The sequence below is a fragment of the Bacteroidales bacterium genome (genome assembly GCA_012519055.1).
In the GTDB taxonomy this organism is placed as follows: Bacteria; Bacteroidota; Bacteroidia; order Bacteroidales; family Salinivirgaceae; genus JAAYQU01.
The window spans coordinates 1-57,671 of record JAAYQU010000046.1 but is presented as its reverse complement, the minus strand read 5'-3'; the positions used below and the strand labels follow the sequence as shown (position 1 = coordinate 57,671).

67 protein-coding genes (1 of these 67 running past the window's edge) are annotated in these 57,671 nt (G+C 36.0%); 42 read left to right on the top strand and 25 right to left on the bottom strand.

Annotated features, from left to right (window positions below; genetic code table 11):
* Positions 1–1,001, top strand: the 3' end of a protein-coding gene (locus GX311_09795) for a PAS domain-containing protein (GenBank protein NLK16675.1). It extends 2,911 nt beyond the left edge of the window; the window shows 1,001 of its 3,912 coding nt (coding positions 2,912–3,912); its start codon lies off the left edge, out of view; it ends in the stop codon at positions 999–1,001.
* On the opposite strand, the gene GX311_09790 is transcribed toward GX311_09795, so the two are convergent.
* Positions 996–1,523, bottom strand: a complete 528-nt coding sequence (locus tag GX311_09790; GenBank protein NLK16674.1) for a C40 family peptidase — start codon at positions 1,521–1,523, stop codon at positions 996–998. The two genes, GX311_09795 and GX311_09790, sit on opposite strands and share 6 nt — an antisense overlap.
* Positions 1,524–2,124: 601 nt before the next feature.
* Between GX311_09790 and GX311_09785 the strand changes: the two genes are divergently transcribed.
* The 36 genes from GX311_09785 (at position 2,125) to GX311_09610 (ending at position 24,951) form a co-directional block, all read left to right on the top strand.
* Complete coding sequence (locus GX311_09785; protein NLK16673.1) at positions 2,125–3,879, top strand: M28 family peptidase; 1,755 nt, start codon at positions 2,125–2,127, stop codon at positions 3,877–3,879.
* 12 nt (positions 3,880–3,891) lie between these two features.
* Positions 3,892–4,689, top strand: coding sequence for a hypothetical protein (locus tag GX311_09780; GenBank protein ID NLK16672.1), 798 nt, complete (start codon positions 3,892–3,894; stop codon positions 4,687–4,689).
* A 198-nt stretch (positions 4,690–4,887) separates the two neighbouring features.
* Complete coding sequence (locus GX311_09775) at positions 4,888–5,271, top strand: 30S ribosomal protein S12 (GenBank protein NLK16671.1); 384 nt, start codon at positions 4,888–4,890, stop codon at positions 5,269–5,271.
* Between the two features lie 16 nt (positions 5,272–5,287).
* Entirely contained in the window at positions 5,288–5,764 is a 477-nt protein-coding gene (gene rpsG, locus GX311_09770) for a 30S ribosomal protein S7 (protein NLK16670.1), read from the top strand.
* Between the two features lie 26 nt (positions 5,765–5,790).
* Complete coding sequence (fusA, locus tag GX311_09765) at positions 5,791–7,902, top strand: elongation factor G (protein ID NLK16669.1); 2,112 nt, start codon at positions 5,791–5,793, stop codon at positions 7,900–7,902.
* Between the two features lie 9 nt (positions 7,903–7,911).
* Positions 7,912–8,217, top strand: coding sequence for a 30S ribosomal protein S10 (gene rpsJ, locus GX311_09760; protein NLK16668.1), 306 nt, complete (start codon positions 7,912–7,914; stop codon positions 8,215–8,217).
* A 6-nt stretch (positions 8,218–8,223) separates the two neighbouring features.
* Complete coding sequence (gene rplC / locus GX311_09755) at positions 8,224–8,841, top strand: 50S ribosomal protein L3 (protein ID NLK16667.1); 618 nt, start codon at positions 8,224–8,226, stop codon at positions 8,839–8,841.
* On the top strand, positions 8,841–9,473 hold the full coding sequence (gene rplD, locus GX311_09750) for a 50S ribosomal protein L4 (GenBank protein NLK16666.1): 633 nt from the start codon (positions 8,841–8,843) through the stop codon (positions 9,471–9,473). Before rplC ends, rplD begins: the two co-directional genes overlap by 1 nt.
* An 11-nt stretch (positions 9,474–9,484) precedes the next feature.
* Entirely contained in the window at positions 9,485–9,775 is a 291-nt protein-coding gene (gene rplW, locus GX311_09745; protein ID NLK16665.1) for a 50S ribosomal protein L23, read from the top strand.
* Between the two features lie 9 nt (positions 9,776–9,784).
* Positions 9,785–10,609, top strand: coding sequence for a 50S ribosomal protein L2 (gene rplB / locus GX311_09740; GenBank protein ID NLK16664.1), 825 nt, complete (start codon positions 9,785–9,787; stop codon positions 10,607–10,609).
* Between the two features lie 21 nt (positions 10,610–10,630).
* Entirely contained in the window at positions 10,631–10,900 is a 270-nt protein-coding gene (gene rpsS / locus GX311_09735; GenBank protein NLK16663.1) for a 30S ribosomal protein S19, read from the top strand.
* Positions 10,901–10,919: 19 nt separating this feature from the next.
* The gene (gene rplV, locus GX311_09730; protein ID NLK16662.1) at positions 10,920–11,327 is read left to right on the top strand and encodes a 50S ribosomal protein L22; all 408 of its coding nucleotides are present in this window, start codon (positions 10,920–10,922) and stop codon (positions 11,325–11,327) included.
* A 6-nt stretch (positions 11,328–11,333) separates the two neighbouring features.
* Positions 11,334–12,041: a 30S ribosomal protein S3 gene (gene rpsC / locus GX311_09725; protein ID NLK16661.1), complete on the top strand. Its 708-nt coding sequence runs from the start codon at positions 11,334–11,336 to the stop codon at positions 12,039–12,041.
* Positions 12,042–12,066: 25 nt separating this feature from the next.
* Positions 12,067–12,489 carry a 50S ribosomal protein L16 gene (rplP, locus tag GX311_09720; GenBank protein ID NLK16660.1) on the top strand — a complete coding sequence of 141 codons (423 nt, stop codon included), beginning with the start codon at positions 12,067–12,069 and terminating at the stop codon, positions 12,487–12,489.
* Between the two features lie 14 nt (positions 12,490–12,503).
* A complete protein-coding gene (gene rpmC / locus GX311_09715; protein ID NLK16659.1) occupies positions 12,504–12,707 on the top strand; it encodes a 50S ribosomal protein L29 in 204 nt (67 codons plus the stop codon).
* Positions 12,708–12,718: 11 nt separating this feature from the next.
* Positions 12,719–12,979, top strand: coding sequence for a 30S ribosomal protein S17 (gene rpsQ / locus GX311_09710; protein NLK16658.1), 261 nt, complete (start codon positions 12,719–12,721; stop codon positions 12,977–12,979).
* A gap of 2 nt (positions 12,980–12,981) precedes the next feature.
* Entirely contained in the window at positions 12,982–13,347 is a 366-nt protein-coding gene (rplN, locus tag GX311_09705; protein NLK16657.1) for a 50S ribosomal protein L14, read from the top strand.
* 18 nt (positions 13,348–13,365) lie between these two features.
* Positions 13,366–13,686, top strand: coding sequence for a 50S ribosomal protein L24 (gene rplX / locus GX311_09700; GenBank protein ID NLK16656.1), 321 nt, complete (start codon positions 13,366–13,368; stop codon positions 13,684–13,686).
* A gap of 2 nt (positions 13,687–13,688) precedes the next feature.
* Positions 13,689–14,246 carry a 50S ribosomal protein L5 gene (rplE, locus tag GX311_09695; protein NLK16655.1) on the top strand — a complete coding sequence of 186 codons (558 nt, stop codon included), beginning with the start codon at positions 13,689–13,691 and terminating at the stop codon, positions 14,244–14,246.
* Positions 14,247–14,249: 3 nt separating this feature from the next.
* Complete coding sequence (gene rpsN / locus GX311_09690; GenBank protein NLK16654.1) at positions 14,250–14,519, top strand: 30S ribosomal protein S14; 270 nt, start codon at positions 14,250–14,252, stop codon at positions 14,517–14,519.
* A gap of 20 nt (positions 14,520–14,539) precedes the next feature.
* Positions 14,540–14,935, top strand: coding sequence for a 30S ribosomal protein S8 (rpsH, locus tag GX311_09685; protein NLK16653.1), 396 nt, complete (start codon positions 14,540–14,542; stop codon positions 14,933–14,935).
* A gap of 11 nt (positions 14,936–14,946) precedes the next feature.
* On the top strand, positions 14,947–15,507 hold the full coding sequence (gene rplF, locus GX311_09680) for a 50S ribosomal protein L6 (GenBank protein NLK16652.1): 561 nt from the start codon (positions 14,947–14,949) through the stop codon (positions 15,505–15,507).
* Between the two features lie 17 nt (positions 15,508–15,524).
* On the top strand, positions 15,525–15,884 hold the full coding sequence (locus GX311_09675; GenBank protein NLK16651.1) for a 50S ribosomal protein L18: 360 nt from the start codon (positions 15,525–15,527) through the stop codon (positions 15,882–15,884).
* A gap of 6 nt (positions 15,885–15,890) precedes the next feature.
* Positions 15,891–16,403, top strand: coding sequence for a 30S ribosomal protein S5 (gene rpsE / locus GX311_09670; GenBank protein NLK16650.1), 513 nt, complete (start codon positions 15,891–15,893; stop codon positions 16,401–16,403).
* Positions 16,404–16,417: 14 nt separating this feature from the next.
* A complete protein-coding gene (rpmD, locus tag GX311_09665) occupies positions 16,418–16,603 on the top strand; it encodes a 50S ribosomal protein L30 (GenBank protein NLK16649.1) in 186 nt (61 codons plus the stop codon).
* 5 nt (positions 16,604–16,608) lie between these two features.
* Positions 16,609–17,055: a 50S ribosomal protein L15 gene (rplO, locus tag GX311_09660; protein ID NLK16648.1), complete on the top strand. Its 447-nt coding sequence runs from the start codon at positions 16,609–16,611 to the stop codon at positions 17,053–17,055.
* 3 nt (positions 17,056–17,058) lie between these two features.
* Positions 17,059–18,387 (top strand): preprotein translocase subunit SecY, encoded by a 1,329-nt coding sequence (gene secY, locus GX311_09655; protein ID NLK16647.1) that lies wholly within the window; start codon positions 17,059–17,061, stop codon positions 18,385–18,387.
* Between the two features lie 13 nt (positions 18,388–18,400).
* Positions 18,401–18,622: a translation initiation factor IF-1 gene (gene infA / locus GX311_09650; protein ID NLK16646.1), complete on the top strand. Its 222-nt coding sequence runs from the start codon at positions 18,401–18,403 to the stop codon at positions 18,620–18,622.
* Positions 18,623–18,628: 6 nt separating this feature from the next.
* Positions 18,629–18,745, top strand: a complete 117-nt coding sequence (rpmJ, locus tag GX311_09645) for a 50S ribosomal protein L36 (protein NLK16645.1) — start codon at positions 18,629–18,631, stop codon at positions 18,743–18,745.
* Positions 18,746–18,790: 45 nt separating this feature from the next.
* A complete protein-coding gene (rpsM, locus tag GX311_09640) occupies positions 18,791–19,168 on the top strand; it encodes a 30S ribosomal protein S13 (GenBank protein ID NLK16644.1) in 378 nt (125 codons plus the stop codon).
* 17 nt (positions 19,169–19,185) lie between these two features.
* Positions 19,186–19,575 (top strand): 30S ribosomal protein S11, encoded by a 390-nt coding sequence (rpsK, locus tag GX311_09635; protein ID NLK16643.1) that lies wholly within the window; start codon positions 19,186–19,188, stop codon positions 19,573–19,575.
* A 23-nt stretch (positions 19,576–19,598) separates the two neighbouring features.
* A complete protein-coding gene (gene rpsD / locus GX311_09630; GenBank protein ID NLK16642.1) occupies positions 19,599–20,207 on the top strand; it encodes a 30S ribosomal protein S4 in 609 nt (202 codons plus the stop codon).
* Positions 20,208–20,219: 12 nt separating this feature from the next.
* Positions 20,220–21,209, top strand: coding sequence for a DNA-directed RNA polymerase subunit alpha (locus GX311_09625; GenBank protein NLK16641.1), 990 nt, complete (start codon positions 20,220–20,222; stop codon positions 21,207–21,209).
* A 5-nt stretch (positions 21,210–21,214) separates the two neighbouring features.
* Positions 21,215–21,724 carry a 50S ribosomal protein L17 gene (gene rplQ, locus GX311_09620; GenBank protein ID NLK16640.1) on the top strand — a complete coding sequence of 170 codons (510 nt, stop codon included), beginning with the start codon at positions 21,215–21,217 and terminating at the stop codon, positions 21,722–21,724.
* A gap of 105 nt (positions 21,725–21,829) precedes the next feature.
* Positions 21,830–23,116, top strand: coding sequence for a phosphopyruvate hydratase (gene eno / locus GX311_09615; protein NLK16639.1), 1,287 nt, complete (start codon positions 21,830–21,832; stop codon positions 23,114–23,116).
* Positions 23,117–23,169: 53 nt separating this feature from the next.
* On the top strand, positions 23,170–24,951 hold the full coding sequence (locus tag GX311_09610; protein ID NLK16638.1) for a menaquinone biosynthesis decarboxylase: 1,782 nt from the start codon (positions 23,170–23,172) through the stop codon (positions 24,949–24,951).
* A gap of 141 nt (positions 24,952–25,092) precedes the next feature.
* Here GX311_09610 and GX311_09605 read toward each other — a convergent pair whose 3' ends face one another.
* The 11 genes from GX311_09605 to GX311_09555 form a co-directional block, all read right to left on the bottom strand.
* Entirely contained in the window at positions 25,093–26,256 is a 1,164-nt protein-coding gene (locus GX311_09605; protein ID NLK16637.1) for a sodium ion-translocating decarboxylase subunit beta, read from the bottom strand.
* 4 nt (positions 26,257–26,260) lie between these two features.
* Positions 26,261–26,692, bottom strand: coding sequence for an acetyl-CoA carboxylase biotin carboxyl carrier protein subunit (locus GX311_09600; GenBank protein NLK16636.1), 432 nt, complete (start codon positions 26,690–26,692; stop codon positions 26,261–26,263).
* Between the two features lie 20 nt (positions 26,693–26,712).
* Positions 26,713–27,612, bottom strand: coding sequence for a lamin tail domain-containing protein (locus GX311_09595; GenBank protein ID NLK16635.1), 900 nt, complete (start codon positions 27,610–27,612; stop codon positions 26,713–26,715).
* Positions 27,613–27,626: 14 nt separating this feature from the next.
* A complete protein-coding gene (locus tag GX311_09590; protein ID NLK16634.1) occupies positions 27,627–29,186 on the bottom strand; it encodes an acyl-CoA carboxylase subunit beta in 1,560 nt (519 codons plus the stop codon).
* A 91-nt stretch (positions 29,187–29,277) separates the two neighbouring features.
* The gene (gene mce / locus GX311_09585) at positions 29,278–29,679 is read right to left on the bottom strand and encodes a methylmalonyl-CoA epimerase (GenBank protein NLK16633.1); all 402 of its coding nucleotides are present in this window, start codon (positions 29,677–29,679) and stop codon (positions 29,278–29,280) included.
* 226 nt (positions 29,680–29,905) lie between these two features.
* Positions 29,906–30,565 carry a phosphatase PAP2 family protein gene (locus GX311_09580; protein ID NLK16632.1) on the bottom strand — a complete coding sequence of 220 codons (660 nt, stop codon included), beginning with the start codon at positions 30,563–30,565 and terminating at the stop codon, positions 29,906–29,908.
* A gap of 144 nt (positions 30,566–30,709) precedes the next feature.
* Positions 30,710–31,165 (bottom strand): aspartate carbamoyltransferase regulatory subunit, encoded by a 456-nt coding sequence (locus GX311_09575; protein NLK16631.1) that lies wholly within the window; start codon positions 31,163–31,165, stop codon positions 30,710–30,712.
* A 25-nt stretch (positions 31,166–31,190) separates the two neighbouring features.
* Positions 31,191–32,099 carry an aspartate carbamoyltransferase gene (gene pyrB / locus GX311_09570; protein NLK16630.1) on the bottom strand — a complete coding sequence of 303 codons (909 nt, stop codon included), beginning with the start codon at positions 32,097–32,099 and terminating at the stop codon, positions 31,191–31,193.
* 603 nt (positions 32,100–32,702) lie between these two features.
* Complete coding sequence (locus GX311_09565; protein ID NLK16629.1) at positions 32,703–33,278, bottom strand: superoxide dismutase; 576 nt, start codon at positions 33,276–33,278, stop codon at positions 32,703–32,705.
* A 376-nt stretch (positions 33,279–33,654) separates the two neighbouring features.
* Complete coding sequence (locus tag GX311_09560) at positions 33,655–34,209, bottom strand: RNA polymerase sigma factor (GenBank protein ID NLK16628.1); 555 nt, start codon at positions 34,207–34,209, stop codon at positions 33,655–33,657.
* 93 nt (positions 34,210–34,302) lie between these two features.
* Positions 34,303–35,256: a transketolase family protein gene (locus GX311_09555; GenBank protein NLK16627.1), complete on the bottom strand. Its 954-nt coding sequence runs from the start codon at positions 35,254–35,256 to the stop codon at positions 34,303–34,305.
* 270 nt (positions 35,257–35,526) lie between these two features.
* On the opposite strand from GX311_09555, the gene GX311_09550 reads away from it, so the two are divergent.
* Positions 35,527–36,450, top strand: a complete 924-nt coding sequence (locus tag GX311_09550; protein NLK16626.1) for a lysophospholipid acyltransferase family protein — start codon at positions 35,527–35,529, stop codon at positions 36,448–36,450.
* Here GX311_09550 and GX311_09545 read toward each other — a convergent pair.
* From GX311_09545 to GX311_09495, 11 genes are all read right to left on the bottom strand, one after another.
* Complete coding sequence (locus GX311_09545) at positions 36,439–37,047, bottom strand: lysine exporter LysO family protein (GenBank protein ID NLK16625.1); 609 nt, start codon at positions 37,045–37,047, stop codon at positions 36,439–36,441. The two genes, GX311_09550 and GX311_09545, sit on opposite strands and share 12 nt — an antisense overlap.
* 4 nt (positions 37,048–37,051) lie before the next feature.
* Positions 37,052–37,327 carry a lysine exporter LysO family protein gene (locus tag GX311_09540; GenBank protein ID NLK16624.1) on the bottom strand — a complete coding sequence of 92 codons (276 nt, stop codon included), beginning with the start codon at positions 37,325–37,327 and terminating at the stop codon, positions 37,052–37,054.
* Between the two features lie 6 nt (positions 37,328–37,333).
* Entirely contained in the window at positions 37,334–38,026 is a 693-nt protein-coding gene (gene trmD, locus GX311_09535; protein NLK16623.1) for a tRNA (guanosine(37)-N1)-methyltransferase TrmD, read from the bottom strand.
* Positions 37,987–38,151 carry a hypothetical protein gene (locus GX311_09530; GenBank protein NLK16622.1) on the bottom strand — a complete coding sequence of 55 codons (165 nt, stop codon included), beginning with the start codon at positions 38,149–38,151 and terminating at the stop codon, positions 37,987–37,989. The genes trmD and GX311_09530 overlap by 40 nt, the downstream gene beginning before the upstream one ends.
* A gap of 123 nt (positions 38,152–38,274) precedes the next feature.
* On the bottom strand, positions 38,275–39,411 hold the full coding sequence (locus GX311_09525; protein ID NLK16621.1) for a hypothetical protein: 1,137 nt from the start codon (positions 39,409–39,411) through the stop codon (positions 38,275–38,277).
* Positions 39,412–39,447: 36 nt separating this feature from the next.
* A complete protein-coding gene (lysS, locus tag GX311_09520) occupies positions 39,448–41,169 on the bottom strand; it encodes a lysine--tRNA ligase (GenBank protein NLK16620.1) in 1,722 nt (573 codons plus the stop codon).
* 121 nt (positions 41,170–41,290) lie between these two features.
* The gene (locus tag GX311_09515) at positions 41,291–43,714 is read right to left on the bottom strand and encodes a polysaccharide biosynthesis tyrosine autokinase (protein ID NLK16619.1); all 2,424 of its coding nucleotides are present in this window, start codon (positions 43,712–43,714) and stop codon (positions 41,291–41,293) included.
* A 23-nt stretch (positions 43,715–43,737) separates the two neighbouring features.
* On the bottom strand, positions 43,738–44,541 hold the full coding sequence (locus GX311_09510) for a hypothetical protein (GenBank protein ID NLK16618.1): 804 nt from the start codon (positions 44,539–44,541) through the stop codon (positions 43,738–43,740).
* Positions 44,542–44,788: 247 nt separating this feature from the next.
* Positions 44,789–46,516 (bottom strand): acyl-CoA dehydrogenase, encoded by a 1,728-nt coding sequence (locus tag GX311_09505; protein NLK16617.1) that lies wholly within the window; start codon positions 46,514–46,516, stop codon positions 44,789–44,791.
* Positions 46,517–46,536: 20 nt separating this feature from the next.
* Positions 46,537–47,556, bottom strand: a complete 1,020-nt coding sequence (locus GX311_09500) for an electron transfer flavoprotein subunit alpha/FixB family protein (GenBank protein NLK16616.1) — start codon at positions 47,554–47,556, stop codon at positions 46,537–46,539.
* 29 nt (positions 47,557–47,585) lie between these two features.
* Positions 47,586–48,461: an electron transfer flavoprotein subunit beta/FixA family protein gene (locus tag GX311_09495; protein ID NLK16615.1), complete on the bottom strand. Its 876-nt coding sequence runs from the start codon at positions 48,459–48,461 to the stop codon at positions 47,586–47,588.
* Positions 48,462–49,018: 557 nt separating this feature from the next.
* On the opposite strand from GX311_09495, the gene GX311_09490 reads away from it, so the two are divergent.
* Positions 49,019–50,920: a sensor histidine kinase gene (locus GX311_09490; protein ID NLK16614.1), complete on the top strand. Its 1,902-nt coding sequence runs from the start codon at positions 49,019–49,021 to the stop codon at positions 50,918–50,920.
* A 19-nt stretch (positions 50,921–50,939) separates the two neighbouring features.
* Positions 50,940–51,653, top strand: a complete 714-nt coding sequence (locus GX311_09485) for a response regulator transcription factor (protein ID NLK16613.1) — start codon at positions 50,940–50,942, stop codon at positions 51,651–51,653.
* Positions 51,654–51,672: 19 nt separating this feature from the next.
* Here the strand turns inward: GX311_09485 and GX311_09480 are convergent, their stop codons facing one another.
* Complete coding sequence (locus GX311_09480; GenBank protein NLK16612.1) at positions 51,673–52,899, bottom strand: DUF4831 family protein; 1,227 nt, start codon at positions 52,897–52,899, stop codon at positions 51,673–51,675.
* Positions 52,900–52,950: 51 nt separating this feature from the next.
* Positions 52,951–54,459, bottom strand: coding sequence for an NAD(P)H-hydrate dehydratase (locus GX311_09475; GenBank protein ID NLK16611.1), 1,509 nt, complete (start codon positions 54,457–54,459; stop codon positions 52,951–52,953).
* Between the two features lie 139 nt (positions 54,460–54,598).
* On the opposite strand from GX311_09475, the gene GX311_09470 reads away from it, so the two are divergent.
* Together GX311_09470 and GX311_09465 are read left to right on the top strand one after the other, a co-directional pair.
* On the top strand, positions 54,599–56,122 hold the full coding sequence (locus tag GX311_09470; GenBank protein NLK16610.1) for a peptide MFS transporter: 1,524 nt from the start codon (positions 54,599–54,601) through the stop codon (positions 56,120–56,122).
* A 156-nt stretch (positions 56,123–56,278) separates the two neighbouring features.
* Complete coding sequence (locus GX311_09465) at positions 56,279–57,565, top strand: glucose-6-phosphate isomerase (GenBank protein ID NLK16609.1); 1,287 nt, start codon at positions 56,279–56,281, stop codon at positions 57,563–57,565.
* Positions 57,566–57,671: the final 106 nt, after the last annotated feature.

Sequence of the window (57,671 nt, the reverse complement as noted above, 5' to 3'; positions counted from 1 at the left end):
GATTTCACCGTATGTATGAAATATCCCTAGATGAGTTTAAAAATCTTTACGGAACAACAATTTTTGAGTTTCATAATGATGCAGATAGCTTACAGCGAATAAAAGACTTATATGAAACAGATCAGACACAATCATTTGTTTCAAAACATGTTACCCCGGAAGGAAAGGAAAAATGGATTCAGACAGTTTTAACTCCTATTATTTTTCACGAACATAAATATGAACAACTTATTGCGGTTGAAACAGATATAACTCGTATTAAAGAGGCAGAAGAGGAGATTATTATTCAAAAAGAAAATACTGACAAACTATTAAAGAACATTTTACCTGAAGAGATAGCCGAAGAATTAAAATCGAAAGGCTTTGCAACTCCAAGATATTACAAGTCGGTTACTGTACTGTTTGCCGATGTGAAAGATTTTTCAAAATATTGTCAATCGCTCACTCCACAGCAACTTTTACATGAATTACACGAATATTTTAACGAGTTTGACGAAATAATAAAACAGAATTATGTTGAAAAAATCAAAACCGTTGGAGATGCGTACATGTGTGTTGGTGGCGTACCGGTATCAAACAGCTCACATGCCTTTAATACTTTATTGGTAGGATTACAAATACAGAAAAAAGCCCATGAAATTAATCAAAGAAAAGTAAATGAGGGTCGTTTGGCTTGGGAGTTTAGAGTAGGATTGCATACAGGAGAAATAATTTCGGGGGTAATTGGAAAACAAAAATTTGCTTATGATGTTTGGGGCGATACTGTTAACATTGCCTCACGTATGGAGTCATCGTGTGATCCTGGTAGGGTAAATATTTCGGGAAGTACGTATAAAATGATTAAAGATTATTTCGAGTGTGAGTATCGCGGAAAACAGGAGATTAAAAATCGAGGTATGTTCGACATGTATTTTGTAAACAGAATAAAAACAGAATATTCACAAAACGGTGATGGCATTACACCTAACGAATCATTTAAGCAATTCCTTGCCGAACTATAAATCTATCAATTCTTCAAAAGTTATAAACTTCACAATTATTGATTTCCAATGCTTTTTCCAACCAGCACTTTCGCTGTTATCAATAGTTATACCAGAGTTTGTACCATGAATAATGCTATTAACTTTGTTGTCAGACGTTTTTATAACTATCCCGACATGATTTATATGTTTTGTTGTGGGATTTCCAAAAAACACTAAATCACCAGGCATTACCTCATCTTGTCGGATTTTTTTTCCTAATTTTGATTGTGCGGACGCACTATGAGGTAATTTATATCCGGTTGCTTGCAGATAAACATATTGGACAAAACCACTACAATCAAATTTATCAGGTCCGTTAGCTGCATATTTATAAGGTTTGCCTTCGTGTTTAATAGCTTCAGAAACAATCATTTCGCGATATTTGTGTTTGACCAATTTATTGTCTGGAATATCACTTTTGATGTTTTTTGAAACAAAAAAATCGTTATTACTTCCAGTTGTATCATTAAAAGTATATGCCAAAATACCGTCAAGTATCATTACAGAAGAGCTATTCCCTAAATCCTCAAAATATTTATAATAATCTTTCGATAAAGAATGTAATCCCCTTTTAAGTTCAATAGGTATTTGTGTTTCAGGCACTTTCGCTTGATATACGTTATAAAACTTTATGCCGTTCAACAAATGCTTGTACCCTTTTTCGCGATTTGAACTCTTTTCCGAAAGTTTCATTTCAGAATAAGCAGCATAATAATATATACGTGTGTCATTTGGGTTCTTTTTTATTAATCGCGGAGCTCTTCTTGATAGTTTTTCATACTTTTGCTTGTTGTCCCATCTGTCTAGCTTTTTTATGTATCGCTGTCCGAGTGTCACTTGCGAACACAAAAACAGTAATGTAAATATCATAAAAAAGGGTTGTGCAAAAGATGAGGTTACACTATTTTTTTTACAGTTGTTCATTGTGTAAAAATAATTTTATAACGTCAACAAATGTAGGAAAAATGAAATTTAAAACTAATTAAAAAGTGCAGAATCTTATCAAATTATTAATGTTTAAAAAGGCTTAGGTCGGTTTTGTTAATGTCGATACTGTAATTATATTTGCACTCCGTAAATGAAAAATAAACGATCAGTTACCATGCAAAATAAATATCGTTATATATTCTTTATCATTACCCTTATTTTTTCCCAAGTAACCTTATTTGCGCAAACTAAAGAAACTATTCGTAAGCACGTAGAATATTTAGCGTCAGATGCTTTGGAGGGTCGATTACCATGTACTACCGGAGATAGCTTAGCAGCGAATTACATAAAAAAACATTTAGAGTCAAAAAAAGTTAATCCCTTTGAATCAGGTTTTTATCAATATTTTGGTATTGATATTGGGGTCAAAATAACCCCAACAAACAGGCTCACAATAGGCAATACCTCTTTAAACCTATTTGAAGATTTTGAACCAGTAAATGTAACAGCTGAAGGAAACTATCAATCGGAATTAATTAATATCCCATTCGATTCTTTGATAAGTGGCTCCCTTTCTCTTGAATCCCAACACAAGTGGATAGCTGTTGAAATAGGAAACTATAATCCCTCAGTTCGGGAATATATGAGATGGGCGACCAATGCTTCAAAAGAGAATATCAAGGGGATAGTCTTTATAGTCAATTCGTTAGGCAATGAGCGAAAGAGCAATCCCATATATTACAGTTCGCAAAACAATCAACTTATAAGAACGCAATACAAAGGAAGTAATAAATTGTTTGTTAAAAATGATAAAGGGGACATTTCCAAAATAACGTTTTGTCGAGGAGTTTTTCGTGTCCCAATACCACTATTAATGATAACAAAAAAATCGTACGAGGTTATTATTGCTAGTAGTAGGTTATCTGAGCAGTCAAAAATAACTATTAACACTACAATTGAGGTTAACCCGATTACATGTAAGACACAAAATGTATTAGGTTACATTAAGGGGACAGAACGTCCAGATCAATACATAATAATAGGCGCACATTTTGATCATTTGGGATATGGTGGGTACGAAACAAGTTCTCGAGAACCAAATAGAATAGAAATTCATTACGGTGCAGATGACAACGCTTCCGGAACAGCAGCCGTATTAGGACTCGTTACACGTTTAAGTAACAATCCTTTACCCGTATCGGTCGTTTTTGCCTTGTTCGCCTCTGAAGAGATGGGACTTTTAGGCTCGCAACACTTGGTGCAAAACCTGCCTGTTGAGAAAAAAAAGATAAAAGCAATGCTGAACTATGATATGGTAGGTCGTATGGATGAAAATGTCCTCAGTGTTGGAGGAGTAGGAACAGCAGATGCATTCAATACTATTATAGACACTCTTAAAACACCACTACAAATAAGAAAATCGCAATATGGAACAGGTCCGTCTGACCATGCTTCGTTCAACAGTGAAGGAATACCAGTACTATACTTCAGCACAGGAGTTCATATAGATTATCATACCCCAGACGATATTGCTTCTAACATTAATTATCCAGGAATAATGTCAGTTATTGACTATTCTGAACTACTATTAAGGGCGATATCAATGCCTCAATCAGATCTTGCATATCGTCAAACAGAACCACAGAAATTAACTCACGCAACAAGAAACTCTCTTAAGGTGTCACTCGGAATAATTCCGGATGTCACAGGAAGCGATAACACAGGATTAAATATTATGGGAGTCACAGCCGGAGGTGTAGCCGACAGAGCAGAGTTGAAAAAAGGCGACAAAATTGTTAATATAGACGGAACTAAAATTCACAACATATATGACTATATGGAGAAGCTACAACATATAGCGCCAAATCAAATATCAAATATTACCATTGAGAGAGATAAAAAGCAAAAAGTAATTTTGATTAAATTTTAAACTTGTACAGAAATGAGACTAACAATTGTTTGGGTAATATCAATAATATTTACCTTGATTATCATAGTTTATCAAAAAACCACAGGACCCACGTATCCGCTGAAAGTAACCTACGAAGAGACCAAAATAAAACTACCACGAAGCTCCACAACCGACAAGGATTGTAAAATTGTTATTTCCGAGAGCGTTAAATTCGACAATGCGTATCTTTTGTGGAAATATTATCCAGGAACATACAATTATGACACACTGCAATTTACGTTAAAAGACAGTATATGGGAAGCTATTTTGCCTACACAACCATCAGCCGGAAAATTAGAATACCATATTATATTAACTCAAAACAGTGAAACTGTTTTTGACACAAAAGATCAACCTGCAATAATACGTTTTAAAGATAGCGTACCTGCTTTGGTACTTATACCACACATAATATTGATGTTTAGCGCGTCACTTCTTAGCATTGTTGCCCTATTTATGATAATATTAAAGAAAGGTAACTACCGTCTAATAGCCCGTCTTACTCTTATTGCATTAACCGCCGGAGGTTTGATTTTCGGACCCATTGTCCAGAAATTTGCCTTCGGACAATACTGGACAGGCTTCCCATTGGGCTACGACCTAACAGACAACAAAACGCTAATAGCTTTCATATTGTGGTCAATAGCAGTTGCGCTAAATATCAAAAAAAGCAGAAAATGGCTGATTGTTCTGGCTACAATAAGCACTCTTGTTATTAATTCCATTCCACATTCGACACGTGGCAGTGAGTTGAACAGGGAAACTGGAAAAATAGAGACATCAAAGTAATCTTTTGGCCTAATACTTGATAGAGGAAGTCTCGTTTTTTCTTTAAAATAAAATTGTATTTTTATTCATTGCGGTATATTACAATTTAATCGGTTTTTTGCAAAAAAAACAAATAAATTTTGTAGATAGAGAAAAAGTTTCTACTTTTGCAGTCCGATTTGTAAAAAATATATTGAAAATATTTATAATAAGCAAACTATGCCAACAATACAACAACTAGTACGTAAAGGGCGTAAGACAATAGAGAAAAAGAGTAAAGCTCCGGCTTTAGACTCTTGTCCGCAACGTCGTGGAGTATGTACACGTGTATATACAACAACGCCTAAAAAACCAAACTCTGCAATGCGTAAAGTTGCCAGAGTACGTTTAACTAACGGTAAAGAGGTCAACGCCTACATTCCAGGCGAAGGACACAACTTACAAGAGCACTCGATAGTTCTCATTTGTGGAGGTCGTGTTAAAGACCTACCAGGTGTACGCTATCACATTGTTCGTGGAGCATTAGACACTTCAGGTGTAGAAGGACGCAAACAAAGACGTTCAAGATATGGTACAAAGAAACCAAAAGCAACAAAAAAATAATTAATCGCAAAGAGCAATGAGAAAATCAACACCTAAGAAAAGAGAATTGTTGCCAGATCCAAAGTATAACAGCACACAAGTTACACGATTTGTCAACGACTTAATGATGAGAGGTAAAAAAAATCTATCTTTCGCTATTTTCTACGAAGCACTTGATATAGTTGAAAAGAAAAAAGGAAACATCGAATTATCATCGTTCGAAATTTGGCAAAAAGCCTTAGAAAATATTACTCCACAAGTTGAGGTAAAAAGTCGCCGTGTTGGTGGAGCCACTTTCCAAATACCAATGGAAATACGTGAATCTCGTAAAGTAGCTATCAGCGTAAAAAATATGATACAATTTGCCAGAAAACGCGCAGGACGCTCTATGGCAGACAAACTTGCAGCTGAAATTTTAGCCGCATACAATAACGAAGGTGGAGCATTCAAAAGGAAAGAAGACACACATAGAATGGCAGAAGCTAATAAAGCATTCTCACATTTCAGATTTTAGATTATAAAGAAGTACACAGATAACCCATGAGTTCCAATTTAAACTTAACCCGTAACATCGGCATTATGGCACACATTGATGCCGGTAAGACTACGACTACCGAGAGGATTTTATTCTACACGGGTAAGACTCATCGTATGGGTGAAGTACATGATGGAGCTGCCACCATGGATTTTATGGAGCAAGAGCAGGAGAGAGGCATTACAATAGCTTCGGCAGCGACAACAACATATTGGAAATATCAAGATACTCAATACAAAATAAATATAATAGACACTCCTGGACACGTCGATTTTACTGTCGAAGTAGAGCGATATCTCAGGGTTTTAGATGGAGCCATAGCAGTTTACTGCGCAGTTGGAGGCGTACAGCCACAGTCAGAAACTGTTTGGAGACAAGCAAATAAATACAATGTTCCTCGGATTGCATTTGTAAACAAAATGGATCGCGTAGGAGCAGACTATTTCAACGTTATACAACAAATGCGCGACCGCTTGAAAGCTAACGCAGTTGCAATACAAATCCCTATTGGTGTTGAAGACACATTCAGAGGTGTTGTCGATTTGGTAGAAAAAAGAGCAATACAGTGGTATGACGATGAAACCGGCACGACAAATTATAATTATATAGATATTCCGGCTGATTTAATGGATCAGGTAAATGAATATCGTCATATAATGGTTGAAGCAATTGCCGAAGCTGATGATAAAATACTTGAGAGATATCTTGAAGATCCGGAAGCGATTACAGCTGAAGAGATGCGTGCGGCACTGAGAAAAGCAACAATTGCTCGAGTTATGGTGCCCGTAATGTGCGGAGCAGCATTTAAAAACAAAGGAATTCAACGCCTTTTAGATGCTGTTTGCGCTTATTTGCCAAGTCCTGTCGACATTGACGCAGTACAAGGAACAATGTTAGATAACCCTGATAAAGTTATCGAACGTAAACCATCCGAAGAAGAGCCACTAAGTGCTCTGGCCGTAAAGGTGGCAACCGATCCATATGTAGGAAGATTGTGTTACGTAAGAGTCTATTCTGGAGTTTTGGAAACAGGAATGAATGTTCTTAACACGAGAACTGGAAAAAAAGAGAGGATTTCAAGACTTTTTCAGATGCATGCCAGCAAACAAAATCCTATGGATGTAATTGGTACGGGCGATATATGTGCTGTTGTTGGACTTAAAAACATACGTACAGGAGATACACTTTGCGATCCTGACAAGCCAATAGTTCTTGAAAAAATGGAGTTTCCTGATCCTGTAATAGATGTGGCTATTGAGCCTAAAACGCAGGCTGACTCTGACAAAATGGATAATGCACTTTCAAAGTTGATGGAAGAAGACCCAACTTTCAATGTACATACTGATCAGGATTCAGGTCAGGTAGTTATTAGTGGAATGGGAGAGTTGCATCTTGAAATAATTATTGATCGTCTGCTACGTGAATTTAAGGTAGAATGCAATCAAGGTGCGCCAATGGTTAAATATAAAGAATCCATAACAAAAGCCGTAGAGCACCGCGAAGTGTTTAAAAAACAAACAGGTGGACGAGGTAAGTTTGCAGATATTATTGTAAGAATCGAGCCGGCAGATGAAGGACAGACAGGATTACAATTTATTGACGAAGTAAAAGGCGGAAATATTCCGCGTGAATATATACCCTCAGTCGAAAAGGGATTTAAAGAAGCCATGCAAAACGGACCCCTTGCAGGATATGCACTCGATAATATGAAAGTTACCTTGATAGATGGTTCATATCACCCGGTTGATTCAGACCAACTATCATTTGAGCTTTGTGCAAAATTTGCATTTAGAGAAGCAACCCGCAAAGCGTCTCCACTTTTGTTAGAGCCAATAATGTCAGTAGAAGTAACAACACCCGAAGAGTATATGGGTGATATTATTGGTGATATTAATAAACGTCGTGGAACTATTAGTGGTATGGATGAAAAGAGTGGCGACAGAGTTATCAAAGCACTAGTGCCACTAGCTGAAAATTTTGGTTACGTAACAGTATTAAGAACACTCTCATCAGGACGCGCATCGTACGCAATGGAGTTTTCTCATTACGATATAGTGCCAAAAAATATTGCTTTGAATGTATTAGAAAAAGTTAAAGGAAGAACAGATTTGTTATAACAAACTATTATGAACCAAAAAATTCGTATTAAACTGAAATCTTATGACCATAATTTGGTCGACAAGTCAGCAGAAAAGATTGTTAAAACAGTGAAGGCTACAGGTGCAGTTGTTAGTGGTCCGATCCCACTCCCAACTCACAAAAGAATTTTTACAGTTTTGCGATCAACATTTGTTAATAAAAAATCACGTGAGCAATTTGAGTTAAATTCACACAAACGCCTATTAGATATTTATAGCTCAACGGCTAAAACTATTGACGCGCTTATGAAACTTGAGTTGCCAAGTGGTGTAGAAGTTGAAATTAAAGTCTGATAAAAAATGGCAGGACTAATTGGAAAAAAAATTGGAATGACATCGGTGTTCAGTGCCGAGGGGAAAAATATCCCATGCACCGTCATCGAAGCGGGCCCTTGTGTTGTCACACAAGTTAAGACCGTCGAAAAAGATGGTTATAGCGCTTATCAGCTTGGTTTTATCGAAACATCTGAAAAGAATGTTACAAAACCAATGCTTGGACATTTTAAGAAAGCCGGAGTAAATCCTTATCACAAATTAGCTGAATTTCAGGATTTTGAGCAAGAGCTTAAACCCGGTGATGTATTGACAGTCGATATTTTCACAGACAGCTATTGGGTTGATGTGGTGGGAATATCGAAAGGGAAAGGATTCCAAGGCGTAATGAAACGCCACGGATATGGCGGTGTTGGCGAATCAACACATGGTCAACACAATCGTCTAAGAGCACCCGGTTCAATCGGAGCTGCATCCACTCCCTCACGCGTTTTTAAAGGGAAGCGAATGGCTGGGCAAACAGGAGGTAATCGAGTTAAAATGATTGACCTTCGAATCGTTAAAATTATCCCAGAAAGCAATCTACTTTTAGTTAAAGGTTCGGTACCAGGAGCAAAAGGACAATACTTAATTATTGAAGACTAATGGAACTAAGTGTTTATAATATCGAAGGAAAAGATACCGGACGTAAAGTTCAGTTAAGTGAAGAAATCTTTGGCATAGAGCCAAATGATCACGCAATTTATCTCGATGTAAAACAATATCTTGCTAATCAAAGACAAGGTACGCACAAAACAAAAGAAAGAGGTGAAGTTGCAGGAAGTACACGTAAGATTAAGCGTCAAAAAGGTACCGGAGGAGCCCGTGCAGGTTCTTTAAAATCTCCGTTATTCGCATCAGGTGGAACTGTATTCGGACCAAGACCTCGTAGTTATCGTTTTAAATTAAACAAAAAACTAAAACGATTGGCGAGAATATCTTCATTAAGTTACAAAGCTAAGAACGGACAAGTTATCGTTATTGAGGACTTCACGTTAGAAGCTCCAAAAACAAAAGAATACGTTGCAATTCTTAGCAACTTAAAAATCGAAAATCAGAAATCCTTAATGGTGCTTCCTGACGTAAACCAAAACATTATACGTTCGGCGCGAAATATCAGGAATGCTAAAGTAGTAACAAACAATGGTTTGATTACATACAATATACTTAATGCAAAAACTTTAGTTTTTACAGAAAGTAGTATTAAAAATGTAGAATCAATGTTTAACAAACAATAAAACCAAAGAAAATGAGCATTATTATTAAACCACTTATCACAGAAAGAATGACTGAGATTAGTGAAAAATTCAATCGAGTAGGTTTTGTTGTAAGTAAGAACGCTACAAAGCCTGAGATTCGTAGAGAAATCGAAAAAATGTACAATGTAAAAATCGAGAGTATTAATACATCGGTTTACGGAGGTAAGACGCGAGCACGAAACACCAAAAGTGGCGTAATTTATGGAAAAACAAATGCTTTTAAAAAAGCAATTGTTACACTTAAAGAGGGTCACACAATTGATTTTTACAGTAATATTTAATCAACAACAATGGGTGTAAGAAAATTAAAACCGGTAACACCGGGACAAAGACACAAAGTGGTAAGCAATTTTGAAAGTATTACCACAAAAACACCTGAGAAATCACTGTTGAAAAGCCTCAAAAGTTCTGGTGGTCGTAACAACACCGGTAAGATGACAGTGAGAAATAGAGGTGGAGGTCACAAGAGACAGTATCGCATTATTGATTTCAAACGTGAGAAAGAAAATATGGTCGCTACTGTCAAAACAATTGAATACGATCCAAACCGTTCGGCAAGGATTGCATTAGTTGTTTATGCTGATGGAGAAAAACGTTACATTATTGCTCCTCATGGATTACAAGTAGGACAGAAAATTGAATCAGGGTACGGAGTAAGCCCAGAAATAGGCAATACCCTTTATTTGTCTGAAATTCCATTAGGATTAATTATTCATAACATTGAGCTAACCCCTGGTAGAGGAGCCAGCTTAGCACGTAGTGCAGGGTCACATGCTCAACTCACAAGCCGTGACGGTAAATATGCTATTATTAAATTGCCTTCGGGCGAAACCAGACTTGTCCTTACAAGTTGTAAAGCAACTATCGGCTCTGTATCAAATCCTGACCATGCCCTTGAAGTATCAGGTAAAGCAGGTCGTAGTCGTTGGTTAGGACGCAAACCCCGTGTTCGTGGTGTAGCTATGAACCCGGTTGACCACCCAATGGGCGGTGGAGAAGGACGTGCCAGTGGTGGGCATCCAAGATCGCGTAAAGGTTTAATGTCTAAAGGATATAGAACTCGTGATCCGAAAAAAGCTTCAAGTCGTTACATTTTGGAGCGTAGAAAAAAATAGAACAGATAAACTATTGATATTATGAGTCGTTCATTAAAAAAAGGACCCTATATTGACTACAAATTAGAGAAAAGAATTCTTGAAATGAATGCTAATAACAAAAAACAAGTTGTTAAAAGCTGGTCAAGAGCATCAATGATTTCTCCCGATTTTGTAGGTCATACTGTTGCCGTTCACAATGGGAATAAGTTTATACCTGTGTACATTACAGAAAATATGGTAGGACATAAACTAGGAGAGTTTGCGCCTACTCGTATCTTCAGAGGACATGCTGGTAAGAAAAATAAATAACATGTAAAACTGAGGAATAATGGGTGCAAGAAAACGTATAAAAGCACAAGAAAGAAAAGAGGCAAATAAGCAAAAAGCATTTGCATCTCTTAAAGATTGCCCAACTTCTCCAAGAAAAATGAGATTAGTAGTCGATTTAATTCGAGGAAAAGAAGTTAACAAAGCACTTGATATTTTGCAATTTACGCAAAAGGAAGCAGCCAGAAGAGTTGAAAAATTACTTATGTCGGCTATTTCTAATTGGCAAAATAAAAATCAAGGAGCAAGAATTGAAGAAGCAGGCTTATATGTAAAAGAAGCATATGTTGATTCAGCTAGAATGCTTAAGAGATTGAGACCAGCACCGCAAGGACGTGCATATCGAATTCGCAAGCGTTCAAATCATGTTACAATCGTATTGGGCAGCCTTAATACAATAGAAAACTAAAATTCAATGGGACAAAAAACAAATCCTATAGGAAATCGCTTAGGAATCATCAGAGGATGGGATTCCAATTGGTACGGTGGTAATAACTATGCCGATAAGCTTGTAGAAGATAAGAAAATTCGCACATACCTGCAAACTAGACTTGCTAAAGCAAGTGTGTCAAGAATTGTAATTGAGAGAACGTTAAAACTCGTTACAATTACCATACACACAGCAAGACCTGGTATAATTATTGGTGTAGGCGGACAAGAAGTTGATAAGCTCAAAGAGGAATTGAAAACACTTACAGGCAAGGATGTTCAAATCAATATCTTTGAGATTAAACGCCCCGAAATGGACGCAACTTTGGTTAGCCATAATATTGCACGTCAACTTGAAGGTCGTGTATCATACAGAAGAGCAATTAAAACAGCTATTGCTTCAAGTATGAGAGTAGGTGCAAAAGGCGTAAAAGTTACATTATCTGGACGCATTGGTGGTGCAGAAATGGCACGCTCTGAAACATACAAAGAAGGACGTATTCCATTGCACACATTACGTGCTGATATTGACTATAATTTAGGTGAAGCACAAACCAAGTTTGGTCTAATGGGCATTAAAGTATGGATTTTCAAAGGTGAAGTGTACGGAAAACGTGATTTGTCGCCAAATGCAAGACAATCAAGTCCAACGAGCGCAAAACCAACAAGAGGATTCCGTAGAAAGCGAAGATAACCTTACAAATTAGGGAGATAAAACAATGTTACAACCTAAGAAAACAAAGTTCCGTCGTAGTCAGAAAGGACGAATGAAAGGAAACGCACAAAGAGGAAATCAACTTGCTTTTGGGTCATTTGGAATAAAAACACTCGAAAATGCATGGATTGATGGACGCCAAATAGAAGCAGCAAGGGTTGCTGTTACTCGTTATATGCAACGTCAAGGACAAATCTGGATAAGAATCTTCCCAGACAAGCCTATTACTAAAAAACCTGCTGAGGTTCGTATGGGTAAGGGGAAAGGTGCTCCAGAAGGATTTGTCGCTCCAGTTACACCCGGACGCATTATTATTGAAGCAGAAGGTGTACCTTTGGATGTCGCTAAAGAAGCATTGCGTTTAGCCGCACAAAAATTACCGGTTAAAACTCGCTTTATTGTTCGTTCAGACTATCATGAAAATTAAGAAAGGATAGAGATATGAAAATGTCAGAAGTACGAGAATTAAACGATAAAGATTTGAGAGAACGCATACAAGATCTCAAAAGCACATTAACTCAATTGAGAATCAATCACGCAGTATCGCCGTTAGATAATCCGATGCAAATTAATTTGTTGAAAAAAGATATAGCAAGATTGATGACCGAGTTACAACAACGAGAATTAACTAAAACAACAAATTAATTTTGTGTGTGATGGAAAATAAAAGAAACCTACGCAAGGAAAGAGTCGGTGTAGTGGTCAGCAATAAAATGGATAAGTCTATTGTTGTGGCTGTAGAAAGAAAAGTAAAATATCCAATTTACGAAAAATTCGTCAAAGCTACAACGAAGCTAAAAGCGCATGACGAAAAGAACGAATGCAATATCGGCGACACCGTTAGAATCATGGAGACACGCCCTTTGAGCAAGACCAAAAATTGGAGATTAGTAGAAATAATTGAAAGAGCGAAGTAATCATGATACAGAAAGAATCAAGGCTTGCTGTTGCTGATAACAGTGGAGCAAAAGAGGTACTTTGTATAAATGTACCAGGTGGCTCAAAGAAAAAATACGCAAGTATCGGTGATATCATAGTAGTAGCCGTTAAAAATGTAGTGCCATTAAGCGAGGTGAAAAAAGGATCAGTAGCCAGAGCAGTTGTCGTTAGAACACGTAAAGAGGTTAGACGCAGCGACGGCTCTTATATTCGCTTCGATGACAATGCATGTGTATTGTTGAACCCTGCGGGTGAAATTAGAGGAACCCGCATTTTTGGACCAGTTGCCAGAGAATTACGTGATGGATACATGAAAATAGTATCTTTGGCACCTGAAGTATTGTAACCGCAAAACATTTTAGAAATGCGAAAAAAATTACATATCAAGAAGGGCGACATAGTTGTTGTACTATCAGGAAATTCAAAAGGACAAAAAGGTAAAGTTCTTGAAATTGATGTTAAAAACGAGCGAGCAATAGTTGAAGGTGTTAACATGATTTCAAAACATACGAAACCTAATGCCCAGTATCCAAATGGTGGGATTATCAAAAAAGAGGGTTCTATTCATATTTCAAACCTTCTACCTGAAGATCCCAAAACAGGCAAACCCTCAAGAGTGGGTCGTCGTTTGAATGATAAAGGAAAATTAGTTAGATTTTTGAAAAAATCAGGAGAGGAGATTTAACAATGGCTTACGTCCCAAATTTAAAAGTAAAATATGACGAGGAGATAATCCCTGCATTAAAATCTGAGTTTAAATATACCTCAGTTATGCAAGTACCTCGTTTGAAAAAGATTGTTCTCAATCAAGGAGTTGGTAAAGCAACTGCAGACCGTAAGTTAATTGACACAGCAGTTAACGAAATGACCGCTATAGCTGGACAGAAAGCTGTTCCTACACTATCGCGAAAAGACATTTCAAACTTCAAACTACGTAAGAAAATGCCGATAGGTGTGAAGGTAACATTGCGGCGTCAACAAATGTACGAGTTCTTAGAAAGATTAATTTGTGTAGCTTTACCAAGAATCCGCGACTTCCAAGGAGTGGGAGGCAAACTAGATGGACGTGGAAATTATACTCTGGGAATTTCAGAGCAAATTATATTTCCCGAAATCGACATCGACAAAATAAACCATATTATGGGTATGGACATAACTTTTGTCACCACAGCGGAAACTGATGAAGAAGCTTATGCATTACTTAAAGCTTTTGGTATTCCATTTAAAAATGAAAAAAAGAATTAAGCTATGGCAAAAGAATCAATGAAAGCACGCGAAAGAAAACGCGCTAAACTTGTCGAAAAATATGCAAAAAAACGTGCTGAATTAAAAGCAGCAGGTGATTATGTTGGATTGCAAAAATTACCCAAAAATGCTTCACCAGTAAGACTACACAACAGCTGTCAATTAACTGGCAGAGCAAAAGGTTATATGAGACAATTTGGTATTAGTCGTATATGCTTCCGCGAAATGGCAAATCAGGGATTAATTCCCGGAGTAAAAAAAGCAAGTTGGTAAACTTTAATTAACAACAGACAATGGATGTAATTGGCGATTTTTTAACAAGAATACGAAATGCTTCAATGGCAAAACATAAAGTCCTTGAAGTACCGTCTTCAAATATGAGAAAAGCTATCACAAAGATACTTTATGAACAAGGCTATATTTTAAATTACAAGTTCGAAGAGCCTGATGCAACTCATCGAACAATTAAAATAGCTTTGAAATATAACCCTTCCACAAAACAACCGGTTATTAAAAGTATTCAACGTGTTAGCAGACCAGGTTTACGTAAGTATGTCAATGTGGATGATATTCCACGAGTCCTTAACGGATTAGGCATAGCTATAATGTCAACCTCACACGGAGTGATTACAGATAAAGAAGCTCGTCGACAAAATGTTGGCGGAGAAGTTATTTGTTACGTATATTAAAACAGATTAAAATGTCACGGATAGGTAAATTACCGATAAATATTCCGGCTGGAGTTACTGTTAACATTGATAAATCGAACAATGTTACAGTAAAGGGGCCGAAAGGACAGCTTCAACAATCATTTGATCCAGAAATGGAGATAAAAGTTGAGAATAATGCTGTTGTTGTAACTCGCCCGACTGATAACAAACAACATAGAGAATTACATGGTTTGACAAGATCTCTTGTAAAAAACATGGTGGTTGGAGTTTCAGAGGGTTATAATATTACGCTTGAGCTTGTTGGTGTAGGTTTTCGCGCAGAAGCTAACGGACAAATGCTGGAACTTAACTTAGGTTATTCACACAGTATTTTTATAGAACTTCCGAAAGAAATTTCTGTAGAAGCTAAGTCCGACAGAAGATCAAATCCTAAGATTACGTTGTCGAGTATCGACAAACAACTAATTGGTCATGTGGCTGCAAAAATCAGATCGTTGAGAAAACCTGAACCATACAAAGGAAAAGGTATTAGATACGAAAATGAAATAGTTCGTCGTAAAGCTGGTAAGTCAGCAGTCAAAAGTTCTTAATAGGAGGAAAGAAAACTATGTCACTAAATAAAAAAGAGCGCAGACAACGAATTAAATATCGTATTCGCAAACGCGTATTGGGGACAGAAGCACGCCCCAGAATGAACGTTTACAGGAGTAATGCCAATATCTCTGTTCAACTTATTGACGATGTTAAAGGTAATACTCTTGTAGCAGCTTCATCTTTATGCAAAGAGATTGCAGAGAAGAAAAATATCACGAAAACCGAGTCTGCAAATCTTGTTGGAAAACTTATCGCCCAACGAGCAATAGAGAAAGGAATTACAAATGTAACCTTTGATCGTGGCGGATTCCTTTATCATGGAAGAGTAAAATCTTTGGCTGAAGGAGCACGCGAAGGAGGTCTTAAATTTTAATCAGTTATGTCAGGAATAAGAAAGATAAAAACCAGTGACCTCGAGCTTAAAGATCGATTGGTAGCTATAAATAGAGTTACTAAGGTTACAAAAGGTGGTAGAACGTTCAGTTTCTCGGCAATAGTTGTTGTTGGAAATGAAAACGGAATAGTTGGATACGGATTAGGAAAAGCCGGAGAGGTTACAACCGCTATTTCAAAAGCAGTAGAAGAAGCAAAGAAAAATTTGATAAAAGTGCCTATTATTCACAACACAATTCCTCATGAAACAACAGGAAAGTACGGTGGAGCAAGGGTATTAGTAAAACCAGCATCTCCTGGTTCGGGAGTTAAAGCTGGGGGTTCTATGCGTGCTGTTCTTGAAAGCGTTGGAATACAAGATGTTCTTGCAAAATCACAAGGTTCAAGTAACCCTCACAACGTTGTAAAAGCAACAATGGTGGCTTTAACACAACTTCGTGATGCCTACGCAGTTGCAACTGAACGTGGAATAGATCTTGAAAAAGTTTTTAACGGATAAACAAAATTGAAGTTATGGCTAAAATACAGATTACACAGGTTCGCAGCAGTATTGGCAGCACCCAGAGACAAAAACGAACACTAGAAGCACTAGGGTTGCGTAAGATTCGCCAAACCGTTGAACATGAAAATGTTCCGGAAATAATTGGCATGGTAGATAAAGTTAAACATTTGGTAGAAGTTACCGAAATAAAAAAATAAGCCTTATGGATTTAAGCAGTTTAACCCCCGCCAAAGGATCAGTACGTAATAGTAAACGTATTGGACGTGGTGAAGGTTCCGGTCACGGAGGTCATGCAACCCGTGGTTTAAACGGAGCTAAGTCAAGATCAGGATACGCCAAAAAAGTCGGTTTTGAAGGAGGTCAAATGCCTTTGCAAAGACGTCTTCCAAAATTTGGTTTCACAAACCCAAACCGCAAAGAGTATAAGGCTATTAATCTTGATGTTATTCAATCATTAGCCGATAAACTTAATACTACAACTATTGATGTGGATACATTAATAGAAAATGGTTTAGTTTCTAAAAGTGATTTGGTTAAAATTTTAGGAAACGGAACGATTAGTTCAAAATTAGAAGTAAAAGCACACGCTTTCTCAAAATCTGCACAAGCAGCAATAGAAGCGCAATCCGGAAACGTTATAAAACTTTAATCAATGAAACGGCTAATAGAAACCTTAAAGAATATTTGGAAGATCGAAGATCTCCGAAAACGAATATTGACAACATTAGGTCTATTGTTGGTTTATCGTCTGGGAGCACATGTTGTACTTCCAGGCATTGATCCAACTAAACTTCAGGCTCTGTCAGATCAAACGGCAGGCGGAGTATTAGGTCTGTTGGATATGTTCTCAGGCGGTGCTTTCTCAAATGCCTCGGTTATGGCATTGGGAATTATGCCTTATATCTCGGCTTCAATCGTCATACAGCTTTTGGGTATAGCCATTCCTTATTTCCAAAGGTTACAACGTGAAGGAGAAAGCGGAAGAAGAAAAATGAATCAAATTACGCGATACTTAACCGTAGCGATTCTTATTCTTCAATCTCCCGCATATTTGGCAAACCTAAGTGCAACATTACCAGCTGATGCTTTTATTATAAGCGGCACACTGTTTAAAGTCACAAGTGTTGTAATACTGACAGCAGGAACAATGTTTGTGATGTGGATTGGCGAGAAAATAACCGACAGAGGAATTGGAAACGGGATATCCCTAATAATTATGGTTGGGATAGTTGCTCGTTTGCCATTTGCCTTCGTAGCTGAATTTATTTCAAGAGTTGAGGAACAAGGTGGTGGACTAGTTATTTTCTTGGTTGAGATGATAATGCTGGCAGCAGTTATTATATTAGCTATATTGTTGGTACAAGGAACAAGAAAAGTGCCTGTAACATATGCAAAGCGCATTGTAGGAAATAAACAGTATGGTGGAGTTCGTCAATATATACCGTTAAAGATTAATGCATCAGGTGTTATGCCTATCATTTTTGCACAAGCGTTAATGTTTATACCGGTTATGATATTGGGATTCTCAAGCTCGGAAGCTGCAACCGGTTTTGCTGCTGCATTCACTGATTATACAAGTGTAGCGTATAACGTTGTGTTTGCGTTGTTAATAATAGGATTTACTTATTTCTATACCGCAATAACTATCAATCCTACGCAAATGGCTGAAGATTTGAAGCGTAACGGAGGTTTCATTCCTGGCGTTAAACCTGGCAAGAAGACAGCTGAGTTTATTGATACTATTATGTCAAGGATTACTCTTCCCGGCTCACTATTTTTAGCTTTAATAGCAATTTTACCTGCATTTGCTGCTGCGGCAGGCGTTAGTACAGGATTTGCCCAATTCTATGGAGGTACTTCTCTACTTATTTTAGTTGGAGTTTGTCTTGACACATTGCAGCAAATTGACAGTCATTTGATGATGCGCCACTACGACGGAATATTGAAATCTGGTAGAATTAAAGGTCGCAGGTCAGCGTAAACAAACTGAGGATATGGCTAAACAAGCAAGCATTGAGCAAGATGGAACTATAACAGAAGCGTTATCTAATGCTATGTTTCGCGTAGAATTAGAAAACGGACATGTTATAACCGCACATATCAGTGGAAAAATGCGAATGCATTATATTAGAATTTTACCGGGTGATAAAGTTAAAGTAGAAATGTCACCCTATGATTTAACAAAAGGAAGAATTGTTTTCAGATATAAAAATTAAAACACAATGAAGGTAAGAGCATCAGTTAAGAAACGTTCAGCGGATGATAAAATAATCAGACGCAAAGGACGCGTATATGTAATCAACAAAAAAAATCCTAGGTTTAAACAAAGACAAGGATAATTTTATTAACTTTGCAAACCTTTTTAACAAAGTAAAAGAGAATATATGGCACGATTAGTAGGCGTAGATTTACCTAAGAATAAGCGTGGCGAAATAGGTTTAACTGCTATTTATGGAATAGGACGTAGCAGCGCAAATAAAATTTTAGCTGAAGCAGGAATAGACCGTAATATTAAGGTTAAAGACTGGAACGACGATCAAATAGCAGAATTACGTCGCATATTAGGTGAACAATACAAACTTGAGGGCGAACTGCGCTCTGAAGTACAGATGAACATTAAACGATTGATGGATATCGGTTGTTACCGAGGAATTCGTCATCGTATTGGGTTACCAGTTCGTGGACAAAACACCCAAAACAATGCCCGTACACGTAAAGGAAAACGTAAAACTGTGGCAAACAAGAAGAAAGCGACTAAATAATTAGAGATTTGTAAATTATGGCACAAAAGTCAAGAAGCACTCGAAAAAGAGTGGTTAAGGTCGAGCCTACAGGACAAGCGCACATTCACTCTTCGTTCAATAATATTATTATTACACTTACGAACATGAATGGAGACGTTATTTCATGGGCATCGGCTGGTAAAATGGGATTTAAAGGGTCAAAAAAGAACACTCCTTATGCAGCACAAGTTGCTACGGAAGAGTGTGCTACCGTTGCCTATGACGCCGGTTTACGTAGAGTGAAGGTTTATGTAAAAGGTCCCGGTGCCGGGCGAGAGTCTGCAATCAGAACACTTCATAATAAAGGAATTGAAGTTACCGAGATTGTTGACGTTACACCGCTACCGCACAATGGATGCAGACCTCCAAAACGTAGAAGAGTTTAATTAACCGCAAAAAGAAAGAAAAAATGGCAAGATACATTGGACCCAAGACAAAAATTGCTCGCCGTTTCGGAGAACCAATCTACGGCGCAGACAAACATTTCGAACGTAAAAATTATCCTCCCGGACAACACGGAGCTAATAGAAGACGAAGAAAACAATCAGAATACGGTTTACAGCTTAACGAAAAACAAAAAGCAAAATACATATACGGTATTCTTGAAAAACAGTTTTTGAATTATTACAAGAAAGCTCGAAGTAAACAAGGTGTTACCGGTGTAATTCTACTTCAAATGCTTGAAGCCAGGTTAGATAACGTAGTATATAGAATGGGTATTGCACCAACCAGAGCAGCAGCTCGTCAATTAGTTGGTCACAAACATATTACCGTTAACGGTGAAGTTGTAAATATTCCATCATACGGCGTACGACCAGGTGATATAGTTGGAGTAAGAGAACGTTCAAAATCATTGGAAGTAATTACTGAAAGTACAGAAAGAAATAAAGTAAGTAAATACTCATGGATAGAATGGGATAGTTCAACATTGACAGGAAAATATTTAAGCGTTCCTCAAAAAGAAGATATCCCAGAAAATATTAAAGAGCAACTAATAGTTGAATTGTATTCTAAGTAAAAAAATAGGTATATGGCGATTCTAGCTTTTCAAAAACCTGACAAGGTTATCATGATTGAGTCCGATGATTACGTCGGCACATTTGAATTCCGTCCGTTGGAGCCCGGATATGCTTTAACAATTGGTAATGCTCTCCGTCGGATTTTACTCTCATCGTTAGAAGGTTTTGCCATAACCAGCGTTAAAATTGAGGGTGTTGACCACGAATTTACAACCATTCCTGGTGTAATTGAAGATGTAACAGATATAGTTCTTAATTTAAAAGAAATTAGATTAAAACAAGTTGTTCCCGACTTTGATGAGGAGACAATTAATGTTACAATTCTTGGAAAAGAAAAATTCTTAGCCGGTGATCTTAATAAATACCTATCTAATTTTCAGGTGGTTAATAAAGATTTTGTCATATGCAATATGACAAAAGATGTTAAGTTGCAAATGGTTATCACAATCAATAAAGGACGCGGATACGTTGCTGCCGAAGAGAATTTTGTTCAGACAGGTGAGATAGGTGTGATTGCTGTCGACTCTGTGTATACTCCTATTGTTAATGTTGAATATAGGAGAGATGACTTTAGAGTTGAGCAAAAAACCAATTACGATAAGCTGACTATTGAAATAACAACTGATGGTACGATACATCCGAAAGATGCACTTAAAGAGGCAGCAAAAATACTAATTCACCATTTTGCACTATTTTCCGACGAAAAAATAACACTAGAGACCGAAGAAAGCTATGGAGTAGAGTTCGACGAGGAAGTTCTACACATGAGACAACTGTTAAAAACTCGCCTTTCAGATTTAGATCTGTCAGTACGAGCGCTTAATTGTCTCAAGGCAGCTGATGTCGAGACTTTAGGAGATTTAGTAACTTATAATAAAAACGACTTATTGAAATTCCGTAATTTTGGAAAGAAGTCGCTTGCTGAGCTGGAAGAATTTTTATCATCTATTAAATTGTCTTTCGGCATGGATATAAGTAAGTATAAACTTGATAAGGAATAATACTAATGAGACATAAAAAAGGATTTAATCATTTAGGACGTACAAGCTCGCACCGCAAAGCAATGCTCGCTAATATGGCATCATCGCTTATTATGCATAAGAGAATTGAGACTACGGTCGCAAAAGCTAAAGCTTTACGTTCATATGTTGAGCCTTTGATTACAAAATCAAAAGTTGACTCAACACATTCTCGCCGCATTGTTTTTAGTTACCTACAAAATAAAGAGAGCGTAACTATACTTTTCAGAGAAGTTGCAACCAAAGTGGGAAGCCGACCAGGAGGATATACACGTATCCTTAGAAAAGGCAATAGACAAGGAGATAATGCCGAAATGGCAATTATCGAATTGGTTGATTTCTTTGATCACGATGTAGCGAAAGAAACTACAACTAAGAGAAAATCAACGCGTCGTGGCCGTGGTGCGAAAAAAACTGAAACAGTTGAAGCAAAACATGAGGCTATAGAAAATAATGACAGTGTTGAAACTGATGAAACTGCAGAAACTGCAGAATAATTTTTTAAAATAGATATTCAAAATAATATCTTCAAGACTAGAGAGGGATGAAGTGTAACTTTATCCCTTTTTATTGAAGTATTTAAAATTAAAATTGAAAATTATATGAGTATAATATCACACATTTATGCACGACAAATATTGGATTCAAGAGGCAATCCTACAGTCGAAGTAGAAGTTATAACTCGGCAGGGCGTTGTAGGACGTGCTGCGGTTCCAAGTGGAGCTTCAACAGGTGCTTTTGAAGCACATGAAATGCGAGACGGAGACAAAGCCCGTTTCGGAGGAAAAGGCGTTCTTAAAGCAGTCAATAATGTAAATACTGTTATCAGCGAACATATTAAAGGTCAATATGTTTTTGATCAAAACCTAATCGATTCCATGATGATAGAATTAGACGGAACAGAAAATAAAAGTCGTTTAGGAGCAAATGCAATTCTCGGAGTTTCGTTAGCAGTTGCAAAAACTGCTGCAATATCTTCTGGACAAGAACTTTACAGATATATTGGCGGAGTTAGCGCAAATACATTACCAATTCCTATGTTGAATATTATAAATGGTGGCAGTCATGCCGATAATAAAATTGATATTCAGGAATTTATGGTAATGCCAGTTAATGCACCTTCCTTTTCTGATGCAATACGTATTGGAGTTGAAATATTCAACAATTTAAAAAAAGTTCTTACAGAGCTAAAGCATTCAACTAATATTGGTGATGAAGGAGGATTTGCACCTGATTTGAAGTCAAACGAAGAGGCAATTGAAATTATATTAAAAGCTATAGAAAAAGCTGGATATATACCTGGTGACGATATTTTAATAGCTATAGATGCAGCTGCAAAAGAGTTTTACGATAAGAATAAAAAGAGATACATACTTGAATCAAACAATAAAGAGTACTCAACATTAGAAATGATCGACTATTGGAAAAATTTCGTCACTAAATATCCCGTAATATCAATAGAAGACGGTCTAGATGAAGAAGATTGGGAAGGTTGGGCTATACTTACAAAGGAGATTGGGAGCCAAGTTCAAATTGTTGGAGACGATCTATTTGTAACTAACGTTAATAGACTTCAACGCGGTATTAAAGAGGAATCTGCTAACAGTATTTTAGTTAAAGTTAATCAAATAGGCACTTTATCTGAAGCTATTGATGCTGTTAATATGGCAAAACAGAATAGATTTACAACTATTATAAGTCATAGAAGTGGAGAAACAGAAGACACATTTATTGCCGATCTTGCTGTTGCCTTGAATACAGGATTAATTAAAACCGGTTCGGTTTCGCGCACTGAAAGAGTTGCAAAATATAATCAATTGTTGAGAATTGAAGAGTCTCTCGGCACATCAGCCAGATATATTGGAAAGCAATTCAAATATTGTAGATAACAAAATAATAAGGGATGTATGTTACTAATACGTCCCTTTTTTATAATAATTTTATGTCAGCTTATTCTTTAAATAAATTTATAGAAGAACTTATTAAGTCTGATGATATAATTATAATCGATGAACTTGTTGATTATAACTTAGAAATAACTGAAATAGTTGATCGGCTAAGTAAATCAAATGACTATAATAAAGCCATATTATTTAAAAATACAGGAACAAATTTCCCACTTCTGATAAATGCTTTTGGTTCAGATGAAAGGATGGCAAAAGCCTTGCAAACTAATTCATTAGAGTGCCTAAAGGATAAAGTTTCAGAAATAATATCACTCTATACCAATAAACCAGAAAATGTTAGGCAAAAAGTAGGAATGTTTTTTGATTTGGCAAAAATCAGAAAATGGATTCCACGTAGGACAACAAGAAAAGGCGAGTGTCAGGAAAAAGTGTTCGAAACAGTTGATATTCAATTATTACCAATACTTAAATGTTGGCCCTTTGATGGCGGACGCTTTATTACATTGCCCTGTGTTCATACTGTTTGCCCAGAGAATGGCACACTAAATATTGGCATGTACCGTATGCAAGTCTTTGACAGCACGACAGTTGGCATGCACTGGCATAAACATAAAACAGGAGCAAGGCATTTTAACGAGTATAAAAAGTTGGGATTAAAAATGCCTGTTTCGGTTACGTTAGGCGGTGACCCCGTTTATACTTTTGTAGCCACTGCGCCAATGCCTGAAAACATTAATGAATATCTATTAGCAGGATTTTTACGAAATAAACCTGTAAAAATGGTGAAATGTATTACCAATGATATTTGGGTTCCCGAAGATGTTGATATTGTAATTGAGGGTTATGTTGACACTTCTGAAGATTTAATTATAGAGGGACCCTTTGGCGACCACACAGGATTTTACTCGTTAACCGACCTCTATCCCAAAATGCATATAACTGCTATCACACATCGTAAAGGTGCAATTTATCCTGCTACAGTAGTTGGAGTTCCGCCAATGGAAGATGCTTATATAGCAAAGGCAACTGAAAAGATATTTACGCCACTGATAAAATTTGCGTTAGCTCCTGAAGTTGCTGATTTACATATGCCTATATGGGGAGTCGCCCACAACTTGGCACTTGTGTCGATAAAAAAAGAGTATCAGGGGCAGGCCTTTAAAGTAGCACAAACGATGTGGGGAGCTGGTCAGATGATGTTTAATAAAACACTGTTGGTTTTTGATGAAAGCGTTGATATTTGCAACTATTCAGAAGTTACCGAAACGATACTTAAAAATTTGCACAGCCCCTCGCAAATACTCTTTTCGCAAGGACCTATTGATATACTCGACCACTCAACCAACGTTATGGGCTTTGGAGGGAAAGTGTGTATAGATTTGACAAAAGACAACACCGTGCAAGATGGCAACGAGGCGCGAGTAGAACTGCTATTCCATTATATTGATAGTGAGAAAAATATAGACAGTAACAAATGGAGCAGAGAAACATCTGAAGGCAAATCTCAAATAGTAGTAGTTCTTGAACCAGAACTTGAAAGTTTGTCTAACGGTCTAAAAACTTGGTACTTATTAAATAATATCGACCCACAACGCGATATTGAGATTAGAGATAAAGGCTCACATTTTTCCATAATCATTGATGGAAGGAAAAAGAGACATAACAGACGTTGGCCCAATGTTGTAACTATGGACGAGGAGACGATTTTCAAGGTTGATAAAAAGTGGGAACAATTAACAAAACTACCCTTTATTAAATCGCCATCGTTAGATGTTGTAAAGCTCGTTAAAACTAAGGGAGCAGAAACTACACTATAAGAGTGGGCGCTGGGTTTATAGAAGCGACCATTGTGTTAACTATAAGTGGCTTCGATAAACTCAGTCACCGTTCAACAAAAGAGGCAAGCGTTTTTTCTCGCTTGCCTCTTTTAAAACTAAACTTATTATAAAAAATTTCTCTTATCCTAAAAATGCTAATAGAACTCCCGCTGCAACGGCACTTCCGATTACACCTGCAACGTTTGGTCCCATGGCGTGTACCAACAGATAGTTCGATTTGTCATACTCCTGACCAAGAACGTGCGATACACGTGCAGCTATCGGAACAGCTGAAATTCCAGCGTTTCCAATAAGCGGATTAATCTTGCGACCCTCTTTCAAGAACAAGTTCATGATTTTAACAAAAAGAACCCCTGCTGAGGTTGCAATGATAAATGCGCATGCTCCCAAAATAAAAATAAAAATTGATTTTGAAGTCAAGAAAGTTGAAGCCTGAGTTGATGCTCCAACAGTTAGCCCAACTAAAATAGTTGCAATATTGATAAGTGGACCACCTGCTGTATCTGCAAGTCGTTTTGTTACAGTACTCTCTTTAAGCAAGTTTCCGAAAAACAACATGCCTAAAAGGGGTAGGGCAGAGGGAACAATAAAACTTGTTAGTAACATACCAAATATTGGGAAAAGAATTTTTTCGAGTTTCGATACTTGTCGCAGTGGCTTCATTTTTATAACTCGTTCTTTTTTTGTTGTAAACAACCTCATGATAGGAGGCTGAATAACAGGCACTAAAGCCATATAAGAATACGCCGAAACGGCAATTGCTCCCATAAGTTCGGGTGCAAGTCTTGATGATAGAAATATAGCCGTTGGTCCGTCTGCACCACCGATAATACCAACTGCGCCAGCCTCCATAGGTGTAAATCCGAAAGCCAAGGCAGCCATATAGGCACCAAAGATGCCAAACTGGGCAGCTGCTCCAACAAGCAGAAGTTTTGGATTTGCTATAAGAGCACCAAAGTCGGTTAGTGCGCCAATTCCAAGAAAAATCAACGGTGGATATACTCCTTTAGAAACGCCAAAATAGAGATAGTTTAGTACCGAACCCTCTTCGTAAATCCCAACATCAAATCCGGGAGCAAAAGGGATGTTTCCGATAATCATACCAAATCCAATAGGTATGAGTAAGAGTGGCTCATATTCTTTTTTAATTGCCAGATAGATGAAGAATAGAGCTACAAGAATCATGATTCCATTTCCTAATTGGAAGTTATAGAATCCTGTGGCATACCAAAATTGTTTGAGGTTATCAGCCAGAAATGATAAAAAATCGTTTGATTGTGTCATAGCTTTATCCGATTGTTAAAAGTACATCACCTTCAAGAACTGAGTCGCCCCTGTTAACTTTAATATTAATAATCTTTCCATCTCTGTGTGCCTCGATGCTATTTTCCATTTTCATAGCTTCGAGTACGATCAGTTTTTGCCCTGTTTTAACTGTATCGCCCACTGCAACAACGATATCGAGAATTGTTCCCGGTAGTGGCGTTTTCAATGGACTGGCACCACTGGTTGACGGTGTACTTGAGGCAATTACAGCCTGTTGGTGTTGTTGTATCGCAGGTGCTTTATGCACAGGGCGTACGATTTGTTTTTGTAATGCTTTTTCCAATTCAACGTTGTATAGAGTGCCATTTACTTCGACCGAAGCAATATTTTCTTCAACATTGATAATCTGTACTTTATATTCGTTGTCGTTTATTTTGAAATTGAAATCTTTCATGTTTATTGATATTTGTATTGTTATTTGTTACGTCTTACTTCTGGCGTTTTTGTTAAGTTATGAATCTTAGAACTCCAAGGTGAATACATTTTGGATGTGCGCTTAATTGTAATAATTTCAGATTCAAGGTCATGCTGATTCTCTTTAAATAGATGAATAGCAGCCGAAATTGCTGCGATAACTTCGCCAGAAATTTGTTCTTCTTCATCTGCAATGCTATCTTCTTTGGCACCTTTTTTCCTACGCAACTTGAATTTTCCTTGATTCACATTTCCTATAAATTCAAAAATGCGATAGAGTATCCAAAGCGGGATAAACACAGCTATCATGGCTATAATTGTCATAATAACTCCGTAGGGGTCTAACTTTGCAAAGGTTTCGTTTGCTGTAGCAGTATTGTCAAAAATATCGTTTGTTGCGCCCGGTGTTGTAATTTCGCTTACTTGCCAATTGCCAACTCCGTCTGGCTTTCGACAATATGTGGTATTTGGCGGTAAATTCGGAAGTGTTACACTGTCAATTAAAGTTCTTCCGTCAGAACTGAATAGTGCTACAAATCTTTTTGTTTCAAGAGTGAAGTTCAGGTGTTGAGTTCCGTGTTGTGTCACTCCATCTGCAAAAAATAGCATGAAATATCTTTTTGGAATCACTGTCACGGGGTCGCCTTCGGGGATACGATACATTTTGGGATTATTGATGTCGTTTGTTAAGTAGCAGTTAGCAATGTTTACATCATTATATCCAAGGTTCATTATCTCAATCCAAACACTGCGGTTTCCGAATTGGTCAACGTAGTTGTCGGTGTTTTCCAACATAACTTCGTTGATACGCAAGTCGCTAATTGACTGCGCAGTTGACACGCTGAAACAGACAAAGGTTAGGATTGTTGCTACCAGAATGCTATAAAAATTCTTTCTCATTGTTTTACAGAGTTTTATAGTGGTAGATTTGAGTGTTTTTTAGGAGGATTGCTACCTCTCTTTGTTGCAAGCGATTGCAGTGCCCTGATTACTCTAAAGCGTGTGTTTCTCGGTTCAATCACATCATCGATATATCCATATTTTGCTGCAACATAGGGGTTTGCAAACTTTTCTATATACTCTTTCTCTTTCTCTTCAAGAAACTTATTTTTTTCAGCCTCGTCTTCTATTTTTTTCAGCTCAGAACTGTATAGTACTTCTATAGCTCCTTTAGGTCCCATTACTGCAATTTCGGCTGTGGGCCAAGCATAGTTCAAGTCACCTCTTAGGTGTTTTGAACTCATCACGTCATAAGCACCACCGTAGGCTTTGCGAAGGATTACTGTAACCTTTGGAACTGTTGCTTCGCCATAAGCGAAGAGCAATTTTGCTCCGTTAATGATTATTCCGTTGTACTCTTGACCAGTACCGGGCAAAAATCCTGGAACATCAACTAAAGTAACGAGTGGAATGTTGAATGCATCGCAAAAACGTACAAATCTTGCTGCTTTTCTAGAAGCATTTATATCGAGTACGCCTGCCAAAATTTTAGGTTGATTGGCAACCAATCCAACTGATTGACCGTCGAAACGCGCAAAACATGTAACGATATTTTGTGCATAATTTGCTTGCACCTCAAGGTATTCGCCGTTGTCAACGATAGCTTTAATTACATCTTTCACATCGTATGGAATGCTTGGCAGGTCGGGTATGATACTGTTTAGAGAATCTTCAAGTCGGTCGATTGGGTCGTCGGTTGGTACAATCGGAGCCTCTTCCATATTGTTTTGTGGCAAATATGTAAGCAGTTTTCTAAGTAGTTGAATACCTTTTTCTTCGTTTTCAACCGAGAAGTGAGCCACACCTGATTTTGTGGAGTGTATTGACGCACCGCCCAACTCTTCTAATGTAACTGTTTCGCCGGTAACTGTTTTTACAACCTTAGGTCCGGTAACAAACATATAGCTTGTGTCATTTGACATTATTATAAAGTCTGTTAGCGCAGGTGAATATACTGCTCCGCCTGCACATGGTCCGAAGATTGCAGAAATTTGTGGGATAACGCCTGATGCCAAAATGTTACGTTGAAAAATTTCAGCGTAGCCTGCTAATGATACAACACCTTCTTGAATACGTGCTCCTCCAGAGTCGTTGATACCTATTACGGGGGCACCTACTTTCATAGCTGTATCCATGATTTTACAAACTTTTTGAGCAAATGTTTCAGAGAGCGAACCTCCGAACACGGTAAAATCTTGTGAAAACACGTAAACAAGTCGTCCTTCGATTGTTCCGTATCCTGTAACAACACCATCGGAGTAGTAATGTTCGTTTTCCAAGCCGAAATCGGTGCAACGGTGTGTTACGAACATGTCCATCTCTTCAAAGCTACCTTCGTCAAGCAAAAGGTCAATTCTTTCGCGTGCTGTAAGTTTTCCTTTTTTGTGTTGCGAGGCAATGCGTTTTTCTCCACCACCGAGTTTAGCCTCTGCTCGCAGATCGATTAATTTTTTTACTTTATCTTGATTTGTCATTTGTTGAAAATATTAATGATTGTATTTTATTATTTTAATAAATACAGTTTAGGACTTATATCACTAAGCGATAAAACTATTTGAAATGGTTTTATTTACTGCAAAACTCGGTTAATACTCCGTATGTTGATTTTGGGTGTAGAAAACCAATGTTTAAATTTTCTGCTCCTTTGCGACCTTTTTTGTCAATTAGGTTGATGCCCATCTCTTCGGCTCCTTTGAGTGCAGCATTTACATCGTCAACAGCAAAGGCTATATGATGAATGCCTTCTCCTCTTTTCTCAATGAATTTACCTATTGGTCCTTCAGGGTCTGTTGGTTCTAACAGTTCAATTTTTGTTTGACCAACTTTGAAGAAAGCGGTTTTTACTTTCTGATCTTTAATTTCTTCAATGGCGTAACATTCTTGTCCAAGAAGTTTTGTAAAAAATGGAATAGCATCGTCAAGATTTTTAACCGCGATGCCAATGTGTTCAATGTGTGAGGGTTTCATATTGTATAATTTATTAGGTTAAATTCATTTATAAAATAGTTTATGTGCAGTCAGTTTTGCTTAAAACAATATGCTACACTTTCGAATTTTTAGTTTATCCGCAAATGTAGTTAACCCTTTTGTCTTTAGCGAATTATTTGAAAGAAAAAAAGCGTATTATTTCACTACAATGTGATATAAATCACTTTTTGCTCTCAAATAAACAACAGACGTAATTTAATCAATATTATTTTAGTTTAAAAAATGTTTTAATTAACGAGCTTTCAAGTTTCTCGTTATTGTAGCGACCCATAAATGAATAAATAATTATAGCAGATATTACTCCTATTAATGAGCCAAATGTAATATCAATCATAAAATGTTGTGAGAGATACATTCTTGAATAGCCTACAAGCATCGCTATTATTAAGAAAAGAACTTTTAACCATCTGTTTTTTATCATAAAAATGAATATAAAAAACAGGGCAAAAGCGCTTGCCGTATGACCGGATGGGAAACTGTAATAATTAGCTACTTTTACACCTTCAACAAATCTTAGAGAATATTCGGGAAAGGCTTCGAAGTAGAGATTAGGACGTGGAGAGTCGTTAAAAATTAAATTTTTTATTAATTGCACAGTAATTCCTGATAAAGCAAATGCTAAAGTTTGTGTAATTGCGGTTTTGTATTTGTAAAGTATAAGCAACAGGCAGAATGAAGCTACAAAAAAACCATCTCCTAAAATTGTAATGTATCTGAAAATAAAGTCTAGAGTTTCATTTGAATTTCTGTTGATAAACAAGTGTATGTGGATCTTATCAAACGATAAAAGAATTAATATTGCAGAAATGAATACCAACAAATATATAGTGAGTATAAATCGTTCGCTTTTAATCAAACTTCTCATAATCAAATTAAATTAATGCAATAATAATAAAAGTAATTTGATAGCTGTTCAACAGTTATGTTTTAGATAGCTTATATTTTATGCATTAAAAATTCTTAGGAAAATCCAAAAAGTGAAAAATCTTCTTATGTTAATGGTTTTCAGTTAAATAACAACTAGATGCTGTCTGTCTGTAACTTTTTCGCAATATCTACATTTTAAAGCTACTTTTTCTTTATCAACAACTGTAAATTTTGTGACTACAGCTTCGTTATTCGTTATGCATTTTGGGTTAACACATTTAGCAATTCCGATAATCTCTTCGGGGACTTCAACAACCCACTTTTCTGTGACGGTGTAATCGTGAATAATATTTAATTTAGCTTGTGGTGCAACCAATGCAATGCGGTTTATCTCATCAACCTCGAAAAACTTGCCCTCAATTTTTATGATTGCTTTTGTACCCAATTTTTTGCTTGGCAAGTTAGTTCCGAATGTCATTGTGGTATTTAGTTTATCTAGCTTTAAAATAGAGATAACATCGAAAAGTTGATTGGCAGGGATATGATCAATTACAGTTCCCTCTTTTATAGCGCTTACACTTAATGTTTTGTCTTTCATATGTTTAGTTCTTTATTATTATCAATTATTTAACACCCAATATTTTAGAAATAATAGCTTGGCGAGTGTACACGCCATTAAGCGCTTGATGAAAATAGTATGCCTTAGGATTTGTGTCCACATCGGTACTAATTTCGTTGACTCTTGGCAGAGGGTGTAAAATCTTCATATTATCTTTGGTATTCTGTAGCATTGAATTTTTCAGTACATATGCATTTTTTACCTTTTCGTACTCAATTGGGTCCGAAAAACGCTCTCTTTGAACCCTTGTCATATATATGATATCAGAGTATTGCAATGCATCTTCTAATTCAGTATGTTCATAATACTTTAATCCTTTATTATTTAAGAAAGCCTTATATTTTAGGGGAATTCTGAGTTCGTCTGGCGAAATAAAGTTGAAAGTTGGGTTAAACTCTGATAGTGCCATAATCAAAGAGTGAACTGTACGTCCATATTTTAAATCGCCTACCATGGCAATATTCAAATTTTCTAAAGTTCCTTGTGTTTTGTAAATGCTGTACAAGTCTAACAAGCATTGTGTAGGGTGCTGGTTTGCTCCGTCACCTGCGTTCACAATTGGAATATTACATATTTCACTAGCAAATCGTGCGCTACCTTCGATGGGATGTCGCATTACAATCAAATCAGAATAGTTTGCTACCGTGAGAATAGAATCTTTTAGTGATTCGCCCTTTTGCACGCTTGATGTCCCCGCATCGGTAAATCCAATGACTCTTCCTCCTAATTTATTAACTGCACTTTCGAAACTCAGGCGAGTCCTTGTTGATGGCTCAAAAAAAAGGGTAGCAATAACGTATCCTCGTAATATGTCCTGAATTGGATCTTTTTCAAATTCGGAAGCGACTCTTATAATTTCTAAATAATCCTCTTTCGAATAATCGGTAATTGATACTAAACTTTTGTTCTTCATCACTTTAGTTAATGTTTGCTAAAACAAATATGTAACTGTTTGCTAAAAAACTTTATCTTATTATTAGCAAGCAAATATTTTATTTGTTTAATTGTTGAATATATTGTTAATACTAATACTGGTAGCTTTGTTGTGAGAAAAACGGAAATGGAGGAAATTGAAAAAAGTTGCCTGATGTTTAAATACGATTTGTTTTGATCTGTTTGATTAGTAAATGACATCTAATTTTTCCGTCTTTTTTGTTTTGTCTTAGACGATACAAATATAAGTTACTACTTTTAATTTTTACTATTTATTTTTTTAAATGTTTTGCGTAATTTTGCTATTTATTTCTCATTCCTTGTTAAGATATTTCTAGAAACTATATAAAAACTAATTGTTTTAACAATTTTGTAACATTTGAAGAAATAATCCGTATATTTGGCAAGGTTTTAAGTTTTGACAGAGAACAACTGTCAACATGGTTTTAAGGGTTAATAAATGGTACGAGAGAGATGAATTCATCTCTCTCGTTGTTGTTTTAAATAGTTTTGCAAGTTGTGCAGCGATAAAAAAAGCTTATATGCTTTGCAATAGCTTCCGTGCTTTTATTTGAGCACAAAATTAAAGTCTGCTTTCAATAACTTTCCAATCTAAAACGTTCCAGAAGTTTTCAATGTATTTAGGTCTTGCGTTTTGGGTGTCTAAATAATAGGCGTGTTCCCAAACATCAATAACCATTAAACATTTAGTACCTGTTCTAATTGGAGTTTCGGCATTTGAAGTTTGTTGAATAGATAGTTTCCCTTTGTCGTCTTTAACTAACCAAGCCCAACCGCTGCCAAAAAGTGTAGCAGCAGCTTTATCAAATTCAGCTTTAAACTTCTCTAATGAACCAAAACTTGAGTTTATAAGGTTTTCCAATGTCCCCGAAGGGCTTTTTTTAGGAGTTGATGATAGCTGCTCAAAATAAAATGTGTGATTCCAAACTTGGGCGGCATTGTTGAAAATTCCACCAGAGCTTTTTTTAATAATATCAAGCAGCGACATCTGTTCAAATTCGGTACCTTTAATAAGGTTGTTTAAATTGTTCACATACGTTTGATGGTGTTTCCCGTGATGGAATTCAAGCGTTTTTTGTGAAATATGCGGCTCGAGCGCATTTTTTGCATATGGCAATTCAGGTAATTTGTGTGTCATAAAAAAATAGTTTAGTTGATTATACTTTAAATATACATATTAAACTGTAAAAAAAAACTTTCCGGCGTTATGAGCATTTGAGGGAATAAAAGTGCGGTTTTCAGTGTTGCTCATAGTTGCATGTGTACTGGTACAGTTATGCGAGTGAGTCGTTAGGGTGCCGGAAAGTTTAATCATTTAAATATTTCGGATAATTATACATATTGTCAAACATCTAATGTCAGAAATTACCCTCTTATGAATGTGCTTTCGCGCATTAACAGGATTACCCTGACTACCTCTGTTTATTGCAATAAGTGTACCATTTTTATCAAGTAATAGTATTTGAACTTGGCTAAATAGTGTGATAAGTTTAAATAATTGTAGAAATATTAATTTACAATGAGTTGTCTAGCAGATACTTCTCAATTTTTTTAACAGCGTGATGATACGAGGCTTTAAGTGCGCCAACACTTGTATCTAAAATTTTCGACATTTCAGAAAATTTCATATCATCGAAGTATTTCATATTGAATACTAAACGCTGTTTATCAGGTAGTTGCTGAATGGCTTTTTGAAGTTTTAACTGTATTTGGTCACCAGATATTTCGTTTTCAGATTGTAATAGTGACATGTTGTGTTCATACAAATTGTTAGAACCTGTTAAATGGCGTTTTTTCTTGTCTATAAAATTGATAGTTTCATTTGTTGCAATTTTGTAAAGCCATGTAAAGAGCGATGAATCGCCTCGAAAAGAATCGAAACCTTGATATGCTTTGAGAAGGGTGTTTTGTAAAATGTCGTCTGTATCACTGTGGCTAATAACCATTTTACGAATATGCCAGTAAAGTCGTTGACCATACTCAGATACCAAAAGTCCGAAAGCACGATTATGGTTACTTTCGGACTTCATTAGTTCAATTATTTTTTTATCTATTTGCTTGTTGCTCATTTAATGTGTTAGGTACACGAAATTAGCATTTTTTTAAAATAAGTATTTGATTTAAAGACATATATGTTTTTAAATAATCTTAAACTGAAATATTTATTTGCGTTTTAGAACTTTCTCTACAGCCTTGACAACGTCTTTGGTATCAAGACAAAATTTTTCTAAAAGCTGTTCAGGTGTTCCGCTTTCGCCAAACTGGTCATCTACAGCTACGTACTCAATAGGTGTGGGTAGTTTTTGAGCCAACAGTTGAGCAATACTGTCGCCAAGTCCGCCATTCATTAAGTGTTCTTCAGCAGTAACAACAGCTTTTGTTTTGGCTACCGATTTTAAAACAGCTTCTTTGTCTAAAGGCTTTATTGTGTGGATATTTATCAACTCAACATCAATGTTTTTCGCAGATAGAATTTCAACGGCTTCAATGGCTTTCCACAGCAAATGACCTGTGGCAAAGATAGTTACATCTTTGCCCTCTTTAAGTGTCCACGCTTTACCAATTTCGAAACGCATATCTTCAGGTGTAAAATTGGGTACTTTTGGACGTCCGTAGCGCAAATATACAGGACCTTTATATTCTGCCGCAGCGATGGTTGCCGCTTTTGTTTGATTAAAGTCAGCCGGATTTATTACTACCATGTTTGGCAAAACCTTCATCAAAGCAATATCTTCCATAGTTTGGTGTGTTGCACCATCTTCACCTAAAGTAACACCTGCATGTGATGCGGCAATTTTAACGTTTTTATTGCTGTAAGCTATGCTTTGACGGACTTGGTCGTAAACGCGTCCGGAGGCAAATTCGGCAAAGGTTCCCGCAAAAGGTACTTTCCCCCCAATAGTTAATCCTGCTGCTACGCCCATCATATTTGCTTCGGCAATTCCTGTCTGGAAAAAGCGAGTTGGAAATTCAGCAGCAAACTTATCCATTTTTACGCTGCCTGTAAGGTCGGCACAAAGTGCAACTATGTTTTCGTTCTTCTTTGCAGCTTCAAAAAGCCCCTCGCCAAACCCCGATCGGGTATCTTTATCTCCAGTATTTTTAAAAAGAGTCATATTTTTTAGATATTTTATAATTGAGAACTACAAAGTTAAGCATTCATTTTAAATAGAATAATATTTTGCAGGCTCAATTGGTAAATGCAATTCAAGTGTGTGATAATAAGGCAGGTGTCAGCTAAAGATAATACAGTTTACTGATGCAAAGCAACGAATTAAAAATAGAGTTAAACCATGTAAAGCAGCTTAACTCTTAATATTATTTTTTTTTAAAACGATATAGAAACGTTTAATTTCTAAATTTGTAGCTAAAATAAGACTAAAACCATGGTAAATAAAATTCTTTTTCAGCTGTTCAGGGCTTTTGTTTTTTCAGTAGGAATAACGCCGTTTTGGATTCTACAGTTAAACTCGCACTTAATGGCGTTTGTTTTGTATCACGTTGTGGGATATCGCAAAAAGGTGGTTTATAGCAATTTACACAAGTGTTTTCCTGAAAAAGACGAAAAGGAGATAAGAGGAATTGCCCGAAAGTTCTATTTACATCTATCTGATGTAATCCTTGAAACTTTGAAAGGATTTTATATGTCGGAACGTCAATTAAAAAAACGTTGGAAAGTGTTGAATCCAGAGGCTTTGGATAAATATTTTTTGGAGGGCAGAGATGTTATCAATCTTGCCTCGCACTATGGTAACTGGGAGTGGGGAATTTTGGCTGTAGATATGCAAATAAAACATCAAACAGTATCTATCTATATGCCAATGACTAATGTTTTAATGGAGAACTGGTCGCGTAAAAAGCGTGAGCGTTTTGGTATGCAAATGGTATCTATCAAGGGTACCCGTGATTTCTTTATGTCGAAAAAAGAGAAGCCCTCGAGTATAATATTAGCTGCTGACCAAAATCCAACAAATGTCCAAAAATCAATAATGGCAAAGTTCTTTGGATACGATACGCCTTGTTTACATGGAGCTGAAGAGTATTCGCGCACTCAAAATATACCACTTGTCTATTTTGATGTTCAAAAGGTTAAGCGTGGCTATTATACGTTGGAGATAATTGATATGATTGAAAACCCGGCAGAAACCAAGTATGGAGAAGTTACCCAAAAGTATATGGCTAAAGTGGAAGAGATAATTAGGCGCAAGCCAGAGTACTATCTATGGTCGCATAGACGTTGGAAACACAGTGACGAAACAATTGCGCAGATGATGGAAATGCACAGACAACGAGTAAATTCAGGGGTTTAGATTAGCAAAAAAAGTAACTATTATCGGCACTAACACTGTTAACACTGTTCCGTGGAAAACAGAAATTAAAGCGTAATCGCTACCCGAGTATTTTGTTATTATCGGTAATGTAGTATCCATGCTTGTTGCGCCACCCGACGATATGGGTGCAATTTTTCCGAAATACCGCACTAAAACCGGTGTAAATACCAATGTAAACAGCTCCCGTATTATATTTGATAACAGAGCGATAGCTCCGAGAGCCTCTCCGCGTATGCTTGATATATAGATACTTGATAAACTGTAATATCCGTATCCTGCACCAATTGCCCATATATCGTAAATACTTATGCCGCTAATAAAGAGTGCTGAAACGGTAACTCCCAAAAATGTCCCTACAATAGTTATTAGAGGAATAATAACCATTTTCCAATTGATTTTTTTGATAATTGACAGCGACTCTTTGTTTGAACCAATGCCAATTCCAACCAAAAACATCAGTAAGTAAAGAGTATACTCATCGACATTATAATTTTGCAGGTCGAATGGTAAAATGTCGTAATATCCTACTAATGTGCCGATTATAAAGAATATAAGTATTATAAGGCTTCCAAGCATAGGTTTACTTACGGTTTTTGAAAATTGCTATATATGCCCACCAAGCCAACAGAACGCTCCCTGCGATAGCTCCGAGCGATATTATCATAGCCTGTAAGCCTAATGTTTGCAAAGAATTCATTATGTTTTTATCGTTCCCGATTGCAACGCCCAAGACAAACAATAGTGCAAAAATTACTACCATAGTAAGTTTTTCGATAAAGCTTTTAGTTTTTGACTTATTTCGCAAAAAATAGCCAACAATAATACCTAAAGCAATGATAATTATTACAGTAAACATAGTGCGTTATGATAAATTATTATCATCATTCATTAAATCGGGGCGTAGCCTGCGTGTTCGTTCCAATGATTGGTTAAATCTCCATTTTTCTATTTCGGCATCGTTGCCAGAGAGCAGAACATCTGGAACTTTCCAGCCTCTGTATTCCGCAGGGCGTGTGTAAACAGGTGGAGCGAGCAAACTGTCTTGAAATGAATCGGTTAACGCCGATGTCTCATCGCTAATAGCACCCGGAAGTAGCCTGACTACAGAGTCGCAAATTACAGCTGCTGCAAGTTCGCCACCGGTTAAAACGTAATCGCCAATTGAAATCTCTTCAGTAATTAAGTGGTCGCGAATACGTTGGTCTATTCCCTTGTAGTGACCACACAATATCATTATGTTTTGCTTTGTCGATAATCGGTTGGCTGTCTGTTGGTTAAACCTCTCGCCATCGGGTGAAGTGTAGATAATTGTATCATATTCTCGCTCGGACGTTAGCTGTTCTATAGCCCTAAAAACAGGGTCAATTGTCATAACCATACCGGCACCACCGCCGAAAGCGTAGTCATCAACACGTTTGTGCTTGTTGGTTGACCAGTTGCGGATATCGTGAATAAAAATTTCTACAACTTTTGCTTCACGAGCTCTTTTTAAAATCGAGTGCTCGAAAGGACTGCTTAATAGTTCAGGTAAAACTGTAAGAATATCAATGCGCATGGCTTGCCGTAATAATTGTCAAAAATACCAATTTGTTTATCAATTGTCAAAAGCAGTGGAATTGTTTTTAGAGAGTCTTGCGTGCTATGAAAGAAAAGCATATGGCTACTGGCTTTTTTTCTCATAACGGTTGGCAATAAGAGACGTAGGACAATTAAAAGTAGCTACCTATCAATTTACCAAGCTGTTTATTAAATGTTATGTAGTTCAAATTTACCACTTTCCGCCCTATGTTTTTTTATTGCGTATTACCTGCTATCAATTTTATCTAATTCTTCAAAAAACCAATCATAAAGCCTAATAAATTTTTCGTATTCTGATTTGTCTTTCAATAATTTAATGTCAAAAGATGGTCTTTTGTCAATTTTGTCTTCAGAAATACTAACTCCTTTTATTTCATTCAGTTTCTCTAAAATTTTCATTCTTGTTTCAATGCTGTCAAATGGTGGCTTGTCTTTATACCACTGAAAATAAATTTCAATTTTTCCATAAGTCCATATTGCAAATGGAAAATGAGAATTATCCGATAAGTCCAATGCTGGAACAATTGAACCACTCCTTTTCCCTTTTCCAAACCAAAATCGGGAAACTTTGTTTTCAAGATGCTCAATTATTTTTCTAACTATATCTCCTGCAATTTTTCCGTTTCTTCGTTCCAATTCATTGAAGAAGGTTTCCTCTGTCCATTGGTTGTATTCTCGAAGTCCCTTTTTTATTTGAGCAGAATAAGTCTGTCCAATAACTCTCGGAACAAGCGTTTTTATTGTTTCATTTCCAAATTGTTTGATTTCTAATCCAAGTACTTCTGCAGGAGTCATTTGTTCATTTAGGAATTCAATAATTCTTTGAAGTTCTTTAGGGATTTTGTCTGCGATAAATAACATTCTTATTTTTCCTGCTTTCAAATTAGTTCCAACAGTATCCCAAAATTTTTCAATATCTCCTGATTCATCAATCAATTCTTGAATTTTTATTTCAGGGTCAATGTTAATTGTTTCACAATATTTTTCATACTTATTTCTAATTTCATTTAACGACCAATAAGTTACTGCATTTGCAGCATAATCAAGCATTTGTCCAACTACTTCTCTTCTTATTCTCGTGTCAGAACTTCTTTTTACTTCTACTAATGTTGGTATTCCGTCTTGGTCAATAAATAAATGGTCTAATGACCAAATATTATTTCCTGCTTCTTCATTTGGAATTCCAAATTCTCTTGAAATAAGTATCCATTTTCTTGGATTGTCAGGATTTATTTGACTACCTGAAATTAAATTAGGGTAATTCTCTAATAATTCCTGAAAATGTTTTTCAGTCATGAATTCACTTTCATTCAATTCTACCAAAGATTGGTTTTTATTTAATATGAATATCTGTTCATTCATCCTGTCGGTTTATTATAGTTGCAGGTAACGTATTGTTTACGATATCCAACCCTTAATCTCTTCAATAGTAGGATTTTGCAATCCAAGTTTGAATTTTTTATTGACACCACATATTGCCTGATGTATTTTATTCACATTTGTCTCTTTTAATGATGAAACTGTTAGAAATCCTGCTTTTTTAATTGCATCGACCCAGTCGCTTGGAACGCCGATTGCTGTGAATTTTTCAGGACTATCTGTTTCAGCCTTTTTCTCGGGACGCATTTGTGGGAAAAACAGGACATCTTGTATAGATGGTTGATTTGTCATTATCATTGCAAGTCTATCGATTCCTATTCCCATTCCTGCTGTTGGTGGCATACCATATTCTAATGCTCTCACAAAATCGTGGTCGATAAACATTGCCTCGTCATCGCCTTTTTCGCTTAGTTTCAGTTGTTCTTGGAAACGTTCAAGCTGGTCGATTGGGTCGTTAAGCTCTGTATAGGCGTTACACAACTCTTTGCCGTTAACCATTAGCTCGAAACGCTCAGTCAGCTCGGGGTTTGTTCTGTGTTTTTTGCAAAGAGGAGACATCTCTATTGGGTAGTCGATGATAAATGTTGGCTGAATCATGTGTTGCTCGCACTTTTCGCCAAATATTTCGTCTATAAGTTTGCCTTTCCCGAATGATTCGTCAACCTCAATGTTCAATTCTTTACATATTTTTCGAAGTTCGTTTTCATCTTTTCCTGTGATGTCGATACCTGTATGTTCTTTGATGGCGTCAATCATAGTAACTCGTCTGTACGGAGCTTTGAAATCCAAGACTTTGTCGCCAACCGTTACTTTTGTTGTCCCGTGAAGTGCTATAGCTACTTTTTCCAACATTGTTTCGGTAAACCCCATCATCCAGTTGTAATCTTTGTAGGCAACATATATCTCCATAACTGTAAATTCGGGGTTATGGGTTCTATCCATACCTTCGTTTCTGAAATTTCTGGAAAATTCGTAAACACCTTCAAATCCACCGACTATAAGTTTTTTCAAATATAGTTCATTGGCTATCCGAAGATACAGAGGTATGTTTAAAGCATTGTGATGGGTAACGAATGGACGTGCTGCTGCTCCACCTGGAATAGGTTGTAAAATGGGTGTCTCAACTTCTAAGTATCCACGTTCATTAAACATTTTACGCATGGTGTCAACAATGATAGTGCGTTTCACGAAAACGTCTCTTATGTGTGGGTTTACTATTAGATCGACGTATCTTTGTCTGTACCTTTGTTCGGGGTCGGTAAAGGCATCGTATGTTACGCCATCTTTCTCTTTTACTATTGGTAATACACGCAGTGTTTTAGATAGTATCTTGAATTCTGATACAAAAACACTTTTTTCACCAACTTGAGTAACAAAAGCATATCCTTTTACACCTATGATGTCACCTATATCTAGATGCTTTTTAAATACTTCGTTATATAGTGTTTTATCTTCGCCTTTGCATATTTCATCGCGGTTGAAGTAGAGTTGTATTCTTCCTTTACTGTCCATAAGTTCAGCAAATGAAGCTTTGCCCATAATTCTACGGCTCATTATTCTCCCCGCCAAACTTATGTTTTGGAAGTTGTTTTGTTCGGGGTCAAATTTTTCTCTAATGTCTTCTGTGGTTGTATTAACTTCATACGTTTCCTGTGGATAGGGTTCAATTCCCATTTTCCTTAATTCCTGCAGTGACTCACGTCTGATTATTTCTTGTTCGCTTAGATCTAAAATTGTCATATTGTAAAAAGTTGTTCTTTGTTTAATAGAGTGGCAAATATATTCAAAATATGTCACTAAATATTATACAAATATCATGAAAAACAAAGGAGGGCTTTTGTTGCTCTCCTTTTGTATTTTATTAGGCTTTGTTCTTTCTGAATTTTTCTATATTGCGTATTAGCCAAGGTTTTTTTGGTAAAACATCGTCGAAATACTCTTCATGAGCTCCGTAATAATTATCGTATCCATATCCATAATTATAACCGTACCCGTAACTATATCTATAGCTTCTGTATCCATAATATCCACTGCTTTTTATATCATTCAGTGCTATTGCCAGATTTTTTATACCTCTGTTTTCGTATAAGTCGTTTATGATATTATAAACTGGTCGGGTTGTATATCTTAATCTGATAACAAAGACGTTTATGTCACATAATTTTGAAATATAAACTGCGTCGCTGACTAATGCTACAGGAGGAGTGTCAATAACAATTATGTCGTACATAGATTTTAATTGCGATAACAATTCTTTAAATTTAGCAGACTCAATGAGTTGATTTGGGTTTGGAGGTTGTATACCTGTGGGAATTAAATCTAAGTTATTGATTTTTGTGGGGAAAATTATTTCATCTAACGATACTTTATTAAGCAAATAATTTGTGATACCTATATCATTTTTAATATCAAAACTCTTATGAATTTTTGGGCGCCTTAAATCTAATCCAACAATAACTGTCTTTTTGTTTAGCGAAGCATAAACTATTGCTAAGTTAGTTGAACAGAATGTTTTTCCTTCTCCACTTATACCCGATGTAATTGAAATAATTTTACTTCCTTCTTCCCCAATCATAAATTGCAAGTTTGTTTTTAGGCTTCTAAACGATTCTGCGATTGAAGATCTCGGTTTTTCGTCAACTACGTGTTCCAAAAGGGTTGTGTTGTGTCCAATGCCTCCGAGTATAGGTACCATAGTGTTTTCTTCAACTTCTTTTCTGTCTAAAATTTTTAGGTTTAGGAAATCGAGTATTAAAATTAATAGTATGGGTATTAAAATACCGGTAAATACACCCATCATCAGATTTTGTTTTCTTTTAGGATAAAGTTGACTTATACCACTTAACCCTGCAGCATCAAGTACTTTAGCATCTGATAATATACTGGATTTTGTAATTCCAACTTCGGCTCTTTTTTCAAGTAAATAGGTATAAATGTTGTCGTTTAAAGTAAATTTTCTTTGAATGTTTAATAAAAGTCGCTCATTAACAGGCTGCTTTTTAAGTTCGGCAAAGACATCATCTATTCTCTTATTTAAATCAACAATTCTAATATTAACTTGTTCTATAAGTGATTTAACATTCATTTCAAGCCCCTCTTCCAAGCCTGAGATTTTTTGATCAAGTAGTGTAATAGAGGATATTTCTTTGCGAGTAGAATATGCTAAACTATGTTTTTCAGATTTTGCCTGATTTATCTGAGAAATTATATTGGTAAGTATAGGATCGTTTATTCCAGCTACACCCGGGGCAAGTATTGAAGGGTCACTTTTCTTATCTTCTAGCTGTTTTTTTAAATACTTAAGATATTTATACTTTACAACCTCTTGATCTTTTTCTGTTTGCAAAGATTCGTACTTGGATAACAACACTTGACCTTCTTTGGATATATCTATAACATCGTTTTCTAAGCGGAAGTTCTGTAAACGTATTTCTGCTTTGTATAGTGAGTCAGTGATATCGGATAGTTGTTGATCAATAAAGTCAATAATGCTCTCTATCATTTGATGTTTCTCTTCTAAATCACGTTTGATGTATAGTTCGGTAAGTGTGTTTAGATAATCAATCTCTTTACTAGGAACTTCACCAGATGATGAGAGTTTTAAAATTGTTCCATCTTCTGACAACTTACTTATTTGTAACTTAGATCTATATCGCTGTATTTGAGACTCGGTATCGTTAAACCAGATAGAATATTTGTCTGGACGAATTGTATTATCATTGCCTAGGGATATGACACGAAATCGAAACAGATCGTTTTCTATCCATTCGCCATAATCAACCGTAACATATTCTCCAAGAGTTTCAAAGTGTATTTTAATTTTGTTGTTGTCTAAAGGTGTGAGTATGAAAGGGGTGTGTTTTGCCTGCACAAAACTTGTGTCGTAGTCAATATAGAAAAGATTATTTTTATATACTTCGCCGTCTCTAATTCGTCCTAATCCAACATATGTCACATCAAAATTAAGTTGATTAATAACCTTTGAGTTTAGATCATACGATTTAAGAATGGAGATCTCATTTTCTAAATTCTTTTCTTTTTTGATCAGATTTAAACCATCAATTAAACTTCTATCAAAATAGCTTGAACTATTATCAATTGACAAAACCATTGTGGTTGATACCCCGTAGACTGGAACTGTGTATCTGTTAATAACATAAGCAACCGTGTAGCCTACTAAACTTCCTAAAACTAACCAGTACCAATTTGCTAAGAGCCTGAATAAAATTCTTTTTAAGTCGATGTTGTCGCTACTTTGTATCTGATTGACCAATTGTTGTTCCATGGTTTGAACCTAAAATAGTTTATTTATTTTTTATTAATTACGTTCAAAACTAATAAAAACGTGGTAATAGTTGATAGTAAAAGTGAATATAAAGGAATGTTTTCTCTGATGGTTTTGTATTTAAGTGGTTTAACAATTATAACGTCGTTTGGATAAGAGTAGTATACCGGCGACTTTATCGCGTCAATAGAGCCTAAGTCAATTTTATATTTTGTCAAAACATTGTCTTCTTCCCTAAGAACAGATATTTCATTTCGATTACCGCTATTTAAAATGTCTCCAGCTTTCGCAAGAACGTCAAATATTGTTGAGTTTGGTTGATATATTGGGATTGTGCCAGGTCTAGCAACTTCACCTATCACTGTAACATTGTAATTAACTAACCTAACTGTGACAAAGGCTTCGTTTACGACTTCGTTCACAGCTTCTTGTAGTTTGCTCTCAAAATCAATTACTGTTAGTCCGGCTGCATTTATTTTACCAATGATTGGTAGAGCAATCATACTGTCGTTGCTGATCAAGTAGCTAAATAAATAAAGATTGCTTTCGGATACGTTGTAAATCCTGTCTTCAGCAACGGGCTTAAATAGATTGTTTACGCGCTCATCTGCGGAAACTATCCTGATATATAAAGCATCGTTTGGTTTTAAGACATATTCCGTATAAAGCGGGTTACTTACGTTAAAATCTTCTGTGTTTAAGTAAAGTAATTTGTCGTGTCTAGCGCATGACATAACCATTATTGCCAGAAACATCAGGCTTAACAGATAAGATTTTTTATATTTTGATGGTAACAAGTGGCAGTTTTTATTTATTAATATTCTCATTGTATATAACATATAACAATTAACCTGCAAATATATTATTTACTTGCTTTAAAATAGAATATTTTATGCAAAAAGGTAGGAATATTTGATAAAAGAGAGTTTTGACATTTGATATGTCAAAATAAAAAGACTGTCATATATGGTCAAAACTTTTGTTTTAATTAGTAAGCTGTGAGTAAGGATTTTATATCCTTTCTATTAGTTTTGTTTATGACAGTCTTTCGTATGCAATCAATGTTTTTTAGTGTTATTCTTCATTAACAACTTTAAACATTGAAATTTCGTCTAAGTTGCAATTTCTGATATATTCTATATGTTGTTTATTTTGAGCCGCTCCAATTTTAACAAATACTGATGCATGTTTCTCAAATATTTCATCTCTAGTACTGTCAATAATTAGTAGCCAGCTCATTATTATATTTCCAGCCATTTCAACTAACCTGCGAGCATGGAAATCAATGAAATCAGAATTTCCTGCTTTAGAGTTGATATCTACAACGTATTTGATTGTTTCTTCAAGTTCGTTTGCCATATTAATTAATCTTTTCTTCAAAGGCTCGTGTTTAGGTAGCACTGAGGTTTTTTCGTATTCACGAATTTGTGCCATATAAGAACCTGTAACTATACCTCGTATTGCTGCAACAACTTGAAGTTGCGAAGTTCCTTCATAAATGGTGGTGATGCGAGCATCACGATACATTCTTTCAATAGGGTAATCTTTCATGAAACCTGAACCACCGTGAATTTGTATTGAATCGTAAGCTATTTGGTTACAGTATTCGCTTGAAACTAATTTTAGAAGTGGAGTGAAAATATCTGCAAGTTTTTGGTATGTTTTCATCTCGTTACGCTCTTCGACTTCTAACTTACGTTCATTGGAAATATGTGTGAGAGCTTTATAGATATCAACGAAACGAGTGGTTTCATATAGCAATGAACGTATAGCCTTGGTTTTTGCGTCCATGTTTGTTAGCATTTCGTAAACAGCCGGGAACCGATTAATTGTTTTACCAAACTGTGTGCGGTCTGCCGCATATTCAAGAGCCTCGCGATAAGCTGCTTCAGCTATACCAACCGATTGTGCTCCCACACCAAGACGTGCACCATTCATTAACGACATTACATACTTGATTAGCCCCATTTTACGATCGCCAACAAGTTCTGCTGGTGCGTTGGTGAAAACTAATTCACAAGTAGGAGAGCCCTTGATACCCATTTTATTCTCTATTCGACGTACTATTACAGCGTTGCTGGTTTTGTCATATAGAAACAGTGATAGTCCACGACCATCGCTTGTTCCTTCTTCTGAGCGAGCCAAAACAAGATTTACATCAGCGTCGCCGTTGGTAATAAACCTTTTTACACCGTTTAAATACCATTTTCCGTCAGATTCGTTATAGGTTGCACGTAGTTGAACTGCTTGCAAGTCGCTACCTGCGTCAGGCTCTGTAAGTCCCATGGCAGCTGTAATTCCTTTATTGAATCGTGGTAAATATCTTTGTTTTTGCTCTTCTGATGCAAATTCGTGAATAGTTTCCGCGCAGTCCTGCAGTCCCCATATGTTGGCAAAACCAGCGTCAGCGCGTGATACTAGTTCAGCTGCCATTACGTAAGGCACCATTGAAAAGTTCAAACCATCATATTTGCGTGGTAACGACATGCCAACCAAACCGGCTTGTGTTAAGGTGTCGTGGTTTTGTTGCGTTCCTGCTGCATATACAACTCTACTATTTACAACCGTAGGACCTTCTTGGTCAACTGCTTCTGCATTGGGTGCTATTACATTTCCGCAAATATCACCTACTATCTCTAAAACTTTATCGTAACTGTCAATCGCGTCTTCGTAATTAACAGGTGCATAATCGTATATGTCTTTCTCAGTGTAATTGTTTTCTTTAAGAGCAATAATTTTTTTCATCAACGGATGCGTTAGATGAAACTTCATATCTGAGTTATCTGTATAGAAATTAGCCATTGCTTTATTTTTTATAGTTTTTATTTGCTGTTTTTCTTATATGCTGCGATCATTTTTGGAATAATATCGGTTATATTTCCAATAATTGAATAATCGGCAATTGCGTTAATTGGCGCGTGTGGGTCAGTATTGATAGATATAATCATTGATGATTGATCCATACCCGCACGGTGTTGTATCTGTCCTGAAATACCGCAAGCTATATATAGTTTCGGGCGGACGGTAATTCCTGTTTGACCGATTTGACGCTCGTGTTCGGCAAATCCGGCGTCAACGGCTGCGCGTGAAGCTCCAACTTCGCCACCTAATACGGCAGCCAAATCATACAGAAGTTTAAAATTTTCTTTTGAACCAACTCCGTATCCTCCTGATACAATGATTGGTGCGCCTTGAATATTTATCTTGCGTTTTTCTATGTGTCTCTCGATTATTGAAACTACAAAATCGGCTTCACTAACAATGGACTCAACATCAATTTTCTTGATTTCGCATTTATGCGAATTATTGAAAACCTCTTTTTTCATTACACCTTCTCTAACCGTTGCCATTTGAGGACGACAGTCGGGGTTAACGATGGTAGCAATAATATTTCCGCCGAACGCAGGGCGAATTTGATAAAGCAAGTTTTTATAAACTTTACCAGCTTTTTTATCTTCGTGATCGCCGATTACAAGTGATGTACAGTCGGCAGTAAGCCCACTTTTTAATGCAGATGAAACACGTGGTCCCAAATCGCGTCCAACAGAAGTTGCTCCTAACAGGGCGATTTGAGGTTTTGTTTTTGAAAACAAATCAATGATTATTGATGTGTAGGGTAAAGTCAAATAGTGTTCTAATTTCTTATGGTCAGCAATGTGTAAAACATCTACTCCATAAGGAGCCACCTGACTTGCAATATTATCTAATTTGTGACCAATGGCTATAGCTTCGAGCTTACAGCCTAACTGTGTTGCTAATGATCTCCCTTTTGTCAGTAACTCAAGACTGACATTAGCAACCTGGCCATCTTCGATTTCACAAAATACAAACAAATTGTTCACAGTATATAAATTTTAGAATTTGACATAAATTAACCGATAGTATGATTTTTTATTAACTCAACAATCATCTCTTCAATTTCTTGGTCGTTGTTTCCAATTACTTTTGATTCTTTAGCTTGCAGTACAACGTTTTCTATTTCTTTAACTTTTGTTGGCGAACCACTCAAACCAAGTTGTTCATGATCGACATCAACGTCATTTACTGAAAGTTCAGATAGTTTAAGGTAAGGTCTTGAGTTATACAGTTGCATGAAATCTTCTGTAGCATCTTGCAGTTCAGAAGCAGAGCGTGCATGTTTATATTTCATTGTAAACTTGGCGTTTCTGGGACGACATTCTGCTGCAGAGCCTGTAACCGTGATAACTAAGGGTAGCGTACCTTTCACAGTTTCAACGCCGCGTTCTAGACGACGTTTTACAATTATCTCTTTCCCCTTGACATCAATTATCTCTTCAGCATAGGTGATCTGAGGTAAACCGAGTTTTTCGGCGACCTGTGGCCCTACTTGTGCTGTATCGCCGTCAATAGCTTGTCGTCCGGCAATGATAATGTCGAATTTGCCAATTTTTTCTATTGCTTTAGAAATTGCATACGACGTTGCAAGTGTGTCGCTTCCTGCAAAAGCACGGTCTGTTAAAAGGTAGCCGTTATCGGCTCCGCGATACAACCCTTCACGAATAATTTCTGCAGCTCTAATCGGTCCCATTGTAAGAATAGTTATGATTGAGCCTGGAATGCGATCTTTAAGTCGTAGAGCTTGTTCTAAGGCATTCAAATCTTCGGGGTTGAATATTGCTTCTAATGCTGCACGGTTAACAGTACCGTCAGCTTTCATGGCATCTTTACCCACATTTCGTGTATCGGGGACTTGTTTTGCCAATACTACAATTTTTAATCCACTCATGTTTTTTGTTTTATTATTATCAAAAATTTTGCTTTCTAAGTTTACTTTTGAGTGACAAAGATAAAAAATTACCGTGTAATTTGTAGTTTGTTAATAAAAATTGCTTTTTACGTTATCTGTTTTTGATTGTAATTCCTTAAAAATATCGAGATTATTTCAGGTTTATGGTGTTTTTCACAATGTCAAAAAAGGAAGAAAGTATTAGCAAAACTTTGTAGTTGCCATACTTTCTCCCTTTTTGTACTCTTTCGTTTAGAACTTTGCTAAGCTTAAGGTCTTAGCAACACCCACTTAAATCAGAAATTACGGTTTTGGTTTTGAATAGACTTAGTTTAATATTATTTATTCCTTTTTGGTTGTAGTTTTAATTTCATATACAAAGTAAAATAATATTTTAGTTTAATGCAATCCGTATTTTTACGGATAGGCTAGTAGGTGTTTTCCGCAATTTAGCTTTTATTGTCGCATAAAAATTGTTATTTTTGTGTGATTTCCAGAATTTTCAGTTAATGACTACGGTAAAATATTTTATAACAATATGTTTTATAACATGTTTTATGTTTAGTGCAAATTCTCAGACTATTGACAGTCTGTTTGCTCAATTTGAACTATTGCAACGTAAAAATGCTGATATTAAGTTGTGTAACTCATTGATTTCAGAGTTATATGATAGAGGAAATCTTAGTAGTAGACATATATTTAGTAGTGATACACCTGAAGATAGCATCAAAATGATCGTCTGTTGTGGAACAGCAGCGTATTTATATGAAAAATCTGAGTTCATGAAATCAAATGAGTGCGCTCAATTATCTTTGGAAATAAGTAAGAAGCTAAATGATAATAATTACACGTTTGAAAATTATTCAATAATGTCGTGTAATTATCAGAGAATTGGCGATTTCGAGAAAGCAATTGAAAATGGCAGCTTAGCATTAGAAGTTGCAAATATAACGGGCGAACCTAAATTAAAAAGTTCGGCCTTCAACAATATTGGCACTATATATTTGTATTCAAAACAGCCAGAAAAAGGAATTGAATATTTAAGTGAATCTCTTGAATTAGAGCGTACTTTAGGCGATGATGAGAAATTTGCAACTAGATTAAGTAATTTATCAGAAGCGTATTTGCAGATTAAAAACACAGATAAAGCATTACCATTGTTGTTAGAAGCTCTTGAAATAGACAGAAAAGCTAATAGAACCGATAAAGTTGGCAGGAGATTGAGTATTTTAGGGAATATATACAATGAAATGAATAACCTTAAAGAAGCTGAACGCGCCTATACTGAGGCAATTGAAGTGTTTAATGAATCGAACAATAAGGTGTCAATAGCTATAACTTACTATCAGTTAGCAATGTTAAAGTTCAGAGAAAACAATGATCAGGAGTCTCTTTCATATTTAGGAAAATGTATTTCGGTTTGTGATTCTTTTGACTTGTGGTACGTTAAACACAAGGCTATATCAGGGAAATATAAAATTGCAAAAAAGAATAGTGATTATAAAAGTGCACTTGAGAATTTAGAGATATTTGTAGAAATGCAGGACAGCATATTTAATCAACAATTGAGGCAAAAAATTGCTGATTTTCAGGTGAAATACGAAGCTGAGAAAAAAGATGCTCAAATAAAATTGCAGAATGAGCAACTTAAAAGATCAAAAACCGTTCAAAATTTTTTGATAGCCTTGGCCGTGGCGGTGCTTATAATATCAATACTACTCCTTTTATTTGCCAGAGGGAGGAAAATTTATGCAAATAAATTGGAGCTTATAAATAAATCGAAGGACAAACTTTTTTCAATTGTTTCACATGACATGAAAAGCCCCACGATAGCGCAAAAAATGGTTGTTGAGGATTTAATTGAACGTTACGATAATTATACAACAGAAGAGATTAAACAATACTTCGGTTATTTACGCGATGTTTCTGAAGCACAAGTAAATTTGATGCAAAACCTTACGGATTGGTCGAGAATTCAAACAGGAAAAAACAAGTATAATCCCATAGTTTTCAATCTGGCAGAAGTCATTAATGATGCAGTTAAATTGTTATCAATCGCAGCAGAGAGGAAAAATATCGAACTTAAAACCGAAATGCCTGAAGAGTGCTATACTTTTGCTGATAAACAGATGATAAGCACTGTTGTTAGAAATCTAATTAATAATGCGGTTAAATTTTCGCATCGTGGTTCGGAAGTTATCATAAAAATAGCATCTTCAAAGAAAGGGTGGCAAGTAATGGTAGAAGACTTTGGAATAGGAATGACCGAGAAGCAAATCGCAAGTATTTTTTCTAAAAAAGAGGCTATTCTTAGCGATGGCACTTTGGGAGAAAAGGGTAGCGGATTAGGGCTTACAGTATCAATGGAGTTTATTGAAAAAAATGATGATAAGTTATTAGTTGAAAGTAAAGTAGACAAAGGAACTAAAATATCCTTTGAATTAGAGAAAACAGTATAAACACATATTCTATATTAAATTGACAGATACGACATCATATAATACAGTAAAAGTAGTAGTAATAGATGACCATGAGTTGTTTAGAATAGGGCTACGTTCGGTATTAAGTAAAAAGGATAAAAAAAATAGAGTTGAAATAATTTTTGAAGCTTCAACAGGTCAAGAGCTATTTTCATTTCTTGAATTAGGGAATCTTCCAGATATTATTTTACTTGATATTGTTCTACCAGATATGTCGGGGATAGAAATATCACGCTGCCTAAAGTCTAAGTTTAAAGATATTAAAATAATAATGCTATCGTCTGAATCATCAGAAGAGTTGCTCTTTGAATTGTTGGATATTGAAGTGGAGGGATATGTAAGCAAGTCGGATTTGACGTTTGAGATACTTCATGCCATAGATTCTGTTTGCGAAGGGGAAAACTATTATGGTAAAACTGTTTCAAAAATTTTGTTTGATTTGTACAAGACAGGACAACTTATTCAATCAGAAAACAAGTTTTCATTACCATCTAAAGAAGGGAAGGTGGTTAATGCAGATCTTTCTGAACGTGAAATAGATGTGATTAAACTATGGTGTGACGGTGCCACTGCAAAAGAGATAAGTACTACTTTAGATATCAGTTCAAGGACAGTAGAGTCGCACAAAGAGAATATCCTTAATAAACTAGGATTTGAAAAGTTTACAGATTTAATAAAATATGCTATTAAAAATGGGATTATTACAATTTAAGCTGTAGAAAACTTTCAGGTTACTTTTGTTTACTACTTTTTTTGTTTTTTGTACCGTAATCGCTTCCTGTTATAATTGATTTAAGATTTCCTGTTTTGCTGTCTATTTCAATTTTGTAGTCACTGTTACTTAGTATTCCAACAGGCAACTGTATAACATTGCCCAGTTGATTTATACTTAACAGCTTAGAGCTTACAGTTTTCTCTCCAAGCAATATTTTAACTTCACATAGTGCGGGTATCCTATAAACAGGTCCACCGTTTGAAACTCTTTGGCTTATTATAGGATGATAGTTGGCATATTCAATTTCAAGTCTTAGTTGCTGATTTATATTGTCATTAATATATTGTTGATTCGGTGTAATAAGCGTTACTCCTGTTTCTGAATCAAAATAACATAGAGTCTTTAGAATTGGTGTTATACTATTTCCCTGCGGAGTAAATAGAAATGTAAATGTGTACGTTGTATCTATATTAATGCCTGTAAACAGAGAGGTATACCTGTTTTCTACGTTGTACATCTCCTCGATGCTTACTTTTAACGATTCTCCTTCGGGGAACGCTTCATAAAGACCTGCAACCAGTTCGTATCTGTGATTTCTAATTTTGATAATAAAGTCGGAGACGTGTCTTGCCATATCTTCAATGCTTTTTAAGCTTCTAACAGTCTCTTGTACAGGTACTTTTATTATTGCTGTATCGCTCTGAATATGGCGGTAAACTGTTTGAATCTCTTCACTTTCAATTTTTATAACTCCCAAATCAATAAATCCCCCTTCCAATTCAACTTGTGTGGGATTAAGCACATTAGGATATTCAGTTTTTTTAATACTATCACTAATGGCATTAAAACTTGTTAAAACATTTTCCTGAGATAGAGAAAAATTTGGGATTATTGAAGGATCGTTCATATATGCGTACCATTGCGATGAGTCAGGAGTTTCAAACTGTGAAAACTGCACATCTACAATCTCAAAATGTATAGAATTTCTTTTTATTATGGACTTATTATCTAACCCTAAGAATTTCGTTGCATAACTTGAATATGGACCTTTAAAACTTTGTGTTTGTTTTACTTTAATATCCATAGCAATGGTAGTTGCAGGCAGGTTGTATAGAAATAGAGGTGTTTCATTTACCTCAGAGTATGGGATAATGCACGGTTTGGCTAATTTTGTCTCTGATTTACATGAAACCGCAATCGTCAATGTAATTATTCCTAAGCTTATGAATAGTGAGTTTTTCATTTTCTAAGTCAATTTAATACTCCACAAATATAGTAATTTGGTTTTATTTTGCTATTCGTGTTGTTTTAGTCTAATTGTTTTAAAAGCAGAACCTAACTGTTTTATAATGTCTGTTGCGATTAAACTTTCATAACTCTCTTTGTCTAATGCTTTATCTCCTGCTTTGCCGTGTAGCCAAACACCTAGCATTGCTGCATATTTTGGTTTATAACCAACTGATAATAAACCTGAAATAATTCCAGTTAAGACATCGCCACTTCCAGCGGTTGACATTCCTTGATTTCCTGTATTGTTGAAATGGACGCAACCTTGTTTATCAATAACTGCACTATTTTTTCCCTTTAAAATCAACAACATGTTATGTGTTTTACAAAATTCTGATGCTTTCTCAATTCGCTCAAGAGTGTCGTTACATTTGCCAAAAAGTCTGTCAAACTCGCCAACATGTGGCGTCAAAACTGATTCTTTTGGGATAAATTCTAAAATATCACGATTCTTTGCAATTAAGTTTAGTGCATCTGCATCTAATACCATTGTGTTATCATAATTTTTAATAATGTTTAATAGTAATGCTTCACTTTCATTACTTACACCAATTCCGGGACCAATTCCTATAGATGTAAATCGTTTCATATCATCATGTGTTAAGTTAGACAAGTTGCTGATTGTCATCGCTTCAGGAATAGAGGAGTTTAATACCAATTCGCCTTTATTGTTTGTTAAAACGCTAACTAAACCTGCCCCACTTCTTAAACAAGCTGAGGCACATAAAACCATTGCTCCGTATTTGCCATCGTTTCCAGCAACGACAAGTGTATGTCCAAAATTACCTTTATGAGTATGTTTTGGTCGCGGTATGTATAAGTTGTTTATGTCATTCGGTTCTGTTAAAAAGTATTTTGTTTCAGCCAACTCTATAGCTTTAGGGTGCAATCCTATATCAACTATCGATAAATCACCGACATATTTAGAGTTTTCGGCAAAAAAGAAAGCAAGTTTTGGTATTTGCAAGGTGTAAGTCTCATTTGCTATAATTATAGCACCATGATTATTTCTGTTATTGTCAGAAAACAGCCCCGAAGGAATGTCTATTGCTATTTTATGATTTGGTAGTTTATTGATGTGTTCAATTACATTGGCATAAAAACCTTTTATCGGTTTATTTAGTCCTGAACCAAAAATTCCATCGATAATAATTGACTCTTCATCGATTTTCGGGAAATCAAAAAATGTTTTACAACATAAAAATTCAATATTTTTCTCTTTTAGCCGCTGAATGTTTAAAAGACAATCTTCCGAAAAATTATCGGTTTCGTTTAATACTATCAAACTCGCTTGAATTTCTGATTCTATAAGCATTCTGAACAAAGCAACTGCATCGCCACCATTATTTCCAGGACCGGCTAATAAAAAATATTTTTTGTAACCATGCACATTTATCAGTTTGTAAAACAGATTTGTTGCAGCTCTCTCCATTAAATCTATTGATTTAATAGGTTCATTTGCAATTGTATATATGTCAACATCTTTGATTTGCTTTGATGATAATATTTTAATCATAGGAAGAGTTAATTGTTTTATAAAACTGTTACAAATATATACAGATTGAATTTCTATTTAATTATTCTCTAAAAATAATATTATATTTGCGCTCGTTCAAAACAAATAAATAGTAACAAAACAATTAAATACTAAAACTATGTTTAAGAATCAACCAAAGGGGTTAATCCCTGCAGCACTTGCCAACATGGGCGAACGTTTCGGTTTCTACGTAATGATGGCAATTTTGCTTTTATTCCTGAACAATAAGTTCGGATTTTCCGGCTCAGAGGGAGCTATTATCTATTCTATTTTTTATGCCTTAATCTACATTTTAGCGTTAGTTGGTGGATTAATTGCAGATAAAACCAAAAAGTATAAAGCCACCATTACGGCAGGTTTGGTGTTGATGATGATAGGATATATTCTCATTGCCATTCCAACAGAAACACCTGTTAAAAACTTTCCGTTAATTCTTGGCTATACTTGTTTCGGATTGTTTGCCATAGCTTTTGGTAATGGTCTGTTTAAAGGTAACTTACAGGCGGTTGTTGGTCAACTATACGACAATCCACAGTATGCAGACAGACGTGAAACAGGTTTCCAAATTTTCTACATGTTTATTAACGTTGGTGCTATGTTTGCGCCCATTATGGCAGTAGGTTTAAGAAACTGGTGGGTACAGCACAATGGCTTCAAATTTGACGCAGACTTGCCTGCTCTTTGTAATCAATTTTTGAATGGAACAATTTCTGCCGACGCTCAAGTACGTTTGTCGGAATTGGCTACCCAAGTTGGAGATGTAACGGGAGATTTAACAGCTTTTGCTAATAAGTATTTGAATATTTTTATGGAAGGATATCACTACTCTTTTGGTATCGCAATATTCGCAATGCTTATTTCGTTGGCAATATTCCTGGTTAATAAAAATAGATTACCTGATCCTTCTGTAAAATCCTCTGATGTAAAACAAAATGCTCAGGAAGTTGAAATGGATATTAAAGAGATAAAACAACGTATGTATGCCCTATTTGCAGTGTTTGGTGTTGTTATTTTCTTCTGGTTCTCATTTCACCAAAATGGACAATCTCTTACATTGTTTGCCAATGACTATACAAGAATGATTAATATTAACTTAGGCTTTACCACATTGCAGGGTGCTGAAGTGTTTCAGGCGTTTAATCCAATATTTGTAGTTTCGCTTACACCTATAATCATTGGATTATTTGGCTGGATGCGAAACAAAGGATGGGAGGTATCTACTCCTAAAAAGATTGCAATAGGTATGGGAATCGCTGCATTAGCATTTGGAATTATGGCATTAGGTTCAATTGGATTGCCAGATGCAGCAGAAAGAAATGCAATGGGTGGATTACCCGAATCAATGCGTGTTTCTCCACTATTGTTGATTGTTACTTATCTTGTATTGACTGTTGCTGAGTTGTTTATCTCTCCTCTTGGTATTGCTTTCGTATCGAAAGTTGCGCCTCCAAAATATCAAGGCATTATGCAGGGTGGATGGCTAAGTGCTACTGCTTTAGGAAATCAGCTGTTATTTATCGGTGTGATTTTCTATAACAGCATTCCTGTATGGGCGACATGGATGGTTTTTGTTGTAGCGTGTCTAATCTCTATGACAATAATGTTATCAATGCTTAAATGGCTTGAAAGAGTGGCAAGCTAAAAACATTTTAAAAATATATCAAAAGGCTGTCTTGTATAAGATAGCCTTTTGTTTTATTTTTTTAGAATGAAAGTATAAAATCACGTTTTAGACACTTTTTGATATGATATTATAAATTTTAATATCTTTGATTACAAATCTAAAAAGTGTGTAGCGATGATAAAAATTGATATCAGTAAAGCTTTTAATAACGGAGCAAGTGAAATAGAAAACGAACTTAATATTGCGCAGAAGTGTCTAAAACAGTTGCAAGATGGTTCAGGCAAAGGCAACGAATTTTTAGGTTGGATAAAATTGCCGTCATCTATAAAACAATCAGAAATTGATGATATTCAGAAAACAGCAGTCGAATTACGCAAATCGAGTGAAGTAGTTGTTGTAGTTGGTATTGGAGGCTCTTATTTGGGTGCTCGTGCTGTTATTGAGGCACTTACCCCTGCTTTTAACAAACAATCTCCCGAAATAATTTATGCAGGACACCATTTAGATTCTGATTATTATGCCCAACTTTTGCAATATTTAAAGGGGAAAAAGTGGAGCATTGTAATAATCAGCAAGTCGGGAACGACTACCGAGCCGGCAGTTGCTTTCAGATTGTTACGTAAGGCACAAATCGAGCAATTTGGCATAAAGCAGGCAAATAAACAGACAGTTGCAATTACCGATAAATCAAAAGGTGCTTTACGCAAACTCGCAACAGAAAACGGTTTTAAAACATTTATTATTCCCGATGATATTGGTGGACGGTACAGCGTTTTAACACCCGTAGGATTGCTACCTATTGCAATTGCTGGAATCGACATTAAACAAATAATTGACGGAGCAATTGAGGGCGAAAAAGAATATAATGTTGTAAATAAAGAAAATCAGGCAATTAGATATGCTGCTGCTAGAAACAAAATATATTCGTTTGGGAAAAAGATAGAGATGTTGGTTAGCTATCATCCGCAACTACTCTATTTTATTGAATGGTGGAAACAATTATATGGTGAAAGTGAAGGCAAGGAGCAGAAAGGAATTTTTGTTTCAGGTGCTACATTTACAACCGACTTACACTCTCTTGGGCAGTATATTCAGCAAGGGGAAAGACATTTGTTTGAAACCGTTTTATCGATAGAGAACGTAAATTCAAAAATTTATGCAGGTTTTGACCCTGAAAATATTGATGGACTTAACTACTTAGCGGATAAAAATATTCACCAAATCAACCAAACTGCACTAAAGGCAACGATTTTGGCTCATACTAAAGGAGGAGTTCCAAACATTGTAGTATCAATCGAGCAACTGAACGCTTTTAGTTTGGGTAAACTTATTTACTTCTTCGAAATAGCCTGTGGCATAAGTGGTTATATGTTGGGTGTTAATCCATTTGACCAACCGGGTGTAGAAGAGTATAAAAACAATATCTTTAGAATGCTAGAAAAACCAGGTTATACGAATTAAGTAAAATGAGGCTGTCCAATCGCTTTGCTATTGGATGCCTCCTGGTTGTGTATGCGTTTATTGTGCTTTCCTTGCTAGTGTGAAGTTTAACGAGTATAAAAGAATG

Coding starts and splice junctions, on each gene's coding strand:
- GX311_09605 (NLK16637.1), bottom strand. CDS start 26,256: ATGACACAATCAAACGATTTTTTATCATTTCTGGCTGATAACCTCAAA.
- GX311_09565 (NLK16629.1), bottom strand. CDS start 33,278: ATGACACACAAATTACCTGAATTGCCATATGCAAAAAATGCGCTCGAG.
- GX311_09590 (NLK16634.1), bottom strand. CDS start 29,186: ATGACAAATCAAGATAAAGTAAAAAAATTAATCGATCTGCGAGCAGAG.
- trmD (NLK16623.1), bottom strand. CDS start 38,026: ATGCGCATTGATATTCTTACAGTTTTACCTGAACTATTAAGCAGTCCT.
- GX311_09780 (NLK16672.1), top strand. CDS start 3,892: ATGAGACTAACAATTGTTTGGGTAATATCAATAATATTTACCTTGATT.
- GX311_09625 (NLK16641.1), top strand. CDS start 20,220: ATGGCGATTCTAGCTTTTCAAAAACCTGACAAGGTTATCATGATTGAG.
- rplQ (NLK16640.1), top strand. CDS start 21,215: ATGAGACATAAAAAAGGATTTAATCATTTAGGACGTACAAGCTCGCAC.
- rpsK (NLK16643.1), top strand. CDS start 19,186: ATGGCACAAAAGTCAAGAAGCACTCGAAAAAGAGTGGTTAAGGTCGAG.
- secY (NLK16647.1), top strand. CDS start 17,059: ATGAAACGGCTAATAGAAACCTTAAAGAATATTTGGAAGATCGAAGAT.
- rpsN (NLK16654.1), top strand. CDS start 14,250: ATGGCAAAAGAATCAATGAAAGCACGCGAAAGAAAACGCGCTAAACTT.
- GX311_09475 (NLK16611.1), bottom strand. CDS start 54,459: ATGATTAAAATATTATCATCAAAGCAAATCAAAGATGTTGACATATAT.
- rpsS (NLK16663.1), top strand. CDS start 10,631: ATGAGTCGTTCATTAAAAAAAGGACCCTATATTGACTACAAATTAGAG.
- GX311_09580 (NLK16632.1), bottom strand. CDS start 30,565: ATGAGAAGTTTGATTAAAAGCGAACGATTTATACTCACTATATATTTG.
- GX311_09505 (NLK16617.1), bottom strand. CDS start 46,516: ATGGCTAATTTCTATACAGATAACTCAGATATGAAGTTTCATCTAACG.
- GX311_09510 (NLK16618.1), bottom strand. CDS start 44,541: ATGAGAATATTAATAAATAAAAACTGCCACTTGTTACCATCAAAATAT.
- GX311_09555 (NLK16627.1), bottom strand. CDS start 35,256: ATGACTCTTTTTAAAAATACTGGAGATAAAGATACCCGATCGGGGTTT.
- GX311_09480 (NLK16612.1), bottom strand. CDS start 52,899: ATGAAAAACTCACTATTCATAAGCTTAGGAATAATTACATTGACGATT.
- rplP (NLK16660.1), top strand. CDS start 12,067: ATGTTACAACCTAAGAAAACAAAGTTCCGTCGTAGTCAGAAAGGACGA.
- rpsG (NLK16670.1), top strand. CDS start 5,288: ATGAGAAAATCAACACCTAAGAAAAGAGAATTGTTGCCAGATCCAAAG.
- GX311_09470 (NLK16610.1), top strand. CDS start 54,599: ATGTTTAAGAATCAACCAAAGGGGTTAATCCCTGCAGCACTTGCCAAC.
- lysS (NLK16620.1), bottom strand. CDS start 41,169: ATGACAATTTTAGATCTAAGCGAACAAGAAATAATCAGACGTGAGTCA.
- GX311_09610 (NLK16638.1), top strand. CDS start 23,170: ATGTCAGCTTATTCTTTAAATAAATTTATAGAAGAACTTATTAAGTCT.
- rplD (NLK16666.1), top strand. CDS start 8,841: ATGGAACTAAGTGTTTATAATATCGAAGGAAAAGATACCGGACGTAAA.
- GX311_09465 (NLK16609.1), top strand. CDS start 56,279: ATGATAAAAATTGATATCAGTAAAGCTTTTAATAACGGAGCAAGTGAA.
- rpmJ (NLK16645.1), top strand. CDS start 18,629: ATGAAGGTAAGAGCATCAGTTAAGAAACGTTCAGCGGATGATAAAATA.
- GX311_09550 (NLK16626.1), top strand. CDS start 35,527: ATGGTAAATAAAATTCTTTTTCAGCTGTTCAGGGCTTTTGTTTTTTCA.
- GX311_09515 (NLK16619.1), bottom strand. CDS start 43,714: ATGGAACAACAATTGGTCAATCAGATACAAAGTAGCGACAACATCGAC.
- rpmD (NLK16649.1), top strand. CDS start 16,418: ATGGCTAAAATACAGATTACACAGGTTCGCAGCAGTATTGGCAGCACC.
- rpsC (NLK16661.1), top strand. CDS start 11,334: ATGGGACAAAAAACAAATCCTATAGGAAATCGCTTAGGAATCATCAGA.
- GX311_09530 (NLK16622.1), bottom strand. CDS start 38,151: ATGAGAAAAAAAGCCAGTAGCCATATGCTTTTCTTTCATAGCACGCAA.
- GX311_09785 (NLK16673.1), top strand. CDS start 2,125: ATGCAAAATAAATATCGTTATATATTCTTTATCATTACCCTTATTTTT.
- rpsH (NLK16653.1), top strand. CDS start 14,540: ATGGATGTAATTGGCGATTTTTTAACAAGAATACGAAATGCTTCAATG.
- rplB (NLK16664.1), top strand. CDS start 9,785: ATGGGTGTAAGAAAATTAAAACCGGTAACACCGGGACAAAGACACAAA.
- rpsD (NLK16642.1), top strand. CDS start 19,599: ATGGCAAGATACATTGGACCCAAGACAAAAATTGCTCGCCGTTTCGGA.
- rplN (NLK16657.1), top strand. CDS start 12,982: ATGATACAGAAAGAATCAAGGCTTGCTGTTGCTGATAACAGTGGAGCA.
- GX311_09575 (NLK16631.1), bottom strand. CDS start 31,165: ATGAAAGACAAAACATTAAGTGTAAGCGCTATAAAAGAGGGAACTGTA.
- rplC (NLK16667.1), top strand. CDS start 8,224: ATGGCAGGACTAATTGGAAAAAAAATTGGAATGACATCGGTGTTCAGT.
- rpsJ (NLK16668.1), top strand. CDS start 7,912: ATGAACCAAAAAATTCGTATTAAACTGAAATCTTATGACCATAATTTG.
- GX311_09545 (NLK16625.1), bottom strand. CDS start 37,047: ATGCTTGGAAGCCTTATAATACTTATATTCTTTATAATCGGCACATTA.
- rplO (NLK16648.1), top strand. CDS start 16,609: ATGGATTTAAGCAGTTTAACCCCCGCCAAAGGATCAGTACGTAATAGT.
- rpsM (NLK16644.1), top strand. CDS start 18,791: ATGGCACGATTAGTAGGCGTAGATTTACCTAAGAATAAGCGTGGCGAA.
- GX311_09775 (NLK16671.1), top strand. CDS start 4,888: ATGCCAACAATACAACAACTAGTACGTAAAGGGCGTAAGACAATAGAG.
- rpsQ (NLK16658.1), top strand. CDS start 12,719: ATGGAAAATAAAAGAAACCTACGCAAGGAAAGAGTCGGTGTAGTGGTC.
- GX311_09490 (NLK16614.1), top strand. CDS start 49,019: ATGTTTAGTGCAAATTCTCAGACTATTGACAGTCTGTTTGCTCAATTT.
- infA (NLK16646.1), top strand. CDS start 18,401: ATGGCTAAACAAGCAAGCATTGAGCAAGATGGAACTATAACAGAAGCG.
- rplX (NLK16656.1), top strand. CDS start 13,366: ATGCGAAAAAAATTACATATCAAGAAGGGCGACATAGTTGTTGTACTA.
- GX311_09675 (NLK16651.1), top strand. CDS start 15,525: ATGTCACTAAATAAAAAAGAGCGCAGACAACGAATTAAATATCGTATT.
- GX311_09600 (NLK16636.1), bottom strand. CDS start 26,692: ATGAAAGATTTCAATTTCAAAATAAACGACAACGAATATAAAGTACAG.
- GX311_09790 (NLK16674.1), bottom strand. CDS start 1,523: ATGATACTTGACGGTATTTTGGCATATACTTTTAATGATACAACTGGA.
- GX311_09525 (NLK16621.1), bottom strand. CDS start 39,411: ATGAATGAACAGATATTCATATTAAATAAAAACCAATCTTTGGTAGAA.
- rplE (NLK16655.1), top strand. CDS start 13,689: ATGGCTTACGTCCCAAATTTAAAAGTAAAATATGACGAGGAGATAATC.
- rpmC (NLK16659.1), top strand. CDS start 12,504: ATGAAAATGTCAGAAGTACGAGAATTAAACGATAAAGATTTGAGAGAA.
- GX311_09595 (NLK16635.1), bottom strand. CDS start 27,612: ATGAGAAAGAATTTTTATAGCATTCTGGTAGCAACAATCCTAACCTTT.
- rplW (NLK16665.1), top strand. CDS start 9,485: ATGAGCATTATTATTAAACCACTTATCACAGAAAGAATGACTGAGATT.
- rplF (NLK16652.1), top strand. CDS start 14,947: ATGTCACGGATAGGTAAATTACCGATAAATATTCCGGCTGGAGTTACT.
- GX311_09560 (NLK16628.1), bottom strand. CDS start 34,209: ATGAGCAACAAGCAAATAGATAAAAAAATAATTGAACTAATGAAGTCC.
- eno (NLK16639.1), top strand. CDS start 21,830: ATGAGTATAATATCACACATTTATGCACGACAAATATTGGATTCAAGA.
- rpsE (NLK16650.1), top strand. CDS start 15,891: ATGTCAGGAATAAGAAAGATAAAAACCAGTGACCTCGAGCTTAAAGAT.
- fusA (NLK16669.1), top strand. CDS start 5,791: ATGAGTTCCAATTTAAACTTAACCCGTAACATCGGCATTATGGCACAC.
- GX311_09540 (NLK16624.1), bottom strand. CDS start 37,327: ATGTTTACTGTAATAATTATCATTGCTTTAGGTATTATTGTTGGCTAT.
- rplV (NLK16662.1), top strand. CDS start 10,920: ATGGGTGCAAGAAAACGTATAAAAGCACAAGAAAGAAAAGAGGCAAAT.
- mce (NLK16633.1), bottom strand. CDS start 29,679: ATGAAACCCTCACACATTGAACACATTGGCATCGCGGTTAAAAATCTT.
- pyrB (NLK16630.1), bottom strand. CDS start 32,099: ATGAAGAACAAAAGTTTAGTATCAATTACCGATTATTCGAAAGAGGAT.
- GX311_09495 (NLK16615.1), bottom strand. CDS start 48,461: ATGAGTGGATTAAAAATTGTAGTATTGGCAAAACAAGTCCCCGATACA.